Annotated in this window: 51 protein-coding genes, 3 pseudogenes and 2 riboswitches; of the genes and pseudogenes, 31 read left to right on the top strand and 23 right to left on the bottom strand. The window is 47.3% G+C overall.

Annotated features, from left to right (window positions below; all coding sequences use genetic code 11):
- A partial coding sequence (locus G470_RS0101910; RefSeq protein WP_028273359.1) for a hypothetical protein occupies positions 1-228 on the bottom strand: 228 nt, incomplete at its 3' end.
- 114 nt (positions 229-342) lie between these two features.
- Between G470_RS0101910 and G470_RS12375 the strand changes: the two are divergent.
- Positions 343-762, top strand: a pseudogene (locus G470_RS12375) (transposase); the annotation flags it as partial.
- A 438-nt stretch (positions 763-1,200) separates the two neighbouring features.
- On the opposite strand, the gene G470_RS0101920 reads toward G470_RS12375, so the two are convergent.
- Positions 1,201-2,520 (bottom strand): IS1380 family transposase, encoded by a 1,320-nt coding sequence (locus G470_RS0101920; RefSeq protein WP_028273360.1) that lies wholly within the window; start codon positions 2,518-2,520, stop codon positions 1,201-1,203.
- 174 nt (positions 2,521-2,694) lie between these two features.
- On the bottom strand, positions 2,695-2,832 hold the full coding sequence (locus tag G470_RS14355) for a hypothetical protein (protein WP_156907898.1): 138 nt from the start codon (positions 2,830-2,832) through the stop codon (positions 2,695-2,697).
- A 162-nt stretch (positions 2,833-2,994) separates the two neighbouring features.
- Between G470_RS14355 and G470_RS0101930 the strand changes: the two genes are divergently transcribed.
- Complete coding sequence (locus G470_RS0101930) at positions 2,995-4,452, top strand: DEAD/DEAH box helicase (RefSeq protein ID WP_028273361.1); 1,458 nt, start codon at positions 2,995-2,997, stop codon at positions 4,450-4,452.
- Positions 4,453-4,520: 68 nt separating this feature from the next.
- On the opposite strand, the gene gloA is transcribed toward G470_RS0101930, so the two are convergent.
- From gloA to G470_RS0101945, 3 genes are all read right to left on the bottom strand, one after another.
- A complete protein-coding gene (gloA, locus tag G470_RS0101935) occupies positions 4,521-4,901 on the bottom strand; it encodes a lactoylglutathione lyase (RefSeq protein ID WP_028273362.1) in 381 nt (126 codons plus the stop codon).
- A 159-nt stretch (positions 4,902-5,060) separates the two neighbouring features.
- Positions 5,061-5,354, bottom strand: coding sequence for a 4a-hydroxytetrahydrobiopterin dehydratase (locus G470_RS0101940; protein WP_035444866.1), 294 nt, complete (start codon positions 5,352-5,354; stop codon positions 5,061-5,063).
- Positions 5,355-5,449: 95 nt separating this feature from the next.
- Positions 5,450-5,650 (bottom strand): hypothetical protein, encoded by a 201-nt coding sequence (locus G470_RS0101945; RefSeq protein ID WP_028273364.1) that lies wholly within the window; start codon positions 5,648-5,650, stop codon positions 5,450-5,452.
- 15 nt (positions 5,651-5,665) lie between these two features.
- Here G470_RS0101945 and G470_RS0101950 point away from each other — a divergent pair, with 15 nt between their 5' ends.
- The 3 genes from G470_RS0101950 to yghU all read left to right on the top strand — a co-directional run bounded on the left by G470_RS0101950 (position 5,666) and on the right by yghU (position 7,512).
- Positions 5,666-5,914, top strand: coding sequence for a hypothetical protein (locus G470_RS0101950; protein ID WP_028273365.1), 249 nt, complete (start codon positions 5,666-5,668; stop codon positions 5,912-5,914).
- Between the two features lie 298 nt (positions 5,915-6,212).
- Positions 6,213-6,644 carry a hypothetical protein gene (locus G470_RS0101960; RefSeq protein ID WP_028273367.1) on the top strand — a complete coding sequence of 144 codons (432 nt, stop codon included), beginning with the start codon at positions 6,213-6,215 and terminating at the stop codon, positions 6,642-6,644.
- A 79-nt stretch (positions 6,645-6,723) separates the two neighbouring features.
- Positions 6,724-7,512, top strand: coding sequence for a glutathione-dependent disulfide-bond oxidoreductase (yghU, locus tag G470_RS0101965; protein ID WP_028273368.1), 789 nt, complete (start codon positions 6,724-6,726; stop codon positions 7,510-7,512).
- Positions 7,513-7,580: 68 nt separating this feature from the next.
- On the opposite strand, the gene fabV is transcribed toward yghU, so the two are convergent.
- Together fabV and G470_RS0101975 are read right to left on the bottom strand one after the other, a co-directional pair.
- A complete protein-coding gene (fabV, locus tag G470_RS0101970; protein ID WP_028273369.1) occupies positions 7,581-8,777 on the bottom strand; it encodes an enoyl-ACP reductase FabV in 1,197 nt (398 codons plus the stop codon).
- A 185-nt stretch (positions 8,778-8,962) separates the two neighbouring features.
- Positions 8,963-9,541, bottom strand: coding sequence for a rhodanese-like domain-containing protein (locus G470_RS0101975; protein ID WP_035444868.1), 579 nt, complete (start codon positions 9,539-9,541; stop codon positions 8,963-8,965).
- A 225-nt stretch (positions 9,542-9,766) separates the two neighbouring features.
- Here G470_RS0101975 and G470_RS12380 point away from each other — a divergent pair, with 225 nt between their 5' ends.
- From G470_RS12380 to G470_RS12390, 11 genes and pseudogenes are all read left to right on the top strand, one after another.
- The gene (locus G470_RS12380) at positions 9,767-10,510 is read left to right on the top strand and encodes a 2-keto-3-deoxygluconate permease (RefSeq protein WP_169720312.1); all 744 of its coding nucleotides are present in this window, start codon (positions 9,767-9,769) and stop codon (positions 10,508-10,510) included.
- Positions 10,507-10,617 carry a 2-keto-3-deoxygluconate permease gene (locus G470_RS14805; RefSeq protein ID WP_240470624.1) on the top strand — a complete coding sequence of 37 codons (111 nt, stop codon included), beginning with the start codon at positions 10,507-10,509 and terminating at the stop codon, positions 10,615-10,617. The genes G470_RS12380 and G470_RS14805 overlap by 4 nt, the downstream gene beginning before the upstream one ends.
- 90 nt (positions 10,618-10,707) lie before the next feature.
- Positions 10,708-11,022, top strand: a complete 315-nt coding sequence (locus tag G470_RS0101985) for an MGMT family protein (RefSeq protein WP_028273371.1) — start codon at positions 10,708-10,710, stop codon at positions 11,020-11,022.
- 12 nt (positions 11,023-11,034) lie between these two features.
- Positions 11,035-11,520, top strand: a pseudogene (locus G470_RS12385) (YbaK/EbsC family protein).
- 2 nt (positions 11,521-11,522) lie between these two features.
- Positions 11,523-12,224: a hydroxyacylglutathione hydrolase gene (gene gloB / locus G470_RS0101995; RefSeq protein WP_028273372.1), complete on the top strand. Its 702-nt coding sequence runs from the start codon at positions 11,523-11,525 to the stop codon at positions 12,222-12,224.
- A gap of 89 nt (positions 12,225-12,313) precedes the next feature.
- A riboswitch (NiCo riboswitch) is annotated at positions 12,314-12,415 on the top strand.
- 52 nt (positions 12,416-12,467) lie between these two features.
- Positions 12,468-14,336: a heavy metal translocating P-type ATPase gene (locus G470_RS0102000; RefSeq protein ID WP_028273373.1), complete on the top strand. Its 1,869-nt coding sequence runs from the start codon at positions 12,468-12,470 to the stop codon at positions 14,334-14,336.
- Positions 14,337-14,813: 477 nt separating this feature from the next.
- Complete coding sequence (locus G470_RS0102005; RefSeq protein ID WP_028273374.1) at positions 14,814-15,704, top strand: helix-turn-helix domain-containing protein; 891 nt, start codon at positions 14,814-14,816, stop codon at positions 15,702-15,704.
- Positions 15,705-15,706: 2 nt separating this feature from the next.
- The gene (locus tag G470_RS0102010; RefSeq protein ID WP_476692345.1) at positions 15,707-16,639 is read left to right on the top strand and encodes an FAD:protein FMN transferase; all 933 of its coding nucleotides are present in this window, start codon (positions 15,707-15,709) and stop codon (positions 16,637-16,639) included.
- Positions 16,640-16,658: 19 nt separating this feature from the next.
- A complete protein-coding gene (locus tag G470_RS0102015) occupies positions 16,659-17,267 on the top strand; it encodes an NADPH-dependent FMN reductase (RefSeq protein ID WP_028273376.1) in 609 nt (202 codons plus the stop codon).
- Between the two features lie 32 nt (positions 17,268-17,299).
- Complete coding sequence (locus G470_RS0102020; RefSeq protein WP_028273377.1) at positions 17,300-18,529, top strand: NAD(P)H-dependent oxidoreductase; 1,230 nt, start codon at positions 17,300-17,302, stop codon at positions 18,527-18,529.
- 309 nt (positions 18,530-18,838) lie between these two features.
- Positions 18,839-19,324 carry an RluA family pseudouridine synthase gene (locus G470_RS12390; RefSeq protein ID WP_084172036.1) on the top strand — a complete coding sequence of 162 codons (486 nt, stop codon included), beginning with the start codon at positions 18,839-18,841 and terminating at the stop codon, positions 19,322-19,324.
- On the opposite strand, the gene G470_RS0102030 is transcribed toward G470_RS12390, so the two are convergent.
- The gene (locus tag G470_RS0102030) at positions 19,275-20,315 is read right to left on the bottom strand and encodes a glycosyl hydrolase family 28-related protein (protein WP_169720313.1); all 1,041 of its coding nucleotides are present in this window, start codon (positions 20,313-20,315) and stop codon (positions 19,275-19,277) included. The two genes, G470_RS12390 and G470_RS0102030, sit on opposite strands and share 50 nt — an antisense overlap.
- Positions 20,316-20,531: 216 nt before the next feature.
- Between G470_RS0102030 and G470_RS12395 the strand changes: the two genes are divergently transcribed.
- Positions 20,532-21,431: an alpha/beta fold hydrolase gene (locus G470_RS12395; protein ID WP_051258368.1), complete on the top strand. Its 900-nt coding sequence runs from the start codon at positions 20,532-20,534 to the stop codon at positions 21,429-21,431.
- Between the two features lie 250 nt (positions 21,432-21,681).
- Here G470_RS12395 and G470_RS0102040 read toward each other — a convergent pair whose 3' ends face one another.
- From G470_RS0102040 to G470_RS0102055, 3 genes are all read right to left on the bottom strand, one after another.
- Complete coding sequence (locus G470_RS0102040) at positions 21,682-23,217, bottom strand: AbgT family transporter (protein WP_035444869.1); 1,536 nt, start codon at positions 23,215-23,217, stop codon at positions 21,682-21,684.
- Positions 23,218-23,388: 171 nt separating this feature from the next.
- Positions 23,389-24,342, bottom strand: a complete 954-nt coding sequence (locus G470_RS12400) for an RluA family pseudouridine synthase (protein ID WP_240470625.1) — start codon at positions 24,340-24,342, stop codon at positions 23,389-23,391.
- A gap of 101 nt (positions 24,343-24,443) precedes the next feature.
- The gene (locus G470_RS0102055; protein WP_084172038.1) at positions 24,444-25,817 is read right to left on the bottom strand and encodes a uracil-xanthine permease family protein; all 1,374 of its coding nucleotides are present in this window, start codon (positions 25,815-25,817) and stop codon (positions 24,444-24,446) included.
- 235 nt (positions 25,818-26,052) lie between these two features.
- Positions 26,053-26,151: riboswitch (purine riboswitch) on the bottom strand.
- A gap of 183 nt (positions 26,152-26,334) precedes the next feature.
- Here G470_RS0102055 and G470_RS0102060 point away from each other — a divergent pair.
- Both G470_RS0102060 and G470_RS0102070 read left to right on the top strand, forming a co-directional pair.
- Positions 26,335-26,850, top strand: coding sequence for a YehS family protein (locus G470_RS0102060; RefSeq protein ID WP_028273382.1), 516 nt, complete (start codon positions 26,335-26,337; stop codon positions 26,848-26,850).
- Between the two features lie 207 nt (positions 26,851-27,057).
- Positions 27,058-28,398, top strand: coding sequence for an APC family permease (locus G470_RS0102070; RefSeq protein ID WP_028273383.1), 1,341 nt, complete (start codon positions 27,058-27,060; stop codon positions 28,396-28,398).
- Positions 28,399-28,460: 62 nt separating this feature from the next.
- Here G470_RS0102070 and G470_RS0102075 read toward each other — a convergent pair whose 3' ends face one another.
- Positions 28,461-29,651, bottom strand: a complete 1,191-nt coding sequence (locus tag G470_RS0102075; protein ID WP_028273384.1) for a coenzyme F420-0:L-glutamate ligase — start codon at positions 29,649-29,651, stop codon at positions 28,461-28,463.
- A gap of 172 nt (positions 29,652-29,823) precedes the next feature.
- Positions 29,824-31,425 carry an aspartate 4-decarboxylase gene (aspD, locus tag G470_RS0102080; RefSeq protein ID WP_028273385.1) on the bottom strand — a complete coding sequence of 534 codons (1,602 nt, stop codon included), beginning with the start codon at positions 31,423-31,425 and terminating at the stop codon, positions 29,824-29,826.
- 180 nt (positions 31,426-31,605) lie between these two features.
- Here aspD and G470_RS0102085 point away from each other — a divergent pair, with 180 nt between their 5' ends.
- The 5 genes from G470_RS0102085 (at position 31,606) to G470_RS0102105 (ending at position 36,677) form a co-directional block, all read left to right on the top strand.
- Positions 31,606-32,613 (top strand): ion channel, encoded by a 1,008-nt coding sequence (locus G470_RS0102085; RefSeq protein WP_028273386.1) that lies wholly within the window; start codon positions 31,606-31,608, stop codon positions 32,611-32,613.
- 97 nt (positions 32,614-32,710) lie between these two features.
- Positions 32,711-34,114 (top strand): PTS system trehalose-specific EIIBC component, encoded by a 1,404-nt coding sequence (gene treP / locus G470_RS0102090; protein ID WP_028273387.1) that lies wholly within the window; start codon positions 32,711-32,713, stop codon positions 34,112-34,114.
- Positions 34,115-34,132: 18 nt separating this feature from the next.
- On the top strand, positions 34,133-35,809 hold the full coding sequence (locus G470_RS0102095) for a glycoside hydrolase family 13 protein (RefSeq protein WP_028273388.1): 1,677 nt from the start codon (positions 34,133-34,135) through the stop codon (positions 35,807-35,809).
- Positions 35,810-36,084: 275 nt separating this feature from the next.
- Positions 36,085-36,390, top strand: coding sequence for a DUF3848 domain-containing protein (locus G470_RS0102100; protein ID WP_028273389.1), 306 nt, complete (start codon positions 36,085-36,087; stop codon positions 36,388-36,390).
- A complete protein-coding gene (locus G470_RS0102105) occupies positions 36,387-36,677 on the top strand; it encodes a hypothetical protein (RefSeq protein WP_028273390.1) in 291 nt (96 codons plus the stop codon). Before G470_RS0102100 ends, G470_RS0102105 begins: the two co-directional genes overlap by 4 nt.
- Positions 36,678-36,725: 48 nt before the next feature.
- On the opposite strand, the gene G470_RS0102110 is transcribed toward G470_RS0102105, so the two are convergent.
- The 5 genes and pseudogenes from G470_RS0102110 to G470_RS0102130 all read right to left on the bottom strand — a co-directional run bounded on the left by G470_RS0102110 (position 36,726) and on the right by G470_RS0102130 (position 41,780).
- Positions 36,726-38,033 carry an HNH endonuclease family protein gene (locus G470_RS0102110; RefSeq protein ID WP_028273391.1) on the bottom strand — a complete coding sequence of 436 codons (1,308 nt, stop codon included), beginning with the start codon at positions 38,031-38,033 and terminating at the stop codon, positions 36,726-36,728.
- Entirely contained in the window at positions 37,996-38,433 is a 438-nt protein-coding gene (locus tag G470_RS0102115; RefSeq protein WP_028273392.1) for a DUF262 domain-containing protein, read from the bottom strand. The genes G470_RS0102110 and G470_RS0102115 overlap by 38 nt, the downstream gene beginning before the upstream one ends.
- A 251-nt stretch (positions 38,434-38,684) precedes the next feature.
- Positions 38,685-39,587 carry a glycine betaine ABC transporter substrate-binding protein gene (locus G470_RS15150; RefSeq protein ID WP_028273393.1) on the bottom strand — a complete coding sequence of 301 codons (903 nt, stop codon included), beginning with the start codon at positions 39,585-39,587 and terminating at the stop codon, positions 38,685-38,687.
- A gap of 158 nt (positions 39,588-39,745) precedes the next feature.
- Positions 39,746-40,588: pseudogene (locus G470_RS15155) on the bottom strand (ABC transporter permease); the annotation flags it as partial.
- The gene (locus tag G470_RS0102130; protein WP_028273395.1) at positions 40,581-41,780 is read right to left on the bottom strand and encodes a quaternary amine ABC transporter ATP-binding protein; all 1,200 of its coding nucleotides are present in this window, start codon (positions 41,778-41,780) and stop codon (positions 40,581-40,583) included. The gene G470_RS0102130 and the pseudogene G470_RS15155, both read right to left, overlap by 8 nt.
- Positions 41,781-42,131: 351 nt before the next feature.
- Here G470_RS0102130 and G470_RS0102135 point away from each other — a divergent pair, with 351 nt between their 5' ends.
- Entirely contained in the window at positions 42,132-43,346 is a 1,215-nt protein-coding gene (locus G470_RS0102135) for an acetyl-CoA C-acetyltransferase (RefSeq protein ID WP_028273396.1), read from the top strand.
- A 285-nt stretch (positions 43,347-43,631) separates the two neighbouring features.
- Here the strand turns inward: G470_RS0102135 and G470_RS0102140 are convergent, their stop codons facing one another.
- Positions 43,632-45,137 (bottom strand): gluconokinase, encoded by a 1,506-nt coding sequence (locus G470_RS0102140; protein WP_028273397.1) that lies wholly within the window; start codon positions 45,135-45,137, stop codon positions 43,632-43,634.
- A 163-nt stretch (positions 45,138-45,300) separates the two neighbouring features.
- Here G470_RS0102140 and G470_RS0102150 point away from each other — a divergent pair, with 163 nt between their 5' ends.
- The 6 genes from G470_RS0102150 (at position 45,301) to G470_RS0102175 (ending at position 51,870) form a co-directional block, all read left to right on the top strand.
- Positions 45,301-46,167, top strand: a complete 867-nt coding sequence (locus tag G470_RS0102150) for a PPK2 family polyphosphate kinase (RefSeq protein WP_028273398.1) — start codon at positions 45,301-45,303, stop codon at positions 46,165-46,167.
- A 67-nt stretch (positions 46,168-46,234) separates the two neighbouring features.
- On the top strand, positions 46,235-47,137 hold the full coding sequence (locus tag G470_RS0102155) for a mechanosensitive ion channel family protein (RefSeq protein ID WP_028273399.1): 903 nt from the start codon (positions 46,235-46,237) through the stop codon (positions 47,135-47,137).
- A 98-nt stretch (positions 47,138-47,235) separates the two neighbouring features.
- A complete protein-coding gene (locus tag G470_RS0102160; RefSeq protein WP_028273400.1) occupies positions 47,236-48,984 on the top strand; it encodes a sensor histidine kinase in 1,749 nt (582 codons plus the stop codon).
- Positions 48,985-48,986: 2 nt separating this feature from the next.
- Positions 48,987-49,718, top strand: coding sequence for a LytTR family transcriptional regulator DNA-binding domain-containing protein (locus G470_RS0102165; protein WP_028273401.1), 732 nt, complete (start codon positions 48,987-48,989; stop codon positions 49,716-49,718).
- 145 nt (positions 49,719-49,863) lie between these two features.
- On the top strand, positions 49,864-51,345 hold the full coding sequence (locus tag G470_RS0102170) for a carbon starvation CstA family protein (protein ID WP_028273402.1): 1,482 nt from the start codon (positions 49,864-49,866) through the stop codon (positions 51,343-51,345).
- Positions 51,346-51,594: 249 nt separating this feature from the next.
- On the top strand, positions 51,595-51,870 hold the full coding sequence (locus G470_RS0102175; protein WP_028273403.1) for a hypothetical protein: 276 nt from the start codon (positions 51,595-51,597) through the stop codon (positions 51,868-51,870).
- Between the two features lie 92 nt (positions 51,871-51,962).
- On the opposite strand, the gene G470_RS12405 is transcribed toward G470_RS0102175, so the two are convergent.
- The 3 genes from G470_RS12405 to G470_RS13995 form a co-directional block, all read right to left on the bottom strand.
- Complete coding sequence (locus G470_RS12405) at positions 51,963-53,333, bottom strand: MATE family efflux transporter (RefSeq protein ID WP_051258369.1); 1,371 nt, start codon at positions 53,331-53,333, stop codon at positions 51,963-51,965.
- A 375-nt stretch (positions 53,334-53,708) separates the two neighbouring features.
- A complete protein-coding gene (locus G470_RS0102185) occupies positions 53,709-55,661 on the bottom strand; it encodes a hypothetical protein (RefSeq protein ID WP_028273404.1) in 1,953 nt (650 codons plus the stop codon).
- Between the two features lie 78 nt (positions 55,662-55,739).
- On the bottom strand, positions 55,740-56,083 hold a 344-nt coding region (locus tag G470_RS13995; protein WP_156907904.1), incomplete at its 5' end, for an IS30 family transposase.

A 56,083-nucleotide genomic window follows, 5' to 3' on the forward strand; every position in this document is an offset into this window, starting at 1 on the left:
AATCTCAACAGCCCCGTAAGAGAACTGAACGGTACGTTTCATTGTTTTCTGTATATCGTATCCTTTTTCTTTATAAGTATGAATTAATTCCAAATCAATCATCTCGATTGCTTTGGAAACCAGCTCACACATGACTTTTGGAAGGTATTGATCTAATCGTATTTCACTGTCTAATAATGTTTCAGAATCCTTTAATATACTGGCAATTTCTGCTATAATTTGATTCATAAGAAGACCTCTTTTCTGGATTTGTGGTTATCTCTAGATTAAGGGTCTTCTTCCTTTTTGTCTACTTTAATTTCTTACCCTACTATTTTACTTTCCGACAACTATTTTACACATAGGAGATGCCAAGTTCACTTCTTAAGGAATATCTTTACTAGCATTCCCAAGAAAAACTCAAAACCTTTTCGAGAAGCGATTAAATCTATCTTTAAGATTACAGATATCGATTTAGCACGAGACACTAAAAATCGACTCGTTGCCGACTATATCGACCAAGCTAAATATACAAAAGCTTGCGAGACCTTAGATAATGGCTTCGAAGATGCCTTTCAATACACAGTTACCGGGAATGGCCATAATAGACTGAAAAGCACAAACCTTCTTGAACGATTGAACCAAGAAGTACGCCGAAGAGAAAAGATTATACGTATCTTTCCCAACCGTGCGTCAGCCAATCGATTAATTGGTGCTGTCCTCATGGACACACATGATGAATGGATAAGTTCTACAAGAAAATATATTAAGTTTGACCAGTAAGAGACCGGTAAAACATTGTATACTATTTTACACAGGATTATGGACTTGACTGAGATGTATGATGCAGATCCATTTATACACTACAGTAATAAGTTGAATATAGAAAAAAGAATTACCTCTAGTTTAAGCCGAATCATAACCTCTGATAATATTTATCATTGTAGAATGATACGGAGAACCGTATCATAAATGATGCAGAAAAAATAAGCTGAATAAGTAACCTGAATTATTCATACCTCTAAAATTTAAGTCCAAAAAGTAAAAGTAGTTCTTTTTCTCTCAATTTTTCCTGAATCTTGTAAAAAAATCGATATCCATTTGCTTCAGTCAATTTACTAAACACAAAAAAGCGAATAGAACCTAAATTTTGAGCGCACTTCCCCCTGGGAATTGATTTATATTTTTAAATGGGGAAACTCACTGTTTTAGTTGTTGTTTTTATGTCCAACATCGAATCTCTCGGATTCGATGGAAAGCTTGATAAAATTCTTTTTGAAAGACGTGATGACTGGACAGTTTCAAGTAAATACTTCTACCAGTACGAACTAGTTTTCCTGCTACTTTCAGAAGCCGCAAACGGATTGTATTGATTTGTAGTCCAGTCCATTCCTGTTGGAAACAGGTCGTTCTGAGAAAATTAACCAAGTTATACGCTAGCACACTAAACATCATACGCGCATGGTTCTCAATGAAATAGGGACTATCCGTCTTATCAAAGAAAAAACCGTTTTTCGCTTCTTTGATGAAGTTTTCCATCGTTCCACGTTTGGCGTATGTTTTGAAGACCATTTCTGAAGAGGTATCCTCTGATAAAGTGGTCACGACGAACTCATGACGGAAGAGAAGTTCTCCACCCTCACGGGTTGAGCGAACACAGACGCGACGGGCTTGGGTCCATTTTTGGGCTTGATACGAAATCGAATGGTAATGGACTTCTGTCTTCTCCCATGGGTGGTTGTCTCCGATACGGACATATTGTTCCGCCAACTGAACGAGCCGACGATTATTTTTCATCCGGATGACATAGTGACTTTTGTGTTCTTCGCACAGCTCGTATAGTTCAGGAGTCGCAAATCCACTATCTCCTCGAACGAGAATATTGGTGACTGGGACGACTTTCTCATAATGCTCAAACAATGGCGTCATGAACTCTTTGACGCCCTTAGAGGTATACTGATTCCCTGAACGGAGTTCTGCTTTTAAGAAATCACCCGTCATCCCATCAAAAGCTACCAATGGATGGTACCCATAGGTTTGATAGTGTGCGTTATAATCTGTTTGTTCTTGATCGCCGAACGTATCGGAATGGGTAGAATCCAAATCAAAAATCATTTCATTCGTATTGCGAATAAGCCGTGCTTTGTCAATCAACACTTGATTCAATTCTTGAAGTTGGAGAATGTTTTTTCCCGTGAAGCGATCCAAAAAGCGAGAAATCGACGACTGAGAAGCGAGAGATTCTTTTCCCAAAATGGTTTGAAATACTGGATCATGCCGCAAAATATTAGCAGAAGAATCAGCGGCGTAACCAGCAATTAACTGAAGGACCAATTGTTCAAGAATCGTATGATTCTCGTGCTGCCAATAAGCACGATTTTCTGGTAACTGAAGCTTTTTCTCAGCTAGTTCAGAAAACTCGAGAGCGTCCATAAATTCTTTCACTAACATCAAACCTGAATCACTAGAAAGATTGCCACCTGTGTGAGAGACAAAAATATTTTGATTGAATTTTACTGATTTTTCTTGTAATGTAACCATTGAGAGAACTCCTTTCTTTGGTTGGGTTTCGGCACTTCAACCATATCAGAAAGGGGTTCTTTTTTCATCACCCAAGGGGTGACGAAAAAAGACTAGCGAAACACGATTACATTACTATTCCGAAGCAATATTACAAAAAGTATGAATAATCTAGGAGTAATGTAAACAAAAAAATCAGTTTACCAGATTCGTGACCGTTTGTTCAATTTCTTTATTTTCAATGGCTGTTTTTTCTATAATCAGTTCAAGGCATTCCAGTAAAAGGGCTTGGATGTCAGGGAAGTTGTTCCACATTGGATGAGTTTTAAACATACCGATCTCCTTTATTAAAAGCTGGGTTATGCATAATTACCTCTATTTAATCAGTATACTTGAAAAGTCACAAAGTTGTGCATAAAAACATTCCCCACTTTTAAAAAAGAAGGGGCGAAGTGTGGTACAATCATTTAGCACAGAAAAAGAAAGCAGGAGAATATGAAGAAAAATTCATTTGAAACATTTGGGCTCAGTCCCGAAATAGCAAAAGCATTGGCAAGCTTGCGTTACTTCAACCTGACAGCGGTACAGGAAGCGGTCATTCCATTGGCCTTGGAGAAACAGGACATCCTCGTCGAGTCCCACACAGGCAGCGGCAAGACGGTCGCTTTTGGCATTCCGCTTTGTGAACAAGCCGTCTGGGAAGAAAACCGCCCGCAAGCCTTGATTTTGGTCCCGACCCGCGAGTTGGCGCTGCAAGTCAAGAATAACCTCATGAACATCGGCCGGTTGAAGCGGATAAAGGTGACGGCGGTATTCGGGAAGTCTTCCTTCAAAACACAGAAATCCGAACTGAAACAAAAAAGCCACGTCGTTGTCGGTACGCCGGGCCGAATCTTGGAGCATCTAAAAGAAGGCACTCTGGCGATAGATAAAGTCAGCAGCTTGGTTTTGGATGAAGCGGATGAAATGCTCAATATGGGGTTCATCGAACAGGTGGAAGAAATCATTTCCCATTTACCGGAAGAACGCCAAACGATGTTGTTTTCGGCCACCATGCCGCCGGAAGTAGAACGTTTAGCCAGTTTTTACATGGGTTCTGACCGCGTTTCTGTCAAAATGGAACCTTCAGCGGAGAACGCGCCAAAAATTCTGCACTCGTACATGAACGTGGAAGAAACAAACAAGGAAAAACTGCTGTTGGACTTGTTAACCATTGAAAATCCAGATGCCTGCATCATCTTTTGTAACACCAAAGATGTGGTGGACTCTGTTTTCAGTTATTTAGACAAAGCCGGTTTACCCATCGACAAGTTGCACGGAGGAATGTACCAGGACGATCGATTGGCCGTCATGGATGATTTCCGCTCCGGAAAATTCCGTTATTTGGTGGCGACCGATGTGGCCGCCCGTGGAATCGACATTGACCAGGTGACACACGTCCTGAACTACGATGTTCCCTTTGAAAAAGAGAGCTACACTCACCGGATAGGACGGACAGGCCGGGCAGGTAAATCGGGCTTGGCATTGACATTGGTCAGCGAATCTGACCGGAGACGCTGGCAGGAGATCCGTGATTATGCCTTTGAGGACAGCCGTGAGGTGACGGAAGTGTTTGCCCCTGGTGAACGTTCGGTGGCACGCGCTAAACCCGCTTTTGAAAAGAAACTGCAGACACGCGTGGCTCCAAAATTTGTCCGCAACAAAGAGTTGAACAAAGAGATCACGAAGGTGTACTTCAACGGCGGCAAGAAGAAAAAATTGCGCGCGGGTGATTTCGTAGGAACATTGACCAGTATCCGGGATGTGACAGCCGAAGACATCGGCATCATCACGATTCAAGAAAATGTCACCTATATTGAAGTCATGAACGGAAAAGGACCGTATGTCATTTCCGAAATGCAGGACCGCACGGTAAAAGGGAAAACGTTGAAAGTCCGTAAAGCTCGCAAATAAAGCGTATGGAAAATACAACAAAAACGCCTGTCGGCAGCTGCCGGCAGGCGTTTGTTTAATTGGAAACCTTATTTGGCGCGTTTGACTTCAATGCGGTAACCGTCAGGGTCGGTCACAAAGAAATACGTAGGCGTGCCGTCTGTAAGGCCTCTTAACTCACCGGTTTCGTAAGCGGAAGCTTTACAGATTTCATGCATTTTTTCCAAGTCATCGACCGTTACGCCCAAATGGCTGAAGCCGTCTCCTATATTATACGGATCGGCATCGTAGTTGTACGTGAGTTCAATCTGTACAGATGAACCGGGAGAATTCAGGTAGATCAAATCAAATTTGTTTTCAGGGAATTCTCTGCGGCTGGCCACTTCAAAATCAAACAGATTCGTATAGAAGTCCAAAGTCGCATCAATATCTCTGACACGCAGACAAATTTCGACTAATTGTTGTTTCATTTTATCACCCTCCATAAGTTCTTATATTCATTCTAGCATGAATCGACGATGGAGGCATTTTATTCCGCCAAGTTCTTTTCCAACCTGCTTTCTAACAGACGTCCACAGACAAAAAAGTGCAGGCAGCCCGCACTTTTTTGAGAGAAGAGACTTCACGCATTAATCTATCTGGTCGATTCTTTCCGCGAGTTGAAAATCAGCTTCCGTCAGTTGATCCGTCCGGTGAGTGTAAATCTCAATGTTGACTTTTCCCCAGGTGAGATAAATGTCGGGGTGGTGCTGAAGTTCTTCTGCTACAGAACCAACTTTGTTTGTGAACGCAAGTGCCTGTTTGAAATTCTTGAACGTATAGGATTTATGAATCTTCTTCGAACCTTCCAGTTCCCAGCTGTCGAGTGTGTCCAATCTTTGTTGAATTTCTTCTGGCGTCAGCTTCTTTTGATTTTTTTCCATAATTACCGCCTCCTCATCATTATAAGAAATAAATATTGGAGGCTGATACGAAGCAAAAGGATTGTTCTAAAATATGCTCGGTATATTTCATTAGATTAAATTTCGTTTGTTTGTAGTTCACCTAAAGTATCGACTCTATGTTGATTCAATTCTCCTGCCCACTCGAACCCTTTCTTAGCCGCAATGACCGCTATAAGTTCGTTGATAACCGCTGCAGCAGCAATCGTCCCTTGGAGGATCGTTGCTGATTGGGGATCAAAAGCAGACAACTGGGTCGCTGCTATCCCTGTGAACACAAGGGAAACTCCCGAATGGGGCAAACGAGAAACGTGATTGTTTATCGTTTGTTGACGGAAGAATCGATTGATGAAACGATGATGGACATTCTGGGGCATAAAACGGATATTTTTAATCTGTACGCTAGAGATTCGGATGTTGCCGATGCATATGAAAGAAGGACGACAACCAGCGAAGTCTCTGAATCTCAAGCTAAAAACAAAGTATTCGAAGTGGAGAAGAAGCGTTTGGAAGAAAAAGAAAGCATTCCTGTTGAAGCATAGCTTCCTTTCTCCGAAGGTTTGTGATTAACCAGACTGTGTATTAACATAAAGATATATGACAAGGTTTTCAGAGACTTATAAGGAGCTCAATAAAATGCAAAATAATTTTCTCCGTTATTTGCTCATTGCGGTGATAGTAACGGTTGTTTCATTCGGTGTCCGGTTCGTCAGACATAAACTTTATAAGCCCAAATACGAAGACAACGTACAGAAACCTGGGAAATTAGAGACTTTTATTGCGAATTTTCTTCTCGTTCTAGGGGTCTTTTTACTATTGTGAACCATTGCAGGTCTTCTTATGCAAGAAATGGAAATGGTCCTGGTAATGGGCGCCATCACCCTGATATACTTCGCGCTTGTTTTCGTTCTAAAAAGAGCGCACGACACCTCTTATCAGGAGAACGAGGAATACTTCATCTTGACAGTTCAGAAGAAAGAGTACAAAGTGTTTTATGAGGACATCACTGATTGGCAGCCTTTTTATAATGAAATCGGCGTTTTTGATAAGACCCAGCCAGAAAAGGACTATATCCGGGTCAACATCAAGATTTTCAAACCAGAAATTTTGCTGCGGAAGATTGCCGACATGGCGGTTGAAGGGAAATTCGATGGCACGAGTGAAATTTTTATGGAAAATCAAGACAGGACAGAAGAGACAATCAATTATATTGTGAACAACCGATACGGCTATTTGGTGGATGACTATGTGAAACAAATAAATGATAATTGAAAGAAGCAGCTGGAAATTGCGCTTTTTAGTGTATTAATAGTATGATAAATATACCAATCATTTTATAAGGAGTGGGAAGATGGCAGCATACGAATTACCAAAAGTTTGGAAATGGGAAGACGAAAACGATAAAAAAGGCGGCAACCGCCCGACAGCCGGAGCGCGTTTCGAACAGAAGTTGCCGGTGGGGGATGCACCGTTCCAGCTCTATTCGCTGGGAACGCCGAACGGCATTAAAGCCACCATCATGCTTGAAGAGCTGAAAGAACTGGGCGTAGAAGGCGCAGAGTATGATTTATACAAAATCAACATCGGGGAAGGCGATCAGTTCGGTTCGGATTTTGTGGAAATCAACCCGAACTCCAAAATCCCTGCATTGGTGGACCAAAGTCAAAATCCGCGTCTGAATATTTTTGAATCAGGTTCCATCCTTCTATACTTAGCTGAGAAATTCAACCAGTTGATTCCGACCGATATTCAAGGGCGGACTGAAACGTTGAATTGGCTGTTCTGGCAGATTGGGGCGGGGCCGTATGTCGGCGGCGGATTCGGCCACTTCTTCGCGTATGCACCGGAGCCGATGGAATACCCGATTGACCGCTTCACGATGGAAACAAAACGCCAATTGGACTTGCTCGACAAAACATTGGCGGAGCGTCCATATATCGCAGGCGACATGTATACCATCGCGGACATCGCCATTTGGTCCTGGTACGGCCGTTTGGCATTAGGCGAGCTGTACGAAGGATCGTATGAATTCTTGAATATGGATGAATACACTCATCTCTTGGAATGGGCTCGCCGCATCAACGAACGTCCGGGTGTCCAAAAAGGACTGGCCGCAGATTACCAGCCGCTTGAGGACTAGTTCCAGAAAATACTCTATAAACAAGGAAAACCGCAGCTTCTCAGCTGCGGTTTTTTGTGTTTCTCGGCTTAATACTCCAATGCTTTCAATTCTTCCAACGTCACGTCTTGTTCCACATACCCATCGACCATAAAGCCGCTTAAGTTGGAGAATTCCTTGAAGAAGGTGTCGTAAGCGGTCAAGTCGGAAGTGAAGTTGTCTTCGTTCAACTGCTCAATCAACGCTTTTGTTTTGGCCTGGGTGTCTGAATCCAATTCCCAGCTGTCCGGTCTCAAACGACCGACTTCATCGTATTCAGGTTTGTCGCCGTAAATCATTTCCCGGTAGGTCCGGTCGATGTGCATGATCGGCGTTTCGTGCGTGCCTTTTTCTTCCATTACCTTGTACAGGCCGATGCAGTAAACTGGGAAAAACGGAATGACCGAGCTGGCTTTGGTGGTGACTGCAGTAGCCACAACGACTTGAGCTTTACCGTTGATATCTGCTAACAAATCGTTGATGGTGTCCGCTTTTTTGTCCACATCCGCTTTCGCACGGCCAAGCGTGCCGCCGCCGTAATACGGGTGGTTCAGTTCGGTTCCCAAATACGAATAATTGGTTGTCAACACGCCGTCCGCCAACACACCAGCTTCTTTCAAGGCTTCCATCCATAACTGCCAGTCTTCTCCGCCCATCACTTTGACGGTATTCGCAATTTCCTGGTCGTCAGCGGGTTCCAGAGTTTCGGTGTAGAACGTTTCTTTTTGCATGTTGATGTTCGGGCCGACGACCGGCTCACCAATGGCTTTGATGGAAGACTTGTAAGTCTCTCCAGTATCCGGATCTTTCCGGACGCCACTTGCCAAACTGTAAACGACCAGGTCCACTTTTCCCCCGAATTCGTTTTTGATGTACTCAATGACTTCTTGTTTGGTTTCATGACTGAAGGCATCCTGCACAAAGTTTTTGGCAATCAACCCTTCTTTTTCCGCTGCTTCCCGGAAAGCGATGTTGTTGTACCAACCGGCAGTGCCGAGGTTTCGTTCGTTCTTCGGTCCTTTTTCAAACGAAACCCCGATGGTGTCTGCTCCAGCGCCGAAAGCCAGACTGATACGGGTCGCCAATCCGTAACTGGAAGACGCGCCGATGATCAAGACTTTTTTCGGACCTTTATATGTTCCTTTGCTTTTCACATAGTCAATTTCGTTCAATACTTCTTGTTTGCATCCGAGTGGATTCACACCTAAGGCGACATTTCCACGTACATTTTGCTTAAATTCCAACATAATCCATTTTCCCCCAAAAAATTGTTATAGGAGTATCATATCAGAAAAAACCGTTCAAAAAGAATCCTTGTCTCAAAAAACGGAAAAATTAAAAAAATTCCAAGAATGCCTCAAATTTATTCCATCCGCTTTCTTTATAAATGAAAAACCCTGCCAGTCTGTTTAGGAACTGGCGGGGTTATCGGTTAGTGGGAAGCTTCTTGGACGGCTTTTATTCCGCCTTCGATGACGGTCGGCTTGAAGCCCTTGGTGGCCAGATAAGAAGCCGCCGCGGTGCTGCGGTTGCCCGATCCGCAAAGGGTATAGATGTCTTTGCTGCTGTCCAGTGACGCGTGGTCGTGGAGCAAGTCTTCAAACGGGATGTTGACCAGATTTTTTTCAGGAGCCGGACGGGTGATTTCGTCGGGGTGTCTCACGTCCAGTAAAATATAGTCGTCTTCTTTCTCGAGAAACGCTGCAGCAGGAATGGTCGCTGTTGTCTCCAGGTTTTCCTGTGGAAGCTCGTCCGCCAGTACAAACCCATCGATGTGGGTGAATCCCAACTCTTCGGCAAGAGTGGCCATTTCGTCCAGCTCAGCTTGTTGCTCACGGCTGATGACAAATACGACAGGATGGTCTGCATCAAGGTAGATGGCCGCATATTTTTTGAAGTTGCTGAGGTTCAAGTTCAAGGAACCCTTCAAGTGACCGGATTGGAACGCATGCTGCAGGCGGCTATCGACCAACTGCTGGTCTTTGATTTCAGAATAGTTCAATTTGTTCATTTTCCGTGCCTCCTTAAAATAACAAGTTTTTATATAACCTCAGTATAATGGATAGAAGAGAGACAAAACAATCAGAATATTTTGTAATGGTACCCTGTGAACGTAAAATTTGAACAAGCAAGTTGTAAGGATTAAAATAAGGCATGAGAACGACGACCTTAATAAAAAGGCAGTTAGGAGCGAGCATGTGATAAAATTTATGCGAAGGGTTCCGGTTGGCCGAATTTGTTTCGTATCGGTGGACCAAGTGAGGCTTTCTTCTCGAGTGCCGGGACAAATTATATTATGGGGTTGCTGGTCTTTGCTTCCGGAACAACGGTGAAGCTATCCAAAATCGGTAAACTCTTGAAACATCAGGGCTATTTGGTCCTCTTTAAAATCATTATTTCCATTGTGTTCGCCTACGCCTTTTTGTTCTTTTTCGGACTGGACGGCATTTGGGGGATTTCCGGATTGAGCTTTGTCTCCATCATTTTGTCTATCAATCCGGCCATCAATCTGTCCATCACAGACCAGTACGGCGACAAGGAAGATGCGGCCATCTATCCGTTTGCGGTGATTCCGTCGCTGCCGGCCATTCCGCTCATCATCATGAGTACGTATGTGTACGGTGGTTTGGGAGATGTGGACTGGATGCCGGTCATTTCGGTTTTCCTGCCTCTTGCAGTAGGGATTCTTCTTGGAAATTTGGATGAAGACATGGCCAAGGTCTTTGGCGCCTGCATGCCGGCATTGTTGATTTTATTGGGGTGGCTTTTGGGACAGAGCATGAACCTCTTTTCCGCCATTCGAACCGGAGTGTCTGGAGTACTCGTGTCCATTTTGTTCATCATTCTGACCATGCCGGTAATAGATTTCTTTGAAACAAAAATTCTGCATTACGAAGGCTATTCGGGTATCGGCTTGAGCACCGTTGCGGGAGTGACGACGGCGGTCCCGGCGATTGTGCGTTGGCGCTGCCACAAGTGAGTGAGTATGTCGCTCCGGCTACTGCTCAAATCTTGACGGCAAGTATCATCACGAATATCCTGGCGCCGATTATCGTGCGGCGACTGTACGGAAAACGACACCATTAAATGAAACAGGAGATGGGAGATGGATGGAGCTCGGAAGAAGAGTCATCTGTTTCCCATTTTTTCTTACATACTGCGAGGTGGAGAAAAAATATGAGCAGAATCATGGATGAACACTTAATCTATGAAGTTTTATCGGTGGTTGAAGAAATTCCTTTGGGGAAAGTGGCCACATACGGGCAAATTGCCCGGTTGATCGGCAGGGAAAGGAACGCCCGGCTGGTGGGCCGCGTATTGAGCATGGCAGAATTTTATGGGGACTACCCTTGCCATCGCGTAGTGAACCATGCCGGCAGACTGGCACCCGGCTGGATGGCACAACGACACCTGCTGGAAGAGGAAGGGGTACCGATGAAGGATGACACCCATGTGGACATCAAAGCCTGCCAGTGGGATGGGGACCTGTAAGGAGAGGCAAAGATGCTCGTTAACCTCGAGGAGTTTTTAACTGAACACGAGATTTATTTTGAACTGTACCGCCATGACTCCATTTACACAAACGAAGATGCGGTGATCATGAAAGAAGCGAAAGGATTTACGGGAACGGAAACCAAAGCGCTCTTTCTGAAAGGGAAGTCGGGGCAGTATTATTCATTTGTGACGTTCACGACGAAAAACACGGATTTCAAACGTCTGAAACAAGTGGTGGGGGAAAAGGTGGCGATTGTGAAACCGGAGGAGATGGAAAATCTCACCGGCCAAACAGCGGGCGCCGTCACGCCGTTGGGGTAGGAACGCTCGGTCCCGATCATTGTGGATGAGGAGCTGTTCAAGCAGGAAAAGCTGGTCTTTGCGCCGGCGCGGCCCGATCAAACCATGGTGATCTTGGCTCGTGATTTGAAACGGATTATTGATATACTGGGAAATGAGTTGTTTGTTTACAACGAGAAACAGAAGGAGGAATAAAGATGAAGATTCACCCAATCAAAGCTTTTTCTGACAACTACATTTGGCTCATGGAAGAAGGAGCAGCTGTCATCGTGATCGATCCAGGCGAAGCAAAAGGGGTCTTGGCTTACTTAGAAGAACAACAGCTGCAGTTGACTGCCGTTTTGTTGACGCACAACCACAACGATCATGTGGGAGGAGTCAAAGACGTGTTGGCCGAATACCCGGATACTCCGGTGTATGGACCGGAGGAAACAAAGGAATTGGCAGACCACATCGTCGGGGACGGCGATTCCTTTGAACTGCTGGGTCAACGTTTCGACGTCTTCAAAACCGCTGGACACACCGAAGGGCATATCAGCTATTTAACGGAAGCCGTTCTTTTCTGCGGTGATGCGTTGTTTTCAGGGGGATGCGGCCGGGTCTTCACAGGCGACTACCAAGCGCAATACGATGCCTTGCAGAGATTCAACCGCTTGAATGACGACGTGCAGGTGTACGCGGCTCACGAGTACACGCAGACGAATCTGCGCTTTGCCCATTCGGTGCAGCCGTCCAACGAGAAAGTTTTTGAGGCGTTGACCCGAGTCGAGGAGTTGCGCAAACAAGACGTGCCTACCTTGCCGTCCAACATCGGCCGGGAAAAAGAAATAAACCTCTTTCTACGAGCAGAGACACTGGAAGAGTTTATCCAGCTGCGTCAGGCGCGGGATGATTTTTGACAGATGCATCCATTTTAACCGGCTGCTTGACATATGAAATAAATGGAGTACAATAAATGTATGGTAGTTCAACGTTTCACAATCAAAAACATAAACCATCTGAACAGGCGGTGAATCCCGGAGATTCATGCAGCCGGGCCACCGGATGCGTGGCAGCAGAGTGATGCGGAAGGCACACCTGTGGGACAGTACTTACTGTTCTATGGGTATGCCTTTTTTACATATCAAAAGGGGAGATGCAACATGTTCACTTATTTGAGAACCACACGGCCGGGCCAATTCTTGGTCATCGGCATCCTGTTTACCATACTCGGGTTCGTAGCCGGCGGCATATACAGTCGCTTGGCGTTTTATGCAGCGATTTTTTTCTTGGGATTCTTTGCAGCCAAGCAAGCCATGGTGGAGACAGTAACATCCAAATCGCCAAATGTAGATTTATTGATGATTTTGGCGGCTCTCGGCGCAGTCGTCATCAACTATGAATCGGAAGGGGCTATGCTGCTGCTGATTTTTGCCGGGGCGGAATTTTTGGAGAACTTCGCCACCGACAAATCTACGAATGCCATCAAAGAGCTGATGGCCCATGTCCCGTCTGTCGCCCAAGTCCTGCAGGCGAATGGCGAAGTGGTTGAAGTACCCACAGAGGAGTTGAAAATCGGGGACATTGCGGTGGTGTCCAAAGGAGCGCAAATTCCGATTGATGGCCTCATTGACCGGAAAACGCAAATCAATGAGGCTGCGTTGACGGGAGAATCGCTGCCGGTTGAGAAAACGGAAGGAGACGAAGTGTTTGCCGGAACGTTGAATGAAGGCAACGCATTTCATTTGACTGTCAACAAAACAAGCGATCAAACAGTGTTTTCGAATATCATCCGCATGGTGGAAGAAGCTCAGAGCCGTCCTTCTAAAATTTCTAAATTCATCGACCGATTTGAAAAGCAATACGTGATCGGTGTGTTGATTGCGGTGCCGCTGTTTATTTTCGCTTTGTACTTCTTCAGCAATTTCGCGTTTGAAGATGCTTTTTACCGCGGAATGGTTCTGCTGACGGTAGCCAGCCCATGTGCATTGGTAGCTTCCGCCACCCCGGCTACGCTGAGCGCCATCAGCAACGGAGCGAAAAACGGGGTTTTGGTGAAAGGCGGCGCTGCCATGGAAGCTTTGGCCACAATGGAAATATTGTACAGCGACAAGACCGGCACGCTCACTTTTGGAGATTTTCAGGTGATGGAATATCAGATACCTGAATCCGTCCTCCCGGAGGTGGTGTTCATGGAACAACAGTCCACGCATCCGATTGCCAGAGCGATTGTGCAACAGTTCAGTGACTTGAAGTTGGATGGTATCGATCAAACGGAACCGGTCGAAGAAATTCCGGGTTCCGGGTTAAAGAAAGGCGCCATCAAAGTGGGGAAACCTTCCGCCTTTGACGGTTTCCATGATGAACATCAGTACCGTAGCAAAACGACAGAAGATCATACCACTGTTCTTGTGGCAGAGGGACAAAACATTGTAGGGTATATCGCTTTGAGTGATCAAATCCGTCCTGAAGCGATTGAGGCGGTTGACGGCTTTCAAGAAGAAGGCATTCAGGTAGAATTGTTGACCGGGGACAACCAAGCGGTGGCGGAAAAGGTGGCGGGTGAAGTAGGCGTGGATGCTTTTGCGGCCGCGTGTCTGCCCGAGGATAAAATCAACTTCATTTTACGAAGCCAAGAAGACGGGCAAGTTGTGGGGATGGTCGGAGATGGAATCAATGACGCGCCGGCGTTGGCCACTGCTGACATCGGAGTGGCGATGGGCAGCGGCTCTTCGGTGGCGATGGAATCCGCGGATGTGGTCATCGTGAAAAATGATTTGATGAAGCTGCTTTACAGCTACCGTTTGAGTCATCGGTTGAACACCATCATCAAGCAAAATGTGGTTTTTGCCGTCGGGGTGATTGTCGTATTGATCGTGTTGAACCTTCTTGGGTATTTGGATTTGCCGGCCGGCGTAGTGTTCCACGAAGGCTCGACCATTCTGGTGATTCTAAACGGGCTGCGCTTGTTGAGAATGGAGGACAAGTCGGCAGCGGCTCAACCCGCTGGAGAAAAGCCCGTACAAATTTGAATAGATAAAAACAAGGCCGAAAGTTAGGCCTTGTTTTTTTCTTTTGGGGTTAAAAAGTGAAACGGGTGACTTGTTCGCCGCCATCCTCGTCGATTCCATTCAGTGTTGCACTTATTCGTACAATTCATTACAAAGAAAAAATGAGTTACAATTCTTTGGCAATGAGGACACTACTATTCAACAAAGAATCGCCCCAGTCTTATTTCTTTGTTGAAAACAGTCTCCCTATTTGACAAAGAAATCTGTTTCAAGAATTCTTTGTGTTCGCCGAAGCTTGAAAACGAACTATAAGTAGTGAGTATTGCTCAGCGCCCTTTTATAATAAATTCACAAAATATACAAAGACAAAAGCGAAAATATATAAAATTTTATATATGTTGTTGACAAACCTGGTATATAGGCATACAATCAAGATGCTTAGTAATGTGAATTCAGTAACATGAAAAGGGCTGTTAGTTGACGGAAGGCGGGTTGAGCGTGAACATTGAACGGTTTGTCGAAGCGCGCAAAGCTTTGGGCATGTCGCAAAGCGAATTAGCGGAAGACATTTGTACGCAGGCCACATTGAGCCGTTTTGAAAACAACGGCAAAGTCCCCAATCTAAAAATCCTCATTCAACTTTGTAACCGGCTCAATTTGCCTCTGGGAGAGCTGTTTCCCCGGGTGGGAGTGAAATATTCAGAAACAATTGAAAAGATGAATCAAGTGGAGTTCTTCTTGATTACGAGTGAGTATACCCAAGCGGCTGAGCTGCTGCAGACTGTTTCTATCCCTGAAGTGGAGGAAGCCCGTCTTTCTATGCGGCACCATTACTTGAACGGTTATATCATGATTTTCCAAAACCGCCCGGTGACCGACATATTATTTGTCTTTGACCAGATTTTGCTGGCGGAAGAAACTGAAGAAGCGAAGATTTTCCGGTTGCTCGCTTATACCGGGATCGGCATGGTGTATTCACGGGAAGGAGACCAAGAAAAAGCGGAGTTTTACTTCAACCGCGTGTTGGAAAAGATTTATAGTTACCCCACAGTCACACTTGAGGATACATGGCGTGTGTTGAATATTGTGTTTCAGTGCGGAGTGTTTTATTCGACCATTGAAGAGTTGGACGTCAGCAATGCATTGTTGAAATATGCCGTCTCTATTTGCTCAGATAATCACGTGACGTATTACCTTGCCCGGGCTGCTATTCAATTAGCAAAAAATGCCATCCGTCAAAGAAAATCGAAAGAAACCATCTTGGAACTTATCTATGACGCCCGCGCGTATTCCAAAATCAATCGAAACCAAGTTGCGTTGAGCGAGCTGGCTGCTCTGGAAGAACAAGTCACATCAGGTGCGTCAAAGGTTGAAAAAAGGGAGGATTGAATGTGGACACTAAAAGAGAATCCATCCGCTTGATGGGGACCATCATTGATTTGGTGATCGAACATCCGTCCGCGGATGCAGTGATGGCGGAAGTCATTCACCGTCTGCGGGAGTACGAGCACCGGTTCAGTGCCAACAGTCCGGATTCGGAGTTGATGGCGGTCAATAAACAGGCCGGGATCAAACCGGTGAAGGTCCATCCGGAATTGTACCACTTGATTGAAGTGGGAAAACACCACAGCTGCGCTCCCGACAGCAACTTGAACATCGCCATCGGTCCGTTGGTACAGACGTGGCGGATTGGGTTCAAAGATGCGAAAGTCCCGACTTCCGAAGAGATTGACCGTCTCCTCCAGAAGACAAACCCGCAGAAGATTCGGTTGGACGACGAAGAACAAAGCGTGTACTTGGAAGATACGGGAATGTCGATTGATTTAGGTTCGCTGGCGAAAGGTTACATAGCGGATTTGATTGTGGCGTATTTGAAGAGCGAAGGGGTCGAATCGGCACTGCTCAATCTGGGCGGAAACATTCTTGGTTTGGGCCCTCCCAAGGACCGGAAGAAAAATCACTGGACGATTGGGATTCAACATCCGCTGTCTCCTAGGAGCCATTACGTGGCGGCTTTGAAGGTGGCGGACCAGTCAGTTGTGACTTCAGGCATTTATGAACGAAGCTTGGAAAAAGAAGGACGGACGTACCATCATATTTTGGACCCTCACACGGGTTATCCCACCTCCACCGATGTTGCCAGCTTGACAATTCATTCCAAACGGTCAGTGGATGGAGAAATATGGACCACGCGTCTGTACGGAAAAACTTCAGAAGAAGTGATTGATGCGTTGAATCGGCTCGAAGGAATCGAAGGACTGGTTCTTACGAAAGACGGACAGATGCTGTATTCAAAAGGATTAGAAGAAAACATCATTAAGTGAATGGGAAGGAAGTAAGCACATGAAAAAATTTGTTGGACTCGTAGGCACGAATTCAGAACAATCAACAAACCGGATGTTGCTGCAGTACATGAAGCACCATTTCTCCGGTGAAGCAGACATTGAAGTGGTCGAAATCAAGGACATTCCGGTATTCAACAAGCCGGAAGACAAACAAATTCCCGAAGAAGTCCAGGTCATCGCGGATAAAATCGAAGCCGCCGACGGGGTCATCATCAGTACGCCGGAATACGACCATGCCGTTCCTGCAGCATTGATCAACGCGTTGAACTGGTTGTCGTACGGCATCTATCCGTTTGTGGACAAACCGGTGATGATTACCGGGGCGTCGTACGGCACGTTGGGGTCATCCCGGGCACAGGCACACTTGCGTCAAATTTTGGATGCCCCCGAATTGAAAGCCCGCATCATGCCAAGCTCAGAATTTTTGTTGAGCCATTCGCTCCAAGCGTTTGACGAAGATGTCAACTTGAAAGACCAAGAACAGGTGGACAAGTTGGACGGATTGTTCAAAGATTTCTTGACCTTTGTTGCCATCACAAACCAAATGAACCACAACCATGAACAAAATAAAAAAGACGCCGCAAACTTTTCTTGGGAAGCAAACTAAGAAAAAATCAGCCAACAAAAGGAGCCAATAAAATGAAATTAGTGGGTATTGTAGGATCCAACGCAGACAAATCATATAACCGCTTGTTGTTGCAGTTTATCAAAAGACAATTCAACCAGTTGTTTGAATTGGACATTGTGGAAATCACCGACGTGCCGCTGTTCAATCAAAGCAACGACCAGACGAACAGCGAACCCATCCAACGAATCAAAAACAAAATTTTGCAGGCAGACGGGGTGATCATCGCGACACCCGAACACAACCACACCATTCCCGCCGGATTGAAGAGTTTGCTTGAATGGTTGTCTTTCAACATCCATCCTTTGGAAAATAAACCGGTCATGATTGTGGGTGCTTCCTATTTCAGCCAAGGGTCTTCCCGCGCGCAGCTGCACCTGCGCCAAATTTTGGACGCGCCGGGGGTCAACGCCATCGTCATGCCGGGGAACGAATTCCTGCTTGGAAACGTCAAAGAAGCGTTTGATGAAAACGAGAACTTGAAAGACCAAGGGACGGTCGACTTTTTGGAAAGCTGTTTGAAGAAATTCCTGCGTTTCATCCAAGTGGTATCTGTCTTGGAAGAACCGAAAAAAGCCCAGCCGGAACCGGAAGACTTGTATGCGACCGGAAAAATCGACACAACCGTGGAAGGCGTCGATATGTACGCCGACGACTGGTTGGAGCAGGCCGCAGAAAAAGTGAATGCGGTGGAAGGGGACACGTATGTGAAACTGGACCGTGGTTTGTTGACGGTCGACCAGTTGAACATGTTCCTGGCATCGATGCCGTTGGAACTCACATACGCCGATAACAACAACCAGTTCCTCTACTACAACCGCACGATGCCGGCGGAAGAGATGTTGGCTTCCCGGACACCGGGACAAGTCGGGAACCCATTGGCGAAATGCCACCCGGAAAGCAAGCACAACAACGTTTCCTGGGTGATCCAACAGCTGCGCTCCGGCGCGATGGACGTGTTCCGCGTCAATGTACCGACACACGGACCGGACAAATATGTCGTACACAACTACCAAGCGATGCACGACAAAGACGGCAACTATGCCGGAATCAATGAGTACATTCTGGATCTCCAACCGGTCATCGACTGGTATTTGGAACAAACCGGCCAAAAACTGGTGGGGGACGTCGACGCCGTTTCGAGCGCAACAAAGAAAGGCGCCAATGAAGAGGTGGACGCGGTTTCCAGCGCAACCAAAAAAGACACCGTCGATGCCGTATCCAGCGCTTCGATAAAAGGTTAATAGAATAAATAATAAAAGCTGAGAGCTCCTCTCAGCTTTTTTCGTGTGTCCATCCGATGGGACCAAATTTTTCATGAGAAATTTTCAGATTTGGGCTTGTTTCACCGGAAGTGACCAAATCTTCCAGAGAAATACAAGCGATTTGGACCTTCCACCGGTTATTGGACCAAATCCTCTCGAAATACTCGTTTTATTTGGTCCGATTCCGCTCTTCTAAACTTAAAAGAAAAATTTAAAGATATGTGGCATAATGTTGTAAGATGATTAGTGAAATGGAAACCAGATTAGTAGATTAAAAGGAGAAGAGGATTGAATAACGTATCTGTACTATTTGAAGACAACCACTTACTGCTGGTAGAAAAACCGGTAAACATACCGGTGCAGGAAGACAGCAGCCGCGACCTGGATATGTTGACCCTGTTGAAACAAGACTTGAAAATCCGCCACCAAAAGCCAGGAAATGTATACTTGGGACTGGTGCACCGCCTGGATCGGCCGGTCGGCGGCGCCATGGTGTTTGCCAAGACGTCCAAAGCCGCATCCCGTTTGTCGGACATGATCCGAAGACAGGCAATGGAACGCCGGTATCTGGCGGTCGTTCACGGCACGCCGGAAAAGAAAAAAGGCGAATTGGAACACTATTTGTATAAGGACAAAAAGAAAAATCAAGTCTTTGTGTCACCCAAACACCCAAAAGCGAAAAAAGCGGTCTTGGATTATGAAGTGTTGGAATCCAAAGACGGCTTCAGCCTGCTTTCGGTAAACCTGCATACCGGCCGTCCGCACTTGTTTTGACGGTGATGCCGTTCCTTGTTTCGATTGTGTTTTTATAGATGTGCAAATTGTCGTTTTTGAACCAAATATACAGATCCTTCACGGTAAACGTGTTGTTGTAAATTTCTGAGTCTTTTGTTTCTTTTACCATGAAACGTCCGCTCAGACCTTTTATTGTGTTGTTATAAAACCAGATGTCATGGAAATAGTTCCCGGGTTCAGGGGTGCCTTCAATTTGAATGGTGTAGGTGTCAGACGCATTGGATCCAAAGGTGTTTTCGTACACCTCCGCTCCGTAAAGATCCATCTCTTCAAACGGTTCAAAATGAAGGGTGGGGCGTCCAATGTTGGAGGTGCTTTGGTTGCGGAAAATCTTGATGTCATTCACTTGTTCCACGACGATGTTGGAACGGTGATTGTCGAGGAGAATGTTGTTGGAAATCGTGACATCTTCGCTTGCTTGAGTGGAACCGGTGATGGAAACCCCGTCGCCGATGGCATGCTGCATCCGGTTGTTGTCCACCACAATATGTTTGCTGTCCCAGATGAAGAGGGTGTGCATGTGTTCCGTTCCGCCTTCATGAGCCGGCGCATTGCCGTCGAAAGTGATATTGTGGATTTGGATATTTTCCGCCTCTTCGATGTTCACCAACCGGGTCAACCCTTGATTGTCTGCGTCATCCGATAGTTTCAACGTCACTACATCCCGGTCCGCGCCAATCAAGTCCACATGAGACTGCAAAAATATCGGATGCAGCACATACGTTCCGACAGGGACAAAAACTTCTCCGCCGCCGTTGGAAGCAGCGGCTTCAATGGCTTGTTCGAAAGCGGGGGTGTCATCTGTCCGGCCGTCTCCCGCGGCACCAAACTCTTTCACATTATAGGTACTCTCGGAGGGGGTGCTGCCTCCAAGGTCGAGTTGAGACGTCAGAGGACTCCCCAAAACAATGGCTCCAACAATAAACACAAGGCCGCCAGCCGCCAAAAGTAGGAATAGTAGTTTTTTCATCATGGTCACCATTTTCTGTTATATAGGAAACTAAAAGGTGCAGGAAAAAGCGAGGCAAGACTGAAGAAATTCCGTTGCGTTGATTAAACTATAGCTGATTTTGAAAGCGCTGTAAATGATAAAGCTGGTTCAAGTTGGAAAATGCGTTCCGTGCCCCTCTCTTCAGCTGATAAGGTATAATCCATCTAAAGAACAAGTGCAAGGAGGAGTAAGCGGATGGAAGCGGTCGAGCATGTATATGTGGAAACAAACGGCATCAGACTCCATGTTGCCCAGAAAGGGCCTGCAGACGGGGAGTTGGTCTTGTTGTTGCATGGGTTCCCGGAATTTTGGTACGGCTGGCACAAACAACTCACCTCTTTGGCAGAAAAAGGGTTCCGCATGTGGGCGCCCGACCAGCGCGGGTACAACCTCAGTGACAAGCCGAAAAAAGTGGCAGACTACCGAACGGGAGAGCTGGTAAAAGATGTCGTGGGGTTGATCAAAGCTTCCGGGAGGGAAAAAGTCTTCCTTGTCGGCCATGATTGGGGTGGCATCGTTGCCTGGCGGGTGGCACGGGAGTACCCGGGATTGCTGCACAAATTGGTGATTTTGAACGCCCCCCACGAAGCAGCGATGCGCCAGCAAATCCGGCAGCATCCCGGTCAATTGGTGCGAAGCTCGTATGCGGCGTTTTTTCAAATCAGGGCACTTCCGGAAAAACTGTTTCAACTTTCCGACTGGACGCCGGCTTCGCATGCGCTGCGAAACACCAGCCGAGAAGGAACGTTCAGCGACGACGACTTGCAGCGTTACCGTTCTGCGTGGGACCAACCCGGAGCGATGCGTTCCATGCTCCATTGGTATCGGGCCAATATCGGAAGAGTCGCCCTTCCTAAAAGGCCGCTGAGGGTGTCTGTTCCTACGCTGGTGATTTGGGGAGCGAAAGACCAGTTCCTTGGCCACGAGCTGGCCGAAAAAAGCTTGAGTTATTGTGAAAAAGGGCAGGGCATCCTGCTCGGAGAAGCGACACATTGGGTGCATCACGAAGAAGCGGAGCGCGTGAATCGATTGATGCTGCAATTTATCCATGAAACAGGAACAATCTACGATGAAACGCTGTATCAACGCAGATAAGTGGGTGAAAGGCGGAGTATTTCGTTTGAGAGGCCTTTTCGATGGAAATAATGAGAGAAAAGACAAACTATTTCCATTGAGAAGCCGTCTCGAAGCAGATAAGTGGAAAAATTCATCAGTAATTCACTTGAGAACGCTTCTCAAGTGAATTACTGGGTGAGGTTGCAAAATAACTGAGTTGAGAACGGGAGAAAGGAAAAAAGCACCGGCGAAGCATGTCGCTTCGCTGGTGCTTTTGTGTGTTCCATTTCTAAAGGGTCAACCATGCTCCCGGACCGATTGCCAGTCCCAGCAAGTACCAGATGCTGAGAAGAATCAGCCAACCAACTAAAAAGGAGAGGGAATACGGAAGCATCGTCGATACGACAGTTCCGATTCCGGCCTTTTTGTCGTACTTCTGGAAAAAGGCGATGATCATCGGGAAAAACGGCATCAACGGGGTGATGATATTGGTGGTGGAGTCTCCAATCCGGTACGTCAATTGCGTGGCTTCAGGAGACAGCCCCACCTGCATGAACATGGGCACGAAAATCGGAGCCATCAATGCCCACTTGGCGGTATCCACCGGCATGATGAAATCAATGAGCGCCGCCAACAAGATAAACAACAGCAATAACGGCAGGCCGGTCAACCCGATTTGCGTCAACCATTGGGCTCCGTTCACCGAGAGGATGATTCCCAAGTTGGAGTAACCGAAGATAGCTGTGAACTGAGCGGCCCAAAAAATCAGCACAAGGAAATTCGAGATGCCTTGGATCCCCTTGGTCATCAATTCCGTCACATCCTGGCTCCGCTTGATGACACCTGAGCCGATTCCATATGCGATACCTGGAATCAAGAAGAACAGCATCAAAAAGAAAATGATTCCCGACATGAACGGGGAGTTCAAGATTTCTCCCGTTTCTGGATTTCTAAGCAGCCCGTTTTCCGGAAGCACCATCCAAGCCATCCCCAACAGATAGATGGCTTCCGCAATCCCGGCGTACAGTAACCCTTTTTTCTCCACAGGGGTGATGTCTTCCACTTCTTCTTGGGTGGAAAACTCGTACTCCGGCAGGCTCGGTTCGATGATTCTGTCGGTGACAAACGTTCCGACGATGGTCACCAAGAAAGTGGACGCAATCATGAAAAACCAGTTATCCGTCGGCAAAACCGTATAAGACGGGTCGAGGATGCGGGCGGCTTCGGAGGAAATTCCCGCATACAACGGGTCGTTGGAACCTAGCAGCAAGTTGGCTGTCCATCCGCCTGAAACACCGGCGTATGCGGCCGCCAAACCGGCGATGGGATGCCGTTTGCTGGCTAAGAAAATGATGGCGCCCAACGGAACCAAGACAATGTAACCTGTGGAAGACGCGATATTGGACATGACCCCCAAAAATACGACCATCGCTGAAATGAATGTTTTGGGTGTTTTAGAAACAATCCGCCGCAGCAGAACCGCCAGCATTCCGGTTCCTTCCATCACGCTCACCCCGAGGATGACGGTGAACACCGTCCCCAACGGGAAGAAGCTCGTGAAGTTAGTGACGGCATTGGTCACTATGTAGTGCAGTCCTTCGACAGACAACAAATTGTTGACCGTTGTGGTGATTGTTTCAATGGTACCCGTGGCGCTGTTCACGCCTTCGTAAGTGACCGACAAATCGAACTGCGCAGCCACCGCGGAAGCGACCATGGTGATGACCGCCAGGATGACAAAAAGAAAGGCCGGGTCGGGAAGTTTGTTGCCGACTCGCTCCAGCCATTTTAAAAGACCGATATTGATTTTCTTGTTTTTCTTCATTTGTGTCCTCCATGATTTAAAAATACTCTTACTTAATATAAGTGTCGGATCGTTTTTTGTCAAAAAGAAGTACCCTAAAACCGTATGCATGGTACATATCCAACAAAAAAACGGCCGGGACAAGGGGTCTCCGGCCGGTTCGGCACAATATGGGATTTTTTTCGGTGTTGCTTAGTTCGACAATCTCAAAAACGCAGGCGGTACCTCAGCGGTATAGCGGACGAGTTTGTTTGTTCCCGGGTGGACAAGAACCAACGTGGTCGCGTGCAACCCCAGGCGTTTCATCGGGTTGGTGGCCGCGCCGTACTGCTTGTCGCCGGCGACGGGATGGCCGATTTCTTTCAATTGGACGCGGATTTGGTGTTTGCGGCCGGTTTCCAATTCGACTTCCAACAACGTGTAGTTTTCGTTGCCGCGGACTTTTCGGTAATGCGTGACGGCGTGTTTGCCGCCGTTGTCGACAGGACTCGCGTAGATTTTCATCGCTTTGTTTTCAGTGAGCCAGGAAGAAAGGGTGCCGTGGTCATTTTCCACTGTTCCTTCAACCAGCGCAGTGTAGATACGCTCTTTGACGATGTTTTTCCAATCCGCTTGCAACGCTTCTTTGATTTCTTCCGATTTGGCGTACAACATCACACCGGACGTGTCACGGTCGAGGCGGTGCACCACAAAGATTTTGTTGTTCGGGTTTTCTTTTTTCACGTACTCACTGAGTTGGGAATACGCGGTCAATTCTGTCGGGTCGTTGGCTGCGATGGAAAGTAGGCCGGCGCCTTTGTTGATGACGATGATGTCTCTGTCTTCATGCAGAATGGTCATGTCGATCAATTCAGAACGACGCATAGCTTCTTTGTTGCTCAACACGGAAACGGTTTGTCCGGGAGTCAACGGGTGGTTGTGCTTGGTGTAGATGTTGCCGTCCACCGCCACTTGTCCGCGGGTCAAAATGGATTTCACGGAATTCCGGCTGCGGTTGTTCATCACTTTCAATAAAAACGGCAGCAGTTCCATCGGTTCTTCCACTTTGTAGTTGGTGACGCCTTGTGCGGCTGTGTTGGCTTTTGATTTCATCGGTTTTCTGTGCTGCGGGTTACGGTTTCTGTTTCGCTTATTGATGTTCTTCACGCTCCTGAAGGCTTTTTTGCTCCATATTTCTAATTTGAAGTATAACAGAAAAACCGCCGGGATTCTTTAGAAGAATTCCGACGGTTAGGGAAGGTCGCTAATTATTCAGCGACGGTTTCGTTTTTTTCTTTCAAAAGGATGTTCAATGTCAATGCAACGATGGTTCCGGCAGAGATTCCGGAAGAGAACAATCCGCTCAAGAAACCTGGAAGACCTGCAGTGACTTCCGGACGGAACGCCACGCCAAGGCCGACAGCCATTGAACCTGCAACGATCAACATGTTGCGGTTGGTAAATTTCACGCGGGAAAGAGACTGGATTCCAGCTGCAGCCACGTTACCGAACATCAACAATCCAGCTCCGCCCAAAACCGGCATCGGCATGATGGAAACGAGAGTAGCGAATTTCGGCAGAAGACTCATCGCAATCATGATGAAACCAGCAGCGATGGCGACTTTACGGGACGCGTTTTTCGTCATTGGAATCAATCCGGCATTTTGACTGAAGGTGGCGGAAGGGCCGGAACCGAAGATTGGGCCAATGATGGAACCAATCCCATCAGCACGGACACCGGCTGCGATGTCTTCATCTGTGATGTCTGTTTTCGTAACTTGTCCTAATGTCTGCATCACGCCGACGGTTTCAATGATGGTAACCAAGTAACCTGTGACGAACGGCAGGGCGTATTCCCAACGGAACGTGATGCCGTATTTGAACAATTGCGGCAAAGCAAACCAAGCCGCGTCATTGACTTGTTGGAAGTCCACCATGCCCAATGGGATACAGATGATATATCCGATTACGGCACCGATCAAGACTGAATAAGGAGCGAATTTTTTCCCGCCGTAGTGGTTGATGGCGGCGATGATGACAAAAATGAGAGCAGCAATGAAAATGTTGCGTGCGGCACCAAAGTCTGCGGCACCGACTCCGCCCGCAGCCCATTCCATCGCAACAGACATCAACGTCATCCCCATCAAGGAAATAACGGATCCCGTCACAACCGGTGGGAAGAACTTCATGACCGGTTTGATGAAATAACTCATGACCAGTTCAACCAAAGACGCCAGCATGGTTCCACCGAAGTATGCTGCGATACCGCCGTGTGCGATAACGGAAGCAGCCGGTCCCACGAATGCAAAGTCTGTTCCCATGATGGTCGGCATTCCTGCCCCCACACGGAAGAATTTTGGTCCAAACCCTTTTGACTGAATAATCGAAACAATTCCTGAAACCAACAAAGCGGCACTGACCATGTATGCCGTATCGGCGATGCCGAAGCCGGCCATTCCGGCAATGATAAGAGGGACGGCCACCAAGCCGCCGAAAGCGGTGATGACGTTTTGAAAACCTAAGACAGTGGTGGTGACGAGATCCGGTGTGTCTTCCACCCCGTAGTACAATTCCGTGTCGGCAGTTTGCTCGGTGTAACTTTCTGTTACCTCCACAACGTGTTCATCCAATCGTGTTTCCATTTGTTCCTCCTGGATAAAAAAAGTTTTTTCTGAAACAGGATGCAAATTAATCTGCGTCTAGCGGTAATAGAAGAAAGAGAGAAGCCGTTCCTGCTTGGACCATCCGGCCCGTGGAAAGAAAAAAGCCCACAAAAAGCATCACAAAGAGTGACCTTTTTGCAGGCTAGTGCAAGAGCAGGACAATTGTCCCAATTTCTATCTATTCATCAACAGAGTATCCACCAAAGAACGAATGATGAACCCATGCTGATCTAATAGTCGGACGTTTACGGTGTCCGGTAGAAACTTCTAGCCCATATCGCTAAATTATATTAGATCCTTGTTCAGTTGCTTTCAGTATACGGCATCCAAACGAGAAAACAAGGAATTTTCTTAACAATAAGTTATTAATTTTTTCTAATGTTCGGAAGTGAATGGCTTTCATTGCTTTTCTGGTCCGATGATCCATGGTATCAATGCAATCCGAGGTTTGTTATAATGAAGCCACAAAAAATGAACGCACAAAAAGGAGTACACAATGAATAACAACGATCGCTTGGTACGGTTAAGGTACGCATTGGACCTAAAGGATGAAGAAGTGGCGGAGATAGTCGGCCTGGGCGGGATGGACATCACCGTCGAAGAGGTCCAAGCGCTGCTCATCAAACAAAAAGGACACGAAGACGACGAGGAAGAGTATGTGGAAAATGTCTACATGGAAGAGTGCCACAACCACACACTGGAATCGTTCTTGAACGGGTTGATTATTCATAAAAGAGGAAGACAAACCACCAAATCCGGAGAGCCGGTCAAACCGACCTTTTCGCTTAAACACGACAAGGACGCCAACAATGTCTTGTTGAAAAAAGTGAAAATTGCCCTTAAGCTGACAAGCGAGGACATCTTGGATATCCTGGATGACACCGGCGTCTACCTGTCCAACAGTGAACTGAGCGCCGTGTTGAGAAAAGAAGGCCACCGCAACTACAAGGAGTGCGGGGACCGGTACGCCCGCAATTTCTTGAAAGGGCTAGCGATGGAATACCGCAGCTGATGCGGAAGTTTGAGACGGAAAAGACGTTTCTGAAGGAGGGGTGTCTTTTTTGATTTTCCCGAACATTCTGTACGTGAAAATTTGTGTGCGGAAATTCATCAAATTCTTTTTATTTTATAAGGAAGAAGCCTTGACGGAAGAGAGCACTGTCTCTAGAATGGGAAACAGTTTACTTTATCAAGGATACGAGAGAAAGTTGGAAAAGAGATGAAGGAACCACAATTGAAAAAATCCGTCAGCGGCTTGACGGCGTTGACTGTGTTGGTAGGAACCGTAATCGGGGCGGGCGTGTTTTTCAAGCCTGCCGCTGTCTTCACTGCCAGCGGAGCTCCGGGTGTCGGACTTTTGGCTTGGCTTATCGCAGGAATCATCACCATTGCCGGAGGGTTGACAGTGGCGGAAATCGGGACCATCTACTCGCAGACCGGCGGCTTGATGGTCTATATGGAAGAAGTATACGGAAAGTTTTGGGGATTCCTTGCCGGTTGGGCCCAGATGGTGGTGTATTTCCCTGCCAACTTCGCTGCGCTGGCGATTATCTTCGCGGCCCAAGTCATCAGTCTTTTCGGGTTAAGCAGCGGACTGACCGTTCCGATCGCCATAGGGACCGCTTTGTTCATCGCCTTGATGAATTTTATGGGCACCCAATATGGCGGCCGGATCCAGACTGCAGCCACCTTCTTGAAATTGATTCCTCTCCTCGTCATCATTGTGGCCGGTCTTCTCTACCCAGGTGGCGGTTCAACGCAGTTGTTGCCTTTCGCTGCCGCGGACCGGCCCTTCATGACCGCCATCAGTTCGGCTTTGGTCGCGACGCTCTTTGCTTATGATGGATGGATCAACGTCGGTGCTTTGGCCGGGGAGATGAAGAACCCCGGAAAAACCTTGCCGCGCGTGATTGTCGGAGGACTTTCTATCGTGATGGCTGTGTATCTGGCCATCAATGTGGCGTATCTCTTTGTCGTTGACAGTGCTGTGTTGGCCGCAACAGAAACCCCGGCGGCCGCCGTTGCCACGCAGTTGTTCCCTGGAATCGGCGGGAAACTGATCACCATTGGGATTCTCATCTCCGTTTTCGGTGCGATGAACGGGTACTTCCTGTCCGGCATGCGCATTCCGTATGTCTTGGCTCAAAGAGGGATGCTGCCGTTTTCCGGCTGGTTCGGACACGTGCATGCCAAAACGAATATCCCGATGAACGGGGGTATTTTCATCTTGTTTGTTTCTGTTATGATGATGCTGACCGGTTCTTTCAACCAACTGACGGATCTCATTGTCTTTGTCATCTGGATATTTTCGACCATGACGTTCCTGGCGGTCTTGCTCTTGCGGAAGCGTGCACCCGAGTTGAACCGCCCGTACAAAGTGCCGCTTTATCCGTTCATCCCGCTTGTGGCTATGGCGGGAGGAGTCTTCATATTGACAAGCATCCTGCTCACCCAGCCGCTGAATGCGTTGTTGGGGATTGTGTTGACCTTGTCCGGGGTGCCGTTTTTCTTATCCGGAAAAAAGAATAAAAAAATCTCCTATATCTCGGAAGATTCTTGATGTAGGTAGACAAAAAAAGGAGACCGTCTCTAGTGAGAAGGTCTCCTTTTTGATGCATTGGGTTAATTTGTGTAGTTGTCGAAGTACCCTTGGATGTAAACGAATGGTGTTCCTTTGTCGCCGCTGCCTGACGTCAAGTCAGCCAGTGAACCGATGAGGTCCGTCAGACGACGCGGGGTGGTGCCTTGGGCTTCCATCTCTCCGACCAAGTCTTCTTTTTTGTTTTGGATATGGTTGGCGATCGCTTCCCGAAGTTCTTCGCCGCGCAAATCGGAGAAGTTGTTGTCTGCCAAGTATTTCAGCTTCACTTCGTTTGGCGTACCTGTCAAACCGGAAGTGTAAGCAGGGGAGACAACCGGGTCAGCCAGTTCCCAGATTTTTCCGACTGGGTCTTTGAAGGCCCCGTCTCCATAAACCATCACTTCAACGTTTTTGCCTGTCGCGTCTTTCAATTTAGCTTGGATGTCTTCTACAAGTGGTTGGCAGTTGGCCGGGAAGAGCTTGACAGTGTCTTCTGTCGCTTTGTTTGAACCCAACAAACCGTATTCAGGGTTAAAGCCGCTTCCGTTCAAGGATTCTGTCAACAAATCGTCCAATCCGTAAACCGTTTCAGCACCGCGGCTGTTCAAAATGCGTTTGGTCCGCACGCGGCTGTGGATGTCACACGTCAATACATGTTTTGTATAGTCCAAAATGGATTGCGGGTTGTTGGAGAAGATGACTTTGCATGTTGCGCCTTCTGATTCCACCAGTTCTTTGTAGTAGTCGATGTAGTCCACACCGGTGAACGCATGCTTTTTGTATCCGAAATGCTGACGGAATTCTTCTTCGTTCAAGACATCCGTCCAAGGATTCACGCCTTTTGCGTCCAATTCATCAATGTCAACCAAATGGTTTCCCACTTCGTCCGCAGGAAAACTCAACATCAATACGATGTCTTTGGCTCCACGGGCGATTCCTTTTAGAAGGTTGGAGAAACGGTTCCGACTGAGGATCGGGAAAAGCACTCCGATGGTTTTTCCGTCAAACTTAGCTTGGACATCTGCGGCGATGTCATCAATGGACGCATAATTTCCTTGTGCCCGGGCGACGACGGATTCCGTGATGGCGATGATGTCTTGGTCTTGGATGTCATACCCTTCCACTTTGGCGGTGTTCAAGACAGTATCCACTACGATTTGTCCGATGTCATCCCCTTGATTGACGATAGGGCCGCGAAGTCCGCGTACGACTGTTCCAACTGCTCTTTTCACTGTAATCTCTCCTCATGTTTTGCTAAAAAGTTTCCTGAATAATCATATAGGTAAATGCTTCCGATGTCCAGTTTTTTTCGTTATATCCGAAAGCTAATCGGATTAGAATCTTCCAATGAAGTGGAAAACCGAACAATGCGGCCTTGGTTATCGCCGGAAAGTGTCGGTGTGTTTATTGATGGCGGGACGAAGGAAATTCAGACTGGTATTCCTGATGGATACAGTCGGTCAACGTAACGATGCGGTTGCCCACTTCTGCATAGTGTTCGGTCGCCAGATTCGCCAACGATACCCGCACGGTCCATTCGCCGCTTCCGAAGGCATCGGTCTTCAACAACATCAAGTGTTCCTCTTCGGCCAGACGGGTCAAGAAATCCGTGACGGTCCATTCTTCCCGGACATGTGCCGCAAAGGAAGTGCCGTACCGGTCCGCCATCCAGTCTTGGAGGTCAATCTCACAATAATAGGCGGTACTTAATGAAGGAAGAGGATGTTCCAAGCCGAGATGGTCAAAGAGGAGGGTTTCCCGTTCATGGCAGATGGCCATGACTTCTTTTTTATACCCGTGTTCTTTGTCCAGCAGGGAGTACAGGCTGAACAACACCATCATCACCTGTTGCGGGGAAGACAATCCGGCCGCATGATTCAAAGCGATGTCCCGGCTGTCCGCCACCATTCGGTCGATGAATTTGATCTTTTCCGGTTCCGACGCCAACGTCCCGTACCGTTCGTTCAACGCTTTTTTCTCGCGTCGGGAATGCTTGGCCAACAGATGGTCGAACAAGTTGTCTTTTGCGACCGCGATGGTGCCGATGCGCCATCCGGTGGCCCCGAAGTATTTGGAATACGAATAGATGCAGGCCGTATTGTATGGGATGGCGGTGAACAAGGACGTGAACTTAGGCAAAAACGTGCCGTACACGTCGTCGGTCAGAATCATCAAGTTCGGGTTGTCTTCTTGGATGATTTCCTGCAACAACGCGATGGTCGCCTCACTCAGGGCATCCGAAGTCGGGTTGCTTGGATTGACGACAAACAAGGCTTTGATGTCCTTGTTTCTCAGACGGTTGAGTTCTTCGTCGGGGTACTGGTGGCTCAGCTGTCCGTCAATCCGGACCGGCTGGGCTTTGATGTATTCGACATCGAATTCATACTGAGGCAGCTCAGGGATCTCCAAATAAGGGGCAAACGTCGGAATCATCAAGGCGATTTTGTCTTTGGGATGCAGGAGCCCGTTATTGACCAGCGAATCGAAGACGTAACAGATCGCTGCCGTCCCGCCTTCCACCGCAAACACGTCGAAAGGGGCGGAGTCGGAATCAAACAATTCATGGTGCAAATACTGTTTGATCGGCAGTTCGCATGCTTTCAACACGCGTTCCGGGTTCGGGTAATTGTCACCGATGATGTAATCCATCATATGGGCCAGCCATTTCTCGCGGGCCATTCCCAGGAAGTGGGTGCCGTTCTCCCAGATGTCACGCAAGAACGCACTGCCTTTTCCGGGGTGTTCGTCCAAAAAGCGCAGCAGCGACTCCCCGTAAATTTCTTCGGTGTCCACCATTCCAGCGGTGAATCCAGTTGAGTGGCGCATCGTCATCTCGGTGGCAAACTGCCCTAACAGGAAGTAGGCTTCGCGGGGAACAAACGCCGTCCAATTGGGGTTTCCTCTCCCGGCATTCAACCATTCTTTCGGATGGTCAATGGATCGTACTTTTTTCTCCAGGTACAAACTCAATTCAAACGGACTCAAACTCTCCAAATCAGGGGTCATGGGACCATTTCCAACTCCTTCTATACAGTGGCAATTCAATTGTCTTTTACAATAGCAGAGTATACCAAAAATCCCCTCCTGAACCAAATGCAAATCCGCCAATCGGACGGGAGATTTGTCATGAATGGAAGCGGACTGGTAACATAAATACGTATACCACACACAAGGAGGAGGGAGACCATGCGAAACATATATTTGATTGTCGGCCTGTTTATCCTGGGGTTGACCGTCATCGATTTGATTTGGACGACGCTTTGGGTGAACGGGGGAGCGGGACCGGTTTCGAACCGGCTGGCATCCGGCACATGGCGGGTGTTCCGAAAGATGGCAGGAAAGAAGAAGCGGTTGTTGAGCTTATCGGGCCCGGTGATTTTGGTGCTGACATTGGGCATGTGGGTGCTGTCGATGTGGATTGGTTGGTCCTTCGTGTTTGCGGCGGAAGCGGACGCCATCTCCGACACGATGAATGGAGGCGACATTTTATGGTATGAACGGGTGTATTTCACCGGGTATTCCTTGTTTACGTTAGGCAACGGCAATTATTCCCCCAAAGAGGGATTGTGGCAGATTGTGTCGACGCTGGTCTCCGGCAGTGGGATGCTTTTTTTGACCCTGGGCGCCTCTTACATCATCTCGGTGGTGGATGCGGTGGTCCGCAAGCGCGCGTTCGCGTCCAGCATCACCGCCCTTTCTACAGATGCTTCCACAATCGTCAAGGAAGCGTGGAACGGAGAAGAGTTCCATCAATTGGATTTGCTACTCATGAACCTCTCTTCGGAATTGAGCGCGTTGACCCAGCAGCATGATGCGTACCCTTTGCTTCATTTTTACTACAGTGAAAAATCTGGGCAGTCGGCAGCTGTGGCGGTTGCGGCACTGGACGAGGCTTTGACAATCATCGAATGCGGCGTGGAACCGGAATCTCGTACGAACGCCGTTCTCATGCGCAATATGCGTTCCACTATCCAAGAGTACCTAGAGACACTTGATTTCTCCCGCATCGCTTCTTCCGACGACGTGCCGCCGCTTCCGGATCTGCGCTCGCTGAGGGAGACGGGTATTCCGGTCGTTTCTGACGAAGAATTTGAAGCGAACGTGGAAGAGCTGGCGGGCCGACGGAAGAAATTGTACGGTCTGATCAAAGCGAACGCCCGGAAGTGGCCGGGAAAACAAAGGACCTCCTCATAAGATTTGACAACTTGTACAGACAAGTATAATATAAGGAGCGTAACGCTTACAAAAAGTAAGCATGATAATGTAACCGTTTGACGAAAGGATGAAAAACATGGCAATTGATAAAAAAGAAGTCAGTGAAATTGTCGAAGCCATCGGCGGCAAAGACAACATCAACAAAGCCACGCACTGTGTGACGCGTTTGCGCTTTGCGTTGGCTGACGAAGATAAGGTCGACAAGGAAAAGCTGGAATCGATTGGGTTGGTGAAAGGGTCGTTCTCGGCGAACAACCAATTTCAAGTCGTCATCGGCCAGGGCACTGTCGACAAAGTGTACGACGAGATGGTCAACCAGACCGGCATCGGTGAAGCTTCGAAAGACGACGTGAAACAGGCGACAGAAGACAAGATGAATCCATTGCAGTGGGCCGTGAAGGTCTTGGCGGATATCTTCATCCCGATTCTACCGGCGATCGTCACCGCGGGTCTGTTGTTGGGGATCAACAACCTGCTGACCGGAGAAGGCATCTTCTTCGAACAAGCTGTAGTTGAAGCGTATCCGCAGTGGTCGGGATTGGCTGGAATGATCGCCACCATCGCGAACACCGCCTTCACGTTCCTGCCGGCATTGGTCGGGTGGTCGGCGGTCAACCGGTTCGGTGGCAGCCCGTTGCTCGGGATTGTCCTCGGATTGATTTTGGTCCACCCGGATTTGTTGAGTGCCTATAGTGTGGCCACAGCGGAAGAAATCCCGACGTGGAACCTGTTCGGCCTTGACGTGCAGCAGGTCGGGTACCAAGGACAGGTCTTGCCGGTATTGGTGGCCTCCTATATCTTGGCGAAAATGGAACGGTATTTGAGAAACAAGGTGCCGGATTCCATTCAGATGCTGGTGGTCGCACCGGTCGCCCTGTTGGTCACTGGGTTGCTCTCGTTCATTGTCATTGGTCCTGTCACGTTTACCATCGCCAACTGGATTACCAGTGCCATTGTCGGCATCTTCAATTTCTCTCCAATTTTGGGTGGCCTCGTCTACGGCGGATTGTACGGCCCGTTGGTCATCACCGGGATGCACCACTTGTTCCTGGCGGTTGACCTACAATTAATCAGCAGCATCGACGGCACGTTCTTATGGCCGATGGTGGCACTCTCCAATATCGCACAGGGTTCAGCGGCATTGGCGATGATGTTTGTGACCAAACGCGAACAGACAAAAGGATTGGCGTTCACGTCCGCGATTTCTGCTTATCTCGGGGTCACGGAACCGGCGATGTTCGGGGTGAACTTGAACTACCGCTTCGCCTTCCTCTCCGCCATCCTAGGATCTGCCCTGGCAGGCGCATGGATTTCCTTCCGCGGTGTGTTGGCAGCGTCCATCGGTATCGGCGGACTGCCGGCGTTCTTGTCCATCTTCGCAGAACACTGGGTCTCCTTCTTCATTGGAATGGCCATCGCTGTGGCGGTTCCGTTTGTATTGACATTCATCATTGGAAAATCGAAACGTCAAGAAGCATAAATCAACTGGAGGATCGATATGACTAGAGCATGGTGGAAAGACAGCGTCGTTTACCAAATTTATCCGCGCAGCTTCATGGACAGCGACGGGGACGGCATCGGGGACATTCCCGGCATCGTCTCCAAGCTGGACTACTTGGAAAATTTGGGTGTGGACGTCATCTGGTTGTCCCCGGTGTACGAGTCACCCAATGACGACAACGGGTACGACATCAGCGACTACAAGAAAATTATGGACACGTTCGGCACGATGGCGGACTGGGAAGAGCTGTTGGATGAACTCCACAGCCGCGGCATGAAGCTGGTCATGGACTTGGTCGTGAACCATACCTCAGATGAGCACGCGTGGTTTGTGGAAGCCAAACAATCCAAAGACAACCCGTACCGCGACTATTACATCTGGCGGCCGGGAAAAGACGGGAAAGAACCATCCAACTGGTATTCCAATTTCGGCGGTTCGGCATGGCAATATAATGAAGAAACAGGTGACTACTACCTGCACTTGTTTTCGAAAAAGCAGCCCGATTTGAACTGGGAAAACCCGGCCGTACGCGAAGAAGTGTACGACATGATGCGCTGGTGGCTGGACAAAGGGGTGGACGGGTTCCGGATGGACGTCATCAACTTCATCTCCAAACCCGACACCTTTGAAGACGGCGAACCGAAACCCGGGAAGAAATACGCTTCGGGAAGCAGCCAATACCGGAATGGCCCGCGCATCCATGACTACTTGCACGAGATGCACCAAGAAGTCCTGTCCAAGTATGACGTCATGACGGTTGGCGAGATGCCGGGTGTCACGCCGGAACTGGCGCGTCTGTACACCGACGAAGCGCGGGAAGAGTTGAACATGGTGTTCCAATTCGAACACATGGGACTCGACAGCGGCCCGAGCGGCAAATGGGAGTTGAAGCCGTTGGAGCTGAGGGATTTGAAAGAGAACCTCACCAAATGGCAGGAAGCGCTGGAAGAGGTGGGGTGGAACAGCCTCTACTTCAACAACCACGACCAGCCGCGCGCCGTTTCCCGTTTCGGAGACGACACGCGTTACCGCAAGGAGTCCGCGAAGATGCTGGCAACTTTATTGCATATGATGAAAGGGACACCTTACGTTTATCAGGGTGAAGAAATCGGCATGACCAACGTCTCGTTCGATTCCATCGACGACTACCGCGACATCGAAACGCTGAACGCGTATGACGAGATGAAAGAAGAAGGCAAGTCGGAAGAAGACATCATGGAAAGCATCCACGCGAAAAGCCGGGACAACGCCCGCACGCCGATGCAGTGGGACACTTCCGAAAACGCCGGCTTCACCACCGGAGAGCCGTGGATTGGAGTCAATCCGAATTACACAGACGTCAATGCCGAAGAAGCGTTGAACGACACGGACTCCATCTATCATTACTATCGGACATTGATCTCCCTGCGCAAACACCACGATGTGATTGTCGACGGGAAGTACGCGTTAATTCTGGAAGACCATCCAGAAATCTACGCCTACACCCGCACACTGGGAGAAGAAACCTTATTGGTCATCTGCAACTTCTACGACGGCGAACCGGAACTCGACTGGCCGGAAGACTTGCGCGGCAAGGAACAAGAATTGTTGATTGCGAACTATCTGGTGGAAGAACCAGAGGAAACAACGATTAAATTGTGCCCGTACGAAGCACGAGTGTATTTAGTGAAATAAATGAAAAACAGACCTGAGCCCCATTTAAGAGGTTCAGGTCTGTTTTTGTGTCCACTCTTCCATGAGCACGGCTTTGACGAAAGAGTGGAGTGGGTTTTCTTCTGTACTCTTTCATCAAATATGGTTTCACGAAAGAGTGAATTGTTTAATGACTTCTCACTTCCTCATGGGCAAAAGGTTCACGGAAAAGTGAGGACAACTTCCCCATGTTTTTTCATGCTTGACTTCCTCGAGAATCGATCGTACGATCGGATCGCAAAAAAGGAGGAGAAGCCATGTATCGACAATTGATGGAGAAAGTATACGATGAATACAAAGAGTTTAAGGCACGGGAGCTGTGTAAACCTCCACACGAAATCTTCGCTGACGCCTTCATGATTGCAGAGTACGAGAACATTCTTTTTCATTATGAAACGACATTGCTGGAAAAAGACAGGAACGCGTTGAACAACATCTGCCATGCAGCTCTTATCACTCCGAATTTGCTTCAAAAAACATATGAGTATGCCATAGGCGGTATTCGTCCGTTGATGGATGAAGAAGATTTCAAACTGTTTCTGGAGGAGGAGTTGTCGAAGTGAAAGACGAATTGATGAAAAAGTTGGAGAGGGAAGTCCATGGCTTCAAAGAACAGTTGCTCGAGAAATCAAAAGAAGAGATACTGGAAAACAGCTACAAAGTGGCGGCATACGAAGAGATATTCTTTCTGTTCCAGGATGACATAGAAAAGAACCCCGAGAAATACGAAGACCTCTATCTGCATTTGATGGATACAGAAGAGGTCATTGGGTTGGTTTATTCGGAAGTGTTGGAAAGTGAGTATAACTTTCCTCAGAAGAATCATTTAGATTTTTTGTTCAGCCTATAAAGCAAATACTGGAATCGAGTTGTACTAAAATCTCTAATTTCCTACTATCTATTCTGACAGAGTATCTAGATAATTAATAACTTTATCAGCTAGGGCGGCCGTTCGAGCATCTATATCTTTTTTTGTCCATTTGCTTTTCGCAGCTAATTGTTTATTCTCAGGTACAGCACTTTCAGCGTACTTATGTCTTTTCTCGTTAAAGTCCTTATTGCCGATGTTCTTATTCAATTTTTCTAGTAACAAAGTTGCATTTCCTAATTTTCTTGTATATTTCTCACGTTCTTCTGAATTAGGAAAATCCTTCATCCATTGACTGTCCTTAACAGGATTTTGAGGAAGAATATGCTCATAGTGAATGTCACTTAAACTCTGCTTTATTTCCAACTCATTCTTGAGGTCATTTTCATTGTAGGTTTCTCTTAAAATAAACTTTAATCTTCTTTCATCTGTTTGTGTGGTTACTGACTTTCCATGAATAGCTGTTTTCAGTTCGTCGTCTTTTATAATCATCTTTCCAATTCTACGTGTAATTTCTTCAAGGGAGAGATCAGCATTATAAACATCTTTAGCTAAGTCGGCTATAGGTTTTTCAATTGTGTTAGCTCTTTTTTCTTTGAAATAAAAATTTCTAATAGAAAGATTTAAAATTAAGCCTAAAACAGCATTTATTTCTGCTATTGATTTTTCCTTCATAAACATTGCTAATAACAGAGAATGATGTTGTTTAACATTGAAGACGTTTATGTCAGTAGTAAGTTTTCTGTATTTTTTAATTTCGGTAAGATTGCCATGTTCCTTTAGTTGAGAAGGATTGCGAATTTGAAGATAGTTTTCTGACGCAATAACTAACTTATCAAGTAACTTTCGCATATCTGTTTTTGAATTTTTATCAAAATAATCATAAATTTTGGACAGTGAATTATTTTTTGTGCTTTTTCCTGCAAATAAGGTTGCAAAAGAAACTAAAAACTGACTTGGATCATAATTTTCTAAATTACTATCTACTTTTGCCCATTTTTCTTTCACGGCAGGCTCTGATAAGGTGATAACTAAATCATTTTTCAGGACGTAGAAATTTTCAAGTTTTTTACCCGTATTATTTAGAGTTTCAAACATAGCCATAGCTAATTCATCAGTGGCAGTTTTTATAGTGATTAAACTAGTGTTTCTTAAGATTACTTTTATAAGTCTTAAGAGTTCGTCTGAGTTGATTTGCCTTTCTTCGATGAAATTATCTAATAAGTTATTCAAATAATTATAGTTTCTAATCAAGTTTTGAACGGTTTTATTAGTGTAATCTTTTTCGGAAAATTCTTCTTCAACATTTCGCTTTACTAATTTGTAAAAAAAACTCATTTACTTCTGAATTTTCAAACTTCAACTTTGTCGTTTTTATAGGTGGATCAGTTAAAAAGTCGCTGTTTACTAAATAACCTTTGTACAACTGCTCGGCAGCATCTTTCTTGTTTAATTCGTCAAGTTTTCTAATAAAAGAAGAAACGAACAATAAGGAAGAGACAGTACGTTGTTGTCCATCAAATAGTTTTGTATCCTCGCCCTCGCCAGATAAGGTAAAGAAATTTAACATATGTATTTCCTCATTCGTATCATAAAGAGCTGTTAAGTCATTAAACAACCTCTCTATTTGTGAAGTACCCCATTCATAAGGTCTTTGGGAAAAAGGAATCAACAGTGTTCCTTCTGATATAGACAAATATTTTCCTAAATTTGTCTCATGAGCATCAATTTGTTTCATGTTTTTTCAAAACCTTTCTTATTTTAGATTTAGTCAGTATAGCAACTTGAAAATTATTACGTATTCATCATAGAAAATGAAAAACTGAGAAAAAGTATTTAGGTTATATAATTATCAAAACACAAATAGCTATTTTTTCAAGATCCTATAAGAATTTTCTTTTATTAATAATGGTTTTGTCCTTCTTTTAGGAAGAGGAAATCAAAAAAGCGCTGAAGACATCTCGTCTCCAGCGCTTCTCTTATATCTAATTATTCTGCAGAAGCAGAAGTGTCGATTCCTTCTGTCCATTCTGCAACTTTTTCTGGGTTGGCTTCGATCCATGCTTGTGCAGCGTCTTCTGGGTCTTCACCTTCTTGGATGTCCAACATGATGGCTTCGATGTCTTCAACAGTCCATTCGAAGTTGTCCAACACTTGGTAAGCTTCCGGCATGTCTTCTTGCAAGCCTTCACGGACCATGGTGTTGATGGTTTCTGCTTCACCGAATGTTCCTTGTGGGTCTTCCAAGTATTTCAAGTCCATTGCTTGGAATTTCCAGTGTGGAGACCAACCGGTAACAACGATGTCTTCTTGGTTTTCGTATGCCTGAGTCAACTGAGTGGTCATGGCACCGGAAGAAGACGTTTCAACGGTCCAGTCGCTCAAGTTGTCGTAGTCTTCCAACGCGCGTTGGGAAGCTGCAACAACACCGGCTCCTGGCTCGATAGCAGTGATGGATTTGCCAGCTTCGTCGCTCAAATCAGCGATGGAGTTGACGTCCATGTAAGACGGAACAACCAATCCGATTGCGGCGCCTTCCAAGTTTGGTCCCAAATCTTCCATTTGGTCGCCGTAGCTTTCAAACTGAGCGTTGTGGGTCAAAGGCAACCATGCGGATACCATTGCGTCCGCTTCGCCGTTAGCGACAGCTTCCCACATGATGGCGTTGTCCAACTGGGTCAACTTAACATCGTAGCCCAAGTCTTCCAATACCGTTCCGATAACGTTGGTAGAAGCAATCTCTGTGTCCCATGCAACGTAAGCCAATTCGATTTCCTGGCCGCCGCCTACAGTGGCTTCTTCGTCACTTCCGCCGCCAGCACAAGCTGCCAACAAAACAGCAGAAGAAGCGGTCAAACCTAGTCCAAGACGTTTCAAATTCAATTTAGTCAAAATGAATCTCTCCTCAATAATAGTTTTTATATATTTTCTTACGGTAAAGACGTTTGATGGGCAAACCTTGACCCCCGAAGGCAACAGATATATCAGCTTGTTCAAGGCCTGATCACTATTTGTCACGGGGGTCAAAGCGTTTTTGCTTTGTTTGCTTACTTATTGAAGTTTTGCATCAAGCGGTCCAAGATGATGGCCAAAACCACCAATCCAAGACCCGCAACGAATCCGGATCCGACTTGTGCACGTTGCAAGGCGGTCAAGACGTCTTCTCCAAGTCCTGGTGCACCGATCATGGACGCAATAACGACCATGGACAATGCCAACAGGATAGTTTGGTTGATACCGGCCATGATGGTCGGTTTCGCCAAAGGCAATTCTACCTTGAAGAGTTTTTGTGAGCCGGTACTTCCGAATGACTCTGCCGCTTCGACCATTTCTTCAGAAACTTGGCGGATACCCAAGTTGGTGAAACGAACAGTCGGAGGCAGGGCAAAGATAACAGATGAGAAGACTCCCGGTACCATTCCGATTCCGAAGAAGGCAACTGCCGGAATCAAGTACACAAACGCCGGCATGGTCTGCATGAAGTCCAAAATCGGTTGGATGATGGCGTTGGCCCATTGGCTTTTCGCCATCCAAATCCCGACCGGAATTCCAATGATGATGGAAATCAAGCTGGCGATGATCACCAATGTGAGAGTTTCCAACAACTGCTCCCACAATCCTTGGTTGTAGATGTACAACAAGCCAACGATGGAGAACGCAGCCAGTCCGAACTTCTTGCCGGTGGCGAAGAAGGCGGCGGCAGCGACCAACAAGATGAAGAGGACAGGCGGGATGAATGACAGCAAATCCACCATGCCGTCCATCAATGTGTCTCCGCCGTCTTTCAATGCATCAAACAAGAACGCGAGGTTGTCGGTTAACCAATCGACCCCGGTTTCGACCCAATCTGCAACGGGTAACTCTGGAATGTTGTTCAAGATACTGTTATCCATTCGTATTCGATTCCTCACTTTCTTTAGCCAAAGCGGCGATGACAAAGCTTCTTACGACGATGCCCTGAAGTTTTCCATCTTCCACAACTGCGACTGGTGTTTGAATGTTGTGAATCAGGTCAAACAACTCATTCACGAGTGCTTTACGAGGTACTTGCGGGATGTCTGTGTGCAAGATGCTGGTCAAGTCGGTGTTGCCTTGTTTGACAGCAGCTGCCACTTCTTCGTCCGTCACATAACCGCGGAGTGTACGGTCTTTGTCAACGACCAACATGTTGGACAATCCTTCTTGCTGCATACGCTGCAATGCCACACGTGGGCCGGCTTGACCCAATGTCAGGAAGGTAGGACGTTCCATGATGTTCTCGGCGGTCAATACTTTCGCACGGTCGACGTCTTCTACGAAACGTTGAACATACTCGTTCGCCGGGTTGGTCAAGATTTCTTCACCGGTTCCGATTTGGACGACTTCTCCGTCTTTCATGATGGCGATACGGTCGCCCAGGCGGAGAGACTCGTTCAAGTCGTGGGTGATGAAGATGATGGTTTTGTTCATGTTCTTTTGCATTTCAATCAATTCGTCCTGCATGTCGCGGCGGATCAATGGGTCCAAGGCAGAGAACGCCTCGTCCATCAAGAGGATTTCCGGGTCATTTGCCAATGCACGCGCCAATCCGACACGCTGCTGCATCCCACCGGAAAGCTGGTTTGGATATTGGTCTTTGTAAGGAAGGAGTCCGGCATTTTCCAAAGCTTTCTCCGCTTTTTTCTGACGAGTTTCTTTGTCGATGCCTTGGACTTCCAGTCCGTACTCGGTGTTTTTAAGGATGGTGCGGTGCGGGAAGAGTCCGAAGTTCTGGAAAACCATGCTGATTTTCTTTCTTCTGACTTCACGCAGTTCTTGTTCGTTCATGGTGGAGATGTTTTCTCCATCGATATAGATGTTTCCTTCTGTCGGTTCAATCAATCGGTTCAGCATACGCACCAATGTGGATTTTCCACTTCCGGAAAGCCCCATGATGACAAAAATTTCTCCTTCTTCTACAGAAAAGTTTGCTCTGTTGACACCAACCGTTGCACCTGTCTGTTTCAAAATTTCTTCTTTGGATTTTCCTTCACGGACAAGTTTCAATGCTTGTTCTTCGCGTCGCCCAAAGATTTTGACGAGGTTTTCTACTTTTACCTTGGCCAATGTATTTCCCCCATTTCTTTTTTTAAGTTATTGCTTGTTTCAAAGTTGCTCACGTCGTTTTCAAAGTTACACGGCGTCTCTTGTAAATTTCACACATACATAACCGTAACAAAAACGAAATCACATGTAAAATGAAAGGTTCTGAAAACATTGGTGTGGAGCGTTTTCAATTGTTTACATATAAGGACTATGAGAGTTTTATTAGAAATGAAGAATCTGTGTTATTTATGGCTTTATTTAAGCATAGGAGGCGCAATTAAGCAATTTCTTAAACTTTTAAAGGTATGATAGGAGGCAGAAAATGAAAAACCATCATTAGAGAAAAAGAAACAGACAGAAGGGAAGAAAAAGATGACCAAAGTATTTATCGCTGGAGCCAAACGGACTCCGATCGGTTCTTTTTTAGGCGCGTTGAAAGATGTGCCGGCTGGAGAGTTGGGAAGTTATGCCGTCAAAGGTGTGTTGGACCAAAGCGGCATCAACCCGGATGACATCGATGAAGTGGTATTGGGGAATGTGTTGCCTGCAGGGCAAGGGCAAGGGGTTGCGCGACAAGCGTCCATCAAAGCCGGCATCGGGAAACACGTCCCGGCGTATTCATTGAACATGGTGTGCGGCAGCGGCATGAAGACCGTCATGAATGCCTACCTTGGCATCAAAGCAGGCGAGTACAACGCCATCGTGGCCGGCGGGGTGGAATCGATGAGTCAAGCACCTTATTTGATTCCATACACTGCCCGCACCGGCAACAAGATGGGCGGATTTGAGACCATCGACCACATGCTTCACGATGCGCTGACCGATGCGTTTGAAGGATACCACATGGGCGTCACGGCGGAAAACATCGTCGAACAATACGGATTTTCTCGTGAAGAACAAGACGAATTCGCGTGGGCTTCCCAACAAAAAGCCATTGCAGCGGTCGACAACGGGGAATTCAAAGATGAAATCGTTCCGGTCGAAACCACTGTCAAACGGGAAACCGTTGTGATAGACACGGATGAATACCCGAACCGCAGAACGAATTTGGAAAAATTAAGCAAACTGCGCTCGGCTTTCAAAAAAGACGGCACGGTTACAGCGGGCAACGCGTCCGGCATCAACGACGGCGCCAGCGCTACGTTAGTGGTTGGAGAAGAATATATGAATGAACACGGGTTGACCCCGCTCGTGGAAATTGTCGGTATCGGTCAAGGTGGAGTGGATCCGTCCATCATGGGTCTTGGACCAACGCCCGCCATCAAGCAGGCGTTGAAACGTGCCGGATTGGCTTTTGAAGACGTGGACGTATTCGAGTTGAATGAGGCGTTCGCTTCCCAAAGTTTGGGCGTCATTCATGAACTGGCGGAAGAATTCGGCGTGGAAAAAGACGCTATCATGGAAAAAACCAACTTGAACGGCGGGGCCATTTCGCTGGGACACCCGGTCGGCGCAAGCGGAAACCGTGTGTTGGTGACGCTGATCCATACGATGAAGAGAAGAGGCTTGAAATACGGTGTGGCTTCCCTCTGCATCGGCGGCGGCATGGGCGCTGCGATTGTCGTGAAGAACACTGAAGTGGAATAAAACAACAGACCCGGAAGTCGTATGCGGCTCCGGGTCTGGTTTTGTGTGATACAAGCGGGTAAGGGAGCGGCTCTCCGACAAAGAATGTGCAAAATAAAGTTCTTTGTCGAATAGAGGGCTTTTCTTCCACAAAGAAGTCCTCGTTTTCCAAATCTTTGTCGTAGAGAAGCGAGCTCTCCAACAAAGAAACCCAAAAACGGATATTCTTTGTCAAAGACCCCTTTTTTACTCAGCCCCAAAAGGGTCACTTATCCGTGAAGGGTATCTCTACGGACAAGTGAGCTTTTAGTTGTGTTCTGTCAACAGGTTGTTCATCTCACGAATGTGGGCGCCCATCTTTTGGTAAAGCGGAATGATGTTCCGGTATTCATTCACTGCTTCCGGATTGGGTTGCAAGGCATCTTTCTGTGCCGTCGATTCATTGACAGTACCATCCAGGCCGATCAGCACCGCCCCTAAACAGGAACTCTCAAACTCTTCGGGCAGGTAAACGGTTTGTCCAAAGATATCTGCCAACATCTGTTTCCATAAGGCGGAATTCAAAAATCCGCCGGTCGCTTTGATGGATGTGGACGGGCCGCCGACCTCTTGGATGATCTCCCAGACTTTATACAGGTTGAACAACGCCCCTTCCATAGCGGCGCGCACCATGTGGCCGGATTTGTGGAACGATGACAGGCCGACGTAACTGCCTTTGGCTTCCGGATCCCAGAGCGGAGCCCGTTCGCCGTTGATATAAGGATAGAAAAACAACTTGTCGGCTCCTGCAGGCACTTTTTCCGCCAAGCGGTTCATCTGGTCCAGCTCGCTCAAAAACTGTTCGCTTTCTCCGTAAACGCCGTTTGGATACAAGACGGAAGACAGCCAAGACATGACGTTGCCGCCGTTGTTTACTGCGCCCCCGATGACCCAGCGGTTTTTGGATAAGTAATAACAAAACGTCCGGCCTTCCGGATCCAATACAATGCGGTCGGTGACCATGCGGATGGCGCCGCTCGTGCCGATGGTGATGGCTGTTTCCCCGGTGTCCACCGCGCCGACCCCCAGATTGGACAAACACCCATCACTGGCGCCGATTACAAGAATGGTATCAGGAGCGATGTGCATTTGCCGGGCGGCATCCGTGTCGATGCCTTCCCATGTGTGCGTCACGTCAACGGTTTCCGGCAAGGAAGACTTGTCGATGCCGGCCATCGCCAAAATGTCTTCATCCCACTCGAGTCGGTGGATGTTGAACAACCCGGTAGCGGAAGCCAATGAGTAATCGACTTTGAACTCGCCGGTCAACTTGTGCAAGACGTATTCTTTGATGCCGATGATTTTTTCCGTCTGGGCAAACACCTCCGGCCGGGTTTCCTTCAGCCACAGAACTTTGCTCAAAGGCGTCATCGAATGGACTGGTGTGCCGGTTTTTTTATACAACGCTTTCCAATCCGTTGTTTCTTTCAGCTGTTTCACAATGTCGGCAGAGCGGTTGTCCGCCCAAATGATGCAGTTCGTCAGCAAGTCCTGGTTTTTGTCTAGGAAAATGACGCTGTGCATGGCGCTGGAAAAAGAGAGAAAACGGATTTTGTCGGACAGCTCTTTGTTTTTGTCCATCAATCCCCGAACCGCCGCCAATACGGCTTGAAGAATGGCTTCAGGATTTTGTTCCGCCATCCCGTCTTCCAGTTGGATGACGTCGTATCCTTCGTTCGTGCTGTCCAATACATTCAAATATGGGTCATACAGCACCGCTTTCGTGCTGGTAGTGCCGATATCAACTCCGATTGTGTACTGCTTGTCGTTCACCCGCTGCTCCTCCTTCTGATTCACCTTCTCTTCATTATACTGAAGAAAAAGAGGAACAACAACGAAGCGTTTCCAGAATGGAAGGTGAAATGTTTCCAAATTCTTCTCAATTGTTGGAAAATGAAGGTGTGAAAGTTGGAAGAACAAACAAGGAGGAACGCAGATGGAACTAGATATCACTCAATTTCGAGTAAACGGCGAAACAGAAGTGGACTTAAGCCAAACAAGTGTCATTAAAGACCTTTCGATTACCGAAGAAGAGATTCGAGATGATTTGATTCCGAAAAGCATAGACAAACTGAGGGACCTCCAAGTGAAACTGTTTGCGGAAGAAAAACAAGGCATCCTCGTTGTGTTGCAGGCAATGGATGCAGCCGGGAAAGACGAAGCCATCACCTTTATCTTCTCCAAACTTTCCGCGCAGGGACTCCGGAGCAGCTCCTTCAAGAAGCCGACTGATTTGGATTTGAAACACGATTACTTGTGGCGGTTCCAACCGGCCATGCCGGAGCGCGGCGAAATCTCCATTTTGAACCGTTCGTATTATGAAGAAGTGATCGGTGCCAGGGTGCAGGGACAGTTGGAAGAAGAGCCAATACCGGAAAATAAGGTGAATGAAGACATTTGGGACATCCGCTACCGGCAGTTGCGGGACTTTGAGCGCTACCTCACCGAGAACGGGTTTCCGGTCGTCAAGTTCTTCTTGAACGTCAGCAAAGACGTCCAAAAAGACCGGCTGTTGGAACGCATGAAAGACAAGGAGAAAAACTGGGACTTCTCGTTCAGCGATGTGGAAGACCGCGACAAGTGGGACGATTTTCAAGACGCATTCAAAGACATGATCCGCCACACCGCAACCGACTATGCGCCGTGGTACGTGCTGCCGGCGGATGACGAATGGCTGAGCCGTTACTTGATTTCTGAAATCATGGTCGATCAACTCGAAAGACTCGACCCTCAAAAACCGGTCATCACTGATGAAGACAGAGAAAAATTGGACGAATACATCAAAAAATTGGAAAACGAATAACCCATTCACAAAGGCCTTGCCGACACGCCCGGCGAGGCATTGTGCCGTAAGTGAGGGGGGAGAGTGGATGGAGAGCATCAGAGAATTTTTGACGTCGTATCCATTATTGGTCAACCTTTTTTGGATTGCTCTGATTGCGACGATTTTGTATTTCTTGAGAAAAACGGTGTTGAATCGGTTGTATCCTCATATGAGGGAATCGAGCAGCTGGTATGCTGTCCGGAAAATCGCGACGTGGATCAGCAACACCATCATCGTGTTGTTCGTGGTATATGCCTTTGGAGACAATTTGAGAGGATTTTCCACGACGCTCGGCCTCGCGGGTGCGGGAATCACCTATGCGCTTCGGGAGGTCATTGTCAGTTTTGCCGGTTGGTTTGCGATTATGTTCGGTGATTTCTTCAAAACCGGAGACCGGGTGCTCTTGGGAGGCATCAAAGGGGACGTGGTGGACATCGGACTGCTTCGGACGACCTTGATGGAAATGGGCGAGTGGGTCAACGGCGACCAGTACACCGGACGAATTGTCCGGGTGGCAAACAGTTATATATTCAATTCTCCTGTTTACAACTACACCGCGTACTTCAATTTTTTATGGGATGAAATTCATATTCCGATTCGATTCGGAAGTGACGTGAAACTGGCGAAAACATTGGTCATGGAGACAGCGGAAGAAATCATTGACCAATATGATGAAGAAGCCGACCTTCAATGGCGGAACATGCGGCGCCGCTACCGTCTTGAAAATGCCTCGATTGAACCGCAAGTCTTCGTTTCCTTCGATGACAATTGGATTGAAGTCAGCCTGCGGTACATCGTAAAAAATAAAAGACGCCGCGGGACACGCGATGAATTGTTTTCCCGGCTGTTAAAAAAATTCGAAGAGGCGGGAGACAGCATACAATTAGCGTCTGAAACAATAGAGGTTGTGCGCAGTCAAACTCTCCAGACAGATGAAGACAATCAGTGAACCGTCATAGAGGCAGTTCTTTTTTTTGGAATATTCCACTTTCTATTTGCTTGCGGTAAACTAGTAGTAATAAACAAATCAGAAAGTGGGTGAAGGCTATTTTTTCTTTGTTTGTCTTAATGTTGGAGCGGGCAGGATTGATTATTATTCTGGCATACCTTTTGGTCAACATCCCGTCGTTCCAAAACTTGGTGGATGAGCGCTGGCAGTTGGACGCTAAGGTCGGGTTGATTTTGATTTTTGGACTTTTCGCCGTCATCTCCAACTTCACGGGAGTGGAAATTCAAAGCAGTCAGGTGATCCTCGATCAATTATTCTCGCCGCTCTCTCCAGAATCGTCTCTCGCCAATACACGCGTGCTGACCATCGGGGTTTCCGGCATCATCGGCGGACCGATTGTGGGAGTGATGGTGGGACTCATCTCTGCGCTCATCCGTTTTGGGCAGGGTGGAGCGGATCCGTACATTTATGTCGTGTCCTCTTTATTGATCGGGGCCTTTTCCGGGTGGTATGGTCAGCAGTTCATGCAGAAAAAAAGGTGGCCGGACTACAAGGAAGGTGCGGCAGTAGGAGCATTGATGGAGGTCGTTCAGATGGCGTGTATACTGACGCTGGGGAGTGACTTCGGGAACTCATGGGAGTTGGTCAGTTTCATCATTCTGCCGATGACGTTGACCAACAGCATCGGCACAGCGATGTTCTTGTTCATCTTGAATTCCACCCGCCGGCAGGAAGAACAAACCCGCGCGGTCCAGACGCACGACGTTTTGCAGCTGGCCAACGCGACGCTGCCGTATTTCCGGTCGGGGTTGGACGAAGAATCCTGCGCAAAAGTGGCCGACATCATCCAGCGGTTCATCAAAGTGGATGCGGTGAGTTTGACGAACCAAGACAGCATCCTGGCACATGTCGGAGCTGCGAGCGACCACCACAAACCGTCCAAAAAAATTGTGACCGATTTGTCTCGGGAAGTCATCCACACCGGAGAAATTAAAGAAGCCCATTCCCGCGAGGAAATTGGGTGCATGTATCCCGGCTGTCCGTTGGAGGCGGCGATTGTCATCCCGCTTAAGGTGAAAGAACGGACGGAGGGTACCTTGAAGCTGTATTTCACCGACAGCGACGAATTGACCTTTGTGGAGCGGCAGTTGGCGGAAGGCTTGGGGAACATCTTCTCCAGCCAGTTGGAATTGGGGCAGGCGGAGGAAGAATCGAGGCTCTTGCAGGATGCGGAAATCAAATCGTTGCAGGCCCAGGTGAACCCGCATTTCTTCTTCAATGCATTGAACACCATTTCCGCATTGATCCGCGTGGACAGTGAAAAAGCCCGCACCTTGTTGATTCAATTGAGCCGTTTTTTCCGCTCCAACCTGCAGGGCGCGCGGACGAATCTCATCCCCCTTTCCAAAGAATTGGAACAGGTGGAAGCGTACCGTCAACTGGAACAGGCTCGGTTTCCGGAGCGCGTGGAGATGCACATGGATATGGAAGTCGGCGTGGAAGAATCACTGGTTCCACCATTTTTGATTCAAATATTGGTAGAGAATGCCTTCAAGCATGCGTTCGGGACGAGAAAACAAGGCAATGAAATCCGAGTGGTGATTCGCAAAAGGGAAGGATGCATCCATATCACCGTCAAAGACAACGGATACGGATTGGATGAGGAAAAAACCCAGAAGATCGGAGAAGTGGCCGTTACATCTGAAAGTGGGACCGGCTCCGCTTTGGAAAATTTGAACAAGCGGCTGGTGAGCCTGTTCGGGGAAGACAGCAAACTGCAATTTGTTTCTGATGAGAAGGGGACAACCGTGACCTGTACGATTCCGGAGAAAGTAAAGGAGGATTGAGGATGCATACCTTGATTGTGGATGACGAACCGTTGGCCAGGAATGAACTGGCGTACTTATTGAATCAATGCGAAGAAATCAGTGCCATTGAAGAAGCGGATTCTATCGCAGGGGCACTGGAAAAGCTGCTCCAACACCCGATTGATTTGGTGTTTTTGGACATCCATTTAACCGAAGAAAGCGGCCTGGAACTGGCGGATAAAATCAACCGGATGCCCAATCCGCCGCTGATCGTGTTCGCAACGGCGTATGACGAATACGCGATTCAGGCATTTGAACAGAACGCACGGGATTATGTGTTGAAACCTTTTGAACTGGAACGTGTCCGGCAGGCGGTCAACCGGGTGCACGCCACGTGGATGGAATCGCAGACAGTGAAAACACCTACAACAACCGGGAGTGACACCGTTCCGGTGCAGTCCGAAGAACGGATCTTCATCGTGAAGACGGACACGGTTTTGGCCCTGGAAGTCAACCAGGGTGAGACGACGATTTACACCACCGATAAACAGTACATCGTCCACGAACCACTCGCTTTGTGGGAGAAAAAACTGGACGGCGATCCGTTTATGCGGGTGCACCGCTCGTATTTGGTGAATGTGAACCATATCCGGGAAATCCAGCCTTGGTTTAACCAAACCTATCAGCTCACCATGAGCAACGGGTTGAAAATCCCGGTCAGCCGCTCGTACCTTAAGAGCTTTAGGGAAAAAATGGACTTGAAAGAAGAATGAACGGCTCGCTGTGCATTTCAACCGGGAGAAGCTGCATTTGAGCAAAAGATTCTAGCATTTCGGCTCCATTCCCGCCCACTTCCTCCTATCTATCGTACAATTTTGTTAAATAAATCGTTTCCAAATATTGGGAGGAGGAAAACAATTGGTTACTTTTTTAATAGGTGTAGCGTTATTGATACTTGGGTATTTCACGTACGGGAAGTTTATCGAGAAGAACTTTGCGATCGAACCAGATCGGAAAACGCCCGCAGAGGTGTTGCAGGACGGATATGATTATGTCCCAATGCCAAAGTGGAAGAACGGCATCATTCAATTATTGAACATAGCGGGGACAGGTCCGATATTCGGCCCCATCATGGGTGCGTTATACGGCCCTGTTGCCTATCTTTGGATTATTTTTGGCTGTATTTTCGCCGGTGCGGTACACGACTACATGCTCGGAATGATTTCGCTTCGAAACAACGGGGCCCACTTGCCGGAACTGGCTGCCCGTTATTTGGGGAAAGTCATGAAGCACATTGTCAATGTGTTTTCGATGTTGCTGTTGATGCTGGTGGGAACAGTATTCGTCACTACACCGGCCAACTTGATCAACAGCATCACGCCGTCTTGGGTCGGGGTCGGAGTGGTCACGCTGTTAATCTTTGGGTATTACATCATTTCTACTATTTTGCCTATCGATAAAGCGATGGGGAAAGTCTATCCCATCTTTGGCGCCGTGTTGATTCTCAGCACGCTTGCAATCGGCGGTACACTGTTGGTGCAGCACGGAGGAGCGATGCCGAACTTGACGCCGACAACGATGCAAAACTTCCATCCGGGTGGATTGGCGATTTTCCCAGCCTTGTTCTTCACCATTTCGTGTGGAGCGATGTCCGGGTTCCATGCCACGCAGGCGCCGTTGGTATCACGGACAACGACGGATGAACGCGAAGGGCGCTTCACTTTCTACGGCATGATGATTGCAGAAGGCGTCATCGCTATGGTTTGGGCTGCTGCAGCTATGACATTGTTTGATGGTCAAACGCTCGGCGAAATGATCAACGCCGGCACCGCGTCTCTTGTCGTCAACGAAGTTTCCTTGCTGCTGTTGGGAAGCGTACTCGGAACGGCAGCTATCATGGGAGTGATTGTCCTGCCGATTTCTTCCGGATTGTCTGCTTTTAGAAGCTTACGAACCATTGTGGCGGATTACTTGAACATCAAGCAAGACACCATCACAAAAATCTTGGCCATCACCATCCCGTTGTATCTCATCTCCTTCTTCTTGACGCAAGTGGACTTCAATAACTTGTGGAGATACTTCAACTGGGCCAACCAAGTGACTGCGGTTATCGCTTTGTTTGTGTCCACGCGTTACCTGTATTTGAAAGACAAAAACTACTGGGTCACCCTTGTTCCGGGAGTGTTCATGTTGTACGCTGTGTTGGTTTACATCATGAGTGAACCAATTGGCTTCCGTTTAGGGTTAACGCCAGCTGCGTATATCGTCAGTGCCATTCTCTCGGCTGCCCTTTTGTGGATTTTCTGGGAGAGTGGGAAAAAACAAAAAGCCCAATTGGATCCGGGACATGCGTTGTTGAACGATGAGCTGCCGATTGGAACTTTTTCTTCCAATGGTTGAGATATCAGAATTCTCCGCTGCCCTTTTGTAATAGAAGTCAAAAAATGACTGGAAAACAAATAACCGCCTTCCGGACAACTCTCCGGAAGGCGGTTATTTGTGTCAAGTATGTGACGAGGTGCGTGAATAATTGGTGACATTACGGTTGAATTTCGCCATTTAAACATAAGGACTTGCTATAATAACTTTCTATAAGATGCGTTATCCTCTTTTCGATAAAAATACGCCAGTACAAGGGGGAGTGGTTAGATGGTTGAAGAAGACAGCTTACTGATGGATGTACAAGAAGAATATGTGTATATCGTTGAAGGAAGGGAAGAGACGATCACACTTCCTGTTGATGCAGCAGATGTCATCTTGAATGCAGATGGGGAGTTGGATTGTCCTTTTGATACGGTGTTGCGAAAAAACAGTCGTACGTTTGAGGACTTGAACAACTGGAACGCAAAAGAAATCCGATTTGTCCGTATCAAAAACAAAGTAGAAGAGACTCTGCGCCGAATTGAAATGAACGTCAATCTGTAACAAGGGGCAACCCCGACAGAATGCCTTCTACATAAGAAAATAAAAGCAAAAAAGAAGCCGGGATTTCTCCTGGCTTCTTTTTTATATAGAAATTATTTGAAAATGCTGGCCAAGTTTGGAACAGGGAGTTTGGTTTTTCCTTCCATGCTGCGTTTCAACATGTAGTAAGAGCCCATCAAAGGAACCAAAGCGCCCAACCAAGCGAGCGGGTTGGCGATGCTGACGCCTGCAAATCCAAATGGGTGGGACAGCAAAGCGGCAGAAATGATGCGGCCGACCAATTCCATCAATCCGGCTGCTGTAGGAGCAGCACTTTTTCCGAAACCTTGAAGGGTATAACGGTAGATGAACAACAACGCAAGCAAGAAGTAAAATGTTGCATTGGTTAAGAAATAGGTATCCACCAATTCCAATACTACCGTATTCTCACTTCCTACGAATACTCTGGAGAATGTAGAACCAAACAAGACAAGAATGATGGCCATAACCATGCTGTAAGCAAGGACAACTTTGATGACTTTGTGGACACCTTCCCAGATACGGTCGATTTTATTCGCGCCGAAATTTTGAGCTGTGTACGTAGCCATGGTGATTCCGAATGAAAGCAGCGGCATGGTGGCAAAACCGTTGATTTTGCTGGCAGCGGCTGTGGCAGCAACGGCATCTGCGCCCAAACGGTTCAAAGTGATTTGGAGGGCGATTGAACCGACAGCAATGACGGAACTTTGGAAGCCCATCGGCAAGCCGATTCTCAAATGTTCTTTGATTTCATCGACGCTGACTTTCCAATCTTCTTTATGAATACGAAGAAGCGGGATGTATTTCCAAATGTAGAGCAGGCACAATAAGCTGGCGACCAGCTGGGAAAGGATGGTGGCATACGCAGCACCTTCCACACCGGTGCCCAAGAACAAAATGAACAAGTAGTCCAATGCAATATTCATGATGGAAGTGAGTGCCAAGAAAATCAACGGTGTTTTGCTGTCACCGATGGCGCGCAACACGTTGGACAAGAGGTTGAACATCACGGTCGCGCCGATTCCGGCGAACATGACCACGACATACGCGTAAGCTCCATCAAGAAGTTCAGCAGGGGTCTGCATGAAAACGAGAATCGGGCGCGCGAACAGGACAGAAAAGATGGTCAAAACAATGCTCGATCCGGCACTGATAAGAACGCTGGAAGCTAAGTTTCTACGGATACCTGCTTCATCTTTTTGACCGTAACGTTGGGATGTGATGACAGAAAGACCTGCCGTCAAACCGATGGCCAACCCAATGATCAAGGCAGTGATACTTCCGGTGGCTCCGACTGCCGCAAACGACTCGACACCTAATGTTTGGCTGACGATCAGCATGTCGGCCATGCTATAAAATTGTTGAAAAAGGTTGCCTAAAAGAATCGGGAGGGTGAACAGAAGAATCAGCTTCATTGGATTGCCTTTGGTTAAATCTTGTCCCATGGTGGGTGATAAATCCTCCTATAAATTGTGTAAATTTTGTTAGCTGAATAATTGCGTTGTTTTTGCATACTTTGACTAGTATAGGAGGAATTTCAGAAAAAACAAGAGTTATTTACAGAAAAATTGTGTCAACATTTTTAACAAAAAAGTCGCTAAAAAAAACAAACGTTTTCATTGTGTTATCCATGCGGTTCCTTATTTTTGGACGTTTTTTTGAAAACGAAAAAGAAGCAGGTGGACATTAAAACCTTGTAAGAAAATGAGGACAAAATGACAGCGTATGGAATTTCAAAAAAAGACGGGCGCTTTTTTTATTCAATTTTGTGTGTCGACGGAAATAAAAAAAAGAAGCCGACCCTTCGAAAGGGCGGCTTCTTAATCAGTGGTTTTCTCTAAATACGCTTCGATGTAGGACACCATGGCCAAGTCGATTGCCTCTTTTTTTGCAAAGGCAAGAAGCGGGTCAATCAAACCGGAAAGAAGGAAAAAGTAATTGTTCCCGGTTTCTTCACACACGGTGAAGAAGCGGTGGGTTAAGAATTTCGCTTGGGCGGTATGGTTGACTTGTATGGCAGCCAGTGCAGAGAGCGCATACGCCAGGGCGAATTCCGCTTTTTGTTTGGATGTTTCGCCGACTTCAATGGCGTACATTCCGTAGTACAGCGTCAATTGATAGTTTTCTTTTTTCCATGCATCCCACGTGAAGGCGTTCAGGAGAAACAGGTTGAACGGCGGCGGTGCATAAGTCAATGAAGCCATCAACTCTTCGCGGCCGTAGCCCATTCCGTTTTCATTCAAAAACGAAAACAAAGTCCCGTGTTCCCGGATAAGCGCCAAGTTTTCTTCGCTGGGACATATCAGCCTTCCATACACACCATGCAAACGGAGAGCCTCCGCTGATTTTTGTTTGGCCTCTTCCGCTTGAGGGCCATCTAAGCGGACGGACTCCCAAAAATACAACTCACCGAGTGCAAAATAATGGGACTGCAGTTTGTGCAGGCGGCCGTTATCTTTCAATTCCCGAACGGACTCTTCCAATAAGGTCAATCCTTTACGAACTTCTCCGGCCGTAAAATACGCGCGGGCCGCATAAGGAATGACCGTGCTTGCACGGATGAAGGCACGCTCTTTTTGGGACAGTGACAAGGAAGCTTCATAGTACGCAATGGCTTCTTTTATATTTCCGTAATGGTAATGGATGGGAACCATCAAACATTCGTACCATTTCTTTAAACGGGCGTTTCCCGCAATCTCACAAATGGTGATCAAATTCCGCACCAACTCGTCGGCTTTTGCCCAGCGGTTGTTCATGATCAAGTTTTGGATTTTTTCGTACAACCAAAAATAAGCGGATTCGGTGCTTAAATCTTCCATCTCGAAAATCAACGGATTCACTAATTCATTGGACGCATCGCACGAAATGGTTTGGCGGATGAGCCGCGCTTGAAATACGGTTGCCTGCATATGAACCGGCGTACCGGGAGGGCACGTAGCCACTGCCCGATCCAAGTGTATTTTTGCCTTGTCATACTGAGCAGTGGCGGCGTAATACGCACCCATTGCCGCAGCAAAGTCATGTTCTGGATTTGAGAATTCTTCTTCCAGTCGATTGACCCAGGCGTGCATCGCCCAAACTCGTCCAGCTTGCATGACGGACAGGTGATGATCAATCAAGGTGCTTTTCAACATCTGCACGTCATTTTCATCCAAGGCCTTGTTCCCGGTTCTCAACACACTTTCCAGTGAAGAACCAGCTTCTTCGTTAGCCGTGGAAGCAAGAGAGGATTGAAGAGGTAGGTCTTCGACTGTCAGGTAGGCGACACCTTGCATTTCTTGCATGGTCCGGGGGATGCACAATCCGCTCAGCACCAAACAATGGGAAGCTGGAAACCGCTGTGCCAGCAAGCTCAAAAAATCTTCCACCGAACGGTCCGTTATTCTCTCCAAATGGTGCAGGGAAAGGAGAAGCGGCTGATCGAAATCAGAAAGAGACAAAATGAATGCGGTTGCAATTTCCGGTAAAGGAATATTTTCTTTTTCCATGCGCCATAAATCGGTGATGGTAAAGTCCGTGTATACCCCTTCTTTCCGGAGTGACCAAAGAATTTCTTCCATAAAAGACATCAATGTGCCGTGTGCGTGCAATTCAATCGACAGAAAGGCAAAAGTGTCGTTGAGTGCACGGGGCTGCCAATCTGCCCATCCTTGTTGATCCGGTGTTTCCACCACAACTACCGAGGACGACCCAGAATGCAGTGCCTCTTTGATTCTTTTTTTAATTGTTTGGGTCTGAGAAGCGGAGTTCATCCCGGAATTGGGAAACTTCAAGGTATTCACTTTCCTTTCTAAAAAATGGTTGCGCTTATTATAGCATGGAGCAGCGTATTTTTTATTAAATTTGATTTGTCAAATTAAGCGAGACAAAATATCATTGTCTACATGATCTAAGAAACACTCAAGTGGTGTTCGATAATTTAATGACTTTCTTGGAATGTTGTTTCTTCTAGAAGAAACGCTTGAAATGTACTCTTGTGTAACTGAATTGAAATCCATTTCTTTTGGTAGACCGGTTTTTCGTAGTAACCCATTTGAATTTTCATTTAGAGCTCTTTGAGAGGGCGTGCCTGGGTCTGCAAAATAAATGTCGATATCCTGTTGATTGCTGATGTTTTTCCAGTTTGAAAATTCTTTCCCGCAATCAAAAATAATCGATTTGAATAAGTTTTTTGGAACACCTTGAAACCAGTTGT

It is taken from the genome of Atopococcus tabaci DSM 17538 (genome assembly GCF_000429585.1).
Classification (GTDB): Bacteria; Bacillota; Bacilli; order Lactobacillales; family Carnobacteriaceae_A; genus Atopococcus; species Atopococcus tabaci.

What these genes read in the sequence shown, in the direction of transcription:
- G470_RS0101920 (WP_028273360.1), bottom strand. Translation starts at nt 2,520, where the DNA reads ATGGTTACATTACAAGAAAAATCAGTAAAATTCAATCAAAATATTTTT.
- G470_RS14355 (WP_156907898.1), bottom strand. Translation starts at nt 2,832, where the DNA reads ATGTTTAAAACTCATCCAATGTGGAACAACTTCCCTGACATCCAAGCC.
- G470_RS0101930 (WP_028273361.1), top strand. Translation starts at nt 2,995, where the DNA reads ATGAAGAAAAATTCATTTGAAACATTTGGGCTCAGTCCCGAAATAGCA.
- gloA (WP_028273362.1), bottom strand. Translation starts at nt 4,901, where the DNA reads ATGAAACAACAATTAGTCGAAATTTGTCTGCGTGTCAGAGATATTGAT.
- G470_RS0101940 (WP_035444866.1), bottom strand. Translation starts at nt 5,354, where the DNA reads ATGGAAAAAAATCAAAAGAAGCTGACGCCAGAAGAAATTCAACAAAGA.
- G470_RS0101950 (WP_028273365.1), top strand. Translation starts at nt 5,666, where the DNA reads ATGGGGCAAACGAGAAACGTGATTGTTTATCGTTTGTTGACGGAAGAA.
- G470_RS0101960 (WP_028273367.1), top strand. Translation starts at nt 6,213, where the DNA reads ATGCAAGAAATGGAAATGGTCCTGGTAATGGGCGCCATCACCCTGATA.
- yghU (WP_028273368.1), top strand. Translation starts at nt 6,724, where the DNA reads ATGGCAGCATACGAATTACCAAAAGTTTGGAAATGGGAAGACGAAAAC.
- fabV (WP_028273369.1), bottom strand. Translation starts at nt 8,777, where the DNA reads ATGTTGGAATTTAAGCAAAATGTACGTGGAAATGTCGCCTTAGGTGTG.
- G470_RS0101975 (WP_035444868.1), bottom strand. Translation starts at nt 9,541, where the DNA reads ATGAACAAATTGAACTATTCTGAAATCAAAGACCAGCAGTTGGTCGAT.
- G470_RS0101985 (WP_028273371.1), top strand. Translation starts at nt 10,708, where the DNA reads ATGAGCAGAATCATGGATGAACACTTAATCTATGAAGTTTTATCGGTG.
- gloB (WP_028273372.1), top strand. Translation starts at nt 11,523, where the DNA reads ATGAAGATTCACCCAATCAAAGCTTTTTCTGACAACTACATTTGGCTC.
- G470_RS0102000 (WP_028273373.1), top strand. Translation starts at nt 12,468, where the DNA reads ATGTTCACTTATTTGAGAACCACACGGCCGGGCCAATTCTTGGTCATC.
- G470_RS0102015 (WP_028273376.1), top strand. Translation starts at nt 16,659, where the DNA reads ATGAAAAAATTTGTTGGACTCGTAGGCACGAATTCAGAACAATCAACA.
- G470_RS0102020 (WP_028273377.1), top strand. Translation starts at nt 17,300, where the DNA reads ATGAAATTAGTGGGTATTGTAGGATCCAACGCAGACAAATCATATAAC.
- G470_RS0102030 (WP_169720313.1), bottom strand. Translation starts at nt 20,315, where the DNA reads ATGAAAAAACTACTATTCCTACTTTTGGCGGCTGGCGGCCTTGTGTTT.
- G470_RS12395 (WP_051258368.1), top strand. Translation starts at nt 20,532, where the DNA reads ATGGAAGCGGTCGAGCATGTATATGTGGAAACAAACGGCATCAGACTC.
- G470_RS0102040 (WP_035444869.1), bottom strand. Translation starts at nt 23,217, where the DNA reads ATGAAGAAAAACAAGAAAATCAATATCGGTCTTTTAAAATGGCTGGAG.
- G470_RS0102055 (WP_084172038.1), bottom strand. Translation starts at nt 25,817, where the DNA reads ATGGAAACACGATTGGATGAACACGTTGTGGAGGTAACAGAAAGTTAC.
- G470_RS0102060 (WP_028273382.1), top strand. Translation starts at nt 26,335, where the DNA reads ATGAATAACAACGATCGCTTGGTACGGTTAAGGTACGCATTGGACCTA.
- G470_RS0102070 (WP_028273383.1), top strand. Translation starts at nt 27,058, where the DNA reads ATGAAGGAACCACAATTGAAAAAATCCGTCAGCGGCTTGACGGCGTTG.
- aspD (WP_028273385.1), bottom strand. Translation starts at nt 31,425, where the DNA reads ATGACCCCTGATTTGGAGAGTTTGAGTCCGTTTGAATTGAGTTTGTAC.
- G470_RS0102085 (WP_028273386.1), top strand. Translation starts at nt 31,606, where the DNA reads ATGCGAAACATATATTTGATTGTCGGCCTGTTTATCCTGGGGTTGACC.
- treP (WP_028273387.1), top strand. Translation starts at nt 32,711, where the DNA reads ATGGCAATTGATAAAAAAGAAGTCAGTGAAATTGTCGAAGCCATCGGC.
- G470_RS0102095 (WP_028273388.1), top strand. Translation starts at nt 34,133, where the DNA reads ATGACTAGAGCATGGTGGAAAGACAGCGTCGTTTACCAAATTTATCCG.
- G470_RS0102100 (WP_028273389.1), top strand. Translation starts at nt 36,085, where the DNA reads ATGTATCGACAATTGATGGAGAAAGTATACGATGAATACAAAGAGTTT.
- G470_RS0102110 (WP_028273391.1), bottom strand. Translation starts at nt 38,033, where the DNA reads ATGAGTTTTTTTTACAAATTAGTAAAGCGAAATGTTGAAGAAGAATTT.
- G470_RS0102115 (WP_028273392.1), bottom strand. Translation starts at nt 38,433, where the DNA reads ATGAAACAAATTGATGCTCATGAGACAAATTTAGGAAAATATTTGTCT.
- G470_RS0102135 (WP_028273396.1), top strand. Translation starts at nt 42,132, where the DNA reads ATGACCAAAGTATTTATCGCTGGAGCCAAACGGACTCCGATCGGTTCT.
- G470_RS0102150 (WP_028273398.1), top strand. Translation starts at nt 45,301, where the DNA reads ATGGAACTAGATATCACTCAATTTCGAGTAAACGGCGAAACAGAAGTG.
- G470_RS0102155 (WP_028273399.1), top strand. Translation starts at nt 46,235, where the DNA reads ATGGAGAGCATCAGAGAATTTTTGACGTCGTATCCATTATTGGTCAAC.
- G470_RS0102165 (WP_028273401.1), top strand. Translation starts at nt 48,987, where the DNA reads ATGCATACCTTGATTGTGGATGACGAACCGTTGGCCAGGAATGAACTG.
- G470_RS0102175 (WP_028273403.1), top strand. Translation starts at nt 51,595, where the DNA reads ATGGTTGAAGAAGACAGCTTACTGATGGATGTACAAGAAGAATATGTG.
- G470_RS12405 (WP_051258369.1), bottom strand. Translation starts at nt 53,333, where the DNA reads ATGGGACAAGATTTAACCAAAGGCAATCCAATGAAGCTGATTCTTCTG.